Origin of the sequence: Streptomyces sp. NPDC047028 (assembly GCF_040644095.1) — a bacterium.
Taxonomy (GTDB): Bacteria; Actinomycetota; Actinomycetes; order Streptomycetales; family Streptomycetaceae; genus Streptomyces.
The window spans coordinates 57,672-114,758 of sequence record NZ_JBEYVS010000006.1; the positions used below are offsets into that span (position 1 = coordinate 57,672).

Sequence of the window (57,087 nt, forward strand, 5' to 3'; positions counted from 1 at the left end):
TGGTGCTGCGCTTCGCGCTCGTCCTGCCCGTCCTGGTTGTCGCCGGGCACCGGGCCCTGCGCGCGCTGACGGCGGCGCAGTGGCGCGGCGCGGTCCTGCTCGGGCTGATCCTCAGCGGAATCTTCCTGCTGGAGACCTACGGAGTGGTGCACACCTCGGCGACCAACGCGGGCCTGATCATCAGCCTCACCATGATCTTCACCCCGCTCGCCGAGTCCGCCGTCACCCGGTCCCGGCCCACCCCGGCCTTCCTCGGCGCGGCCGCCCTCTCGGTGCTCGGCGTGGCCCTGCTCACCCAGAACGGCGGCTTCACCCGCCCCGGCCCCGGCGACCTCCTCATGCTGCTCGCCGCGCTCGCCCGCACCCTGCACGTCCTCACGATGTCCCGGCTGCGGTCAGTACGGGGCGCGGGAGCGCTGCCGCTCACCACGGTGCAGCTCGGCACCGCCGTCGCCGTCTTCGCGGCCCTGTCGGCCGCCCGGGGAGCCTCGCCGTGGGCGACGGCGGCCGGCTTCGGCGCGGGGGAGTGGACCGGACTGCTGTTCCTGGCCGCGCTGTGCACGCTGTTCGCGTTCTTCGTGCAGATGTGGGCGGTCCGCCGGACCTCGCCGTCCCGGGTCGGCCTGCTGCTCGGCACCGAGCCGCTGTGGGCCGCCGCGGCCGGCCTCGCCCTCGGCGGCGACCGGCTCGGCGCGACGGGTCTCGCGGGCGGGGTGCTGGTGCTGGCGGGGACCGCGTGGGGACGCCGGACGGCGGCGTGAGTCGTGGAGGCCGCGGCCAAGTCGCGGAGTCGGCGGGTGAAGTCGCGGGAGCGGCGGGTGAAGTCGCGGAAACCTCACGGGACTTGCCGGGGAACTCTTCATTCCTCGCATTGACGTGCCCACGTCTACGCGCGTCATCATGAGGTCATGAGATTCCCCCCACGCATCACCCGCGCCGGCGCCTCGGCCGCGCTGCTGTCCGCCCTCCTCGTCGGCGGGGCCGTCACCGCCCCGGCCGCGGACGCCGCGGCCGCGTCCGTCGGCAGCGTCTGCTACGGCGACCTGCCCACGCAGGCCCACGACACCCTGGACCTCATCGACCGGGGCGGCCCCTTCCCCTACTCCCAGGACGGGACCGTCTTCCAGAACCGGGAGGGCGTCCTGCCGTCGCAGTCGTCCGGCTATTACCACGAGTACACGGTGATCACCCCGGGCTCGCCCACGCGCGGCGCCCGGCGCGTCGTCACCGGTGAGGAACACCAGGAGGACTACTACAGCGCCGACCACTACGACACGTTCGCCCGCATCGACTTCGGCTGCTGAGCCGGCCCCCGCCCCGCGGCCTCCCCCACCCTCGGCCGCGGGGCGGGCCGTGTCCCGCGCCGGTACGGCCTTCGCCGCCACGGGCCCATCGAAAGTCCCTCGCGGACCGACTTTGGTCGACGATGACGAGCCCTGAGCAGCCGCAGACGCCTTCGGTCTCTAGATTGGTCGGCTGTGAGAGGTGACACGCCGCAGCAGGCCACGGGCTACGCGGAACCCGTCCGGCGCTGGATGTTCCCGTCCGCCGTACTGCACGAACTGGACGCCGGACCCGGCACCGGCACGGCCGGCCGCCGCCCCCGGCGCACCGCCCGCGACTGGATCGTCGACGTGTGCTGCTACCTGCTGGTCTGGGCGCTGTTCGCGGTGTCCGTCCAGTCCGTCCTCGACACGCCCGGCCTGCCCGGCCCCCTGGTGGTCCTCGACCTGACCCTGGGCGCGCTGTCCTGCCAGGCCGTCTGGCTGCGCCGCCGCTGGCCCGTCGGACTCGCCGTCGCGATGATCCCGGTCGGCTTCGCGTCCGACACTGCGGGCGGCGTCTGCCTGGTCGCCCTGTTCACCGTCGCCGTACACAGGCCGCTGCGGTACGTCGGCTGGATCGCCGGCGCCCAGCTGCTCCTCGTACCGCTGTTCTACTGGCTGCGTCCGGAACCGGACCTGCCGTACGTGGGCGCGGTCGCGTTCGCCCTGCTGCTGACCGTGTCCGTCGTCGGCTGGGGCATGTTCGTGCGCTCCAAGCGGCAGCTCATGCTCAGCCTCCGTGACCGGGCCCGGCGTGCCGAGACGGAGGCCCGGCTGCGGGCCGAGCAGGCGCAGCGGCTGGCCCGCGAGGACATCGCCCGCGAGATGCACGACGTCCTGGCTCACCGGCTCACCCTGCTGAGCGTGCACGCGGGCGCCCTGGAGTTCCGCCCGGACGCGCCCCGCGAGGAGATCGCTCGGGCGGCCGGCGTCATCCGGGAGAGCGCCCACGAGGCGCTGCAGGACCTGCGGGAGATCATCGGCGTCCTCCGGGCCGGCGAGTCCGACGACGCGGCCGGGGGACGCCCGCAGCCGACGCTCGTCGGGCTGGACGCGCTGGTCGCCGAGTGCCGGGACGCGGGCATGAAGGTGACCCTGGACCTGCGCGTGCCCGACCCCGCGGCGGTCCCCGCCTCCCTGGGACGCACGGCCTACCGCATCGCCCAGGAGGCCCTGACCAACGCCCGCAAACACGCCCCCGGCACGGAGGTCTCCCTCACCGTCACCGGCACCCCCGGCGACGCCCTGACGATCACGGTCACCAACCCCGCTCCCGAGACCGACGTACCGCACGTCCCCGGGTCCGGTCAGGGTCTGATCGGCCTCACCGAACGGGCCACCCTGGCCGGCGGCCGGCTCGACCACGGACCGACACCGGCCGGCGGCTTCCGGGTGCGGGGCACGCTGCCGTGGGGCGGCTGAGCCTGGTTCGGCGATGGGCTACCGCACGTCCGAGGCGTACGGCCGCGGCAGGGCCTTCTCGCGCTTCCTGCGTCGCGCGAGTACCACCAGGTCGACCGCCGCCACCAGCGCCAGGACCCCGCAGATGCCACAGACCCACCAGAGCGAGTCGTCCGACGGGTGGTCCTCCGGTGTCGACCCGGACGCCCACACCCCGAAGCCCGCGGACGCCGCCGCGAACAGCGGGAAGAAGAAGCCGGACAGCGCCATCCGCAGGCCGAGCGCGCTGCGCGCCACTACCGGCTCGGTGCCGGAGCGCGCCCGGCGGTGTCCGGATCCGCTTGTCCCGTTCACATGATCAGCTCGCTTCACGCCCCGCCGAGTACCCCGGGCGCCGCCGGCGAGTCCCCGTGCCTGGAGTGGCCTGGACAGGAGGCTGAACAAGCGTTTAACATTCTGTACATGCGTTCAAACCGTGACGACCGGACGACCCGCGCGGTCATTCGCGACGAGGCACTGCGGCTGTTCGCCGCGAGCGGCCCCGACGCGGTGACCGTGCGGCAGATCGCCGGCGCCGCCGGCGTCTCGCCCGCCCTGGTCGTGCACCACTTCGGCTCGAAGGGCGGGCTGCGCCAGGCCGTCGACCAGTACGTGCTGGACGTCTTCGAGGGCCTACTCGGCGAGATGACCGGGGAGGGCGGACCCGACCTGCTCGCCCCGGACGCGGCAGCCGGTTCGCTCAGCGAGGCCTTCGCCCGGCACCTCCCGGACGACTCGCCGCTGCCCGGCTACCTGCGCCGGCTCCTGCTGTCCGACACCGACGCGGGACGGCAGCTGTTCCAGCGGCTGTTCGAGCTGAGCAAGGCCGCGCTGCACGGCCTCGTGGCGGCGGGCATGGCCTCGCCCGGCCGGGACCCGGAGGTTCGCGCCGCACTGCTGCTCGCCAACGACCTGGCCCTGTTCCTGCTGCGCGACCGCCTCCGGGAAGTCCTCGGCACCGACCCGCTGTCGGCCGCCGGCATGGCCCGCTGGGCCCCGGAACTGCTCACCGTCTACGCCGGCGGGCTGAACGCGCCCCCACAGGAACCGCAAGGAGAAGCCCCCTAGGGAGACCGCGCATGGAGCCCAGCTCGACCACCGCGCCGCCCGCCGTACTTCAGGCCCGCGACCTGCACAAGTCCTATCGCAAGCACGCCGTCCTGCGGGGCGCCGACCTCACCGTCGTCCCCGGACAACTCGTCGGTGTCGTGGGGGAGAACGGCGCCGGCAAGTCCACCCTCCTCAAGATTCTCGCCGGCACCCTGCCCGCGGACCGCGGTGAGGTCCTGCTCTCCGGCGGCCTCGGCTACTGCCCGCAGTACCCGGTGGTCAACGCGAGCCTCACCGTCGAACAGCACCTGCGCTACTTCGCCGCCGCCCACCGCCTCCCCGACCTGGAGCGCGGCCGTGAACTCGTCCGCCTCCTCGGCTACGAGCAGTACCTGGACTCCGCGGCCGGTGAGCTGTCCGGCGGCACCCGGCAGAAACTCAACCTCACCCTCGCCCTGCTCCACGACCCGGACGTGCTGCTCCTCGACGAGCCCTACCAGGGCTTCGACTGGGAGACCTACCTGCGGTTCTGGGACCTCGTCGAGGGCCTGCGGGCGCGCGCCAGGGCCGTCGTCATCATCACCCATCTCGTCTTCGAGCAGGACCGTTTCGACCTGCTGGCCGACCTCACCGACGGCCGGCTCACCCCGCGCGCGGCAGTACGGAAGGAGCACCATGCCGACGCCTGACGCCCTCGGCCTCCGGTCCCCGTACGGCCAGTTCCCCACCGCACTCAGGTTCTGCGTGCGGGACCAGACGCGCAACCGGCTCGCCGGGCTGCTGCTCGTCCTCTTCGTCCCCGCCTGGTACCTGATGATGGACGCCATGGCCGGGCCCAAGCCGCTGGACTTCAAGCTGTACTCCACCGGCCGGCTGCTGCACGTGGACGGCGGGCACCTCACCCTCATCTCGGCCGGGCTCAACTCGGTCACGATGATCGCCGGGTTCGTCGTCTTCGACGCGGTGCGCAAGGCGCTCGTCTTCGACCGGCGCCTGGTCTTCGCCGGGTACCGGCAGTCCACGCTCATCGGCGCCAAGACCCTCGCCGTCGCCGCCGTCGCCGTCACCATCGCGCTCTACACGGCACTGGCCATGCTGGGCTTCTGGCGGCCGGGCGCGGCCGGCTGGTTCGCCGTACTGACCGGCTTCGCAGTCATCGCCCTGACCTACGGCGCCCTCGGGCTCCTCCTCGGCGTCCTGGTCAAACGGGACCTGGAAGGGTTCTTCCTGATCATCATGGGCGGTCTGATGGACACGTTCCTGCAGAACCCGCTGGGCAACCCGCTCGCCAACAAGCCCGTCCTGCAGTGGTTCCCGTCGTTCGGGCCCATGCAGTTCGCCGTCGGCGGAGCCTTCGGGCACACCGCGCTGTGGGGGCACCTCGCCCTGGGGCCGGCCTGGGCGGCCGGCTTCAGCGCGATCGGACTGGTCATCTTCCGGATCCGGACCCGCGACCGGAGCCACTCGGCCCGGCGTCCACCGCACCGCCCGCCGTCCGCGTGATTTCGTAGCCCCATGACTGCGACCGCGATCCGGCTCCTCCTCGTCGACGACGACCCGCTCGTGCGGGCCGGGCTGGCCCTGATGATGGGCGGGGCCGGTGACATCGAGATCGTCGGGGAGGCCGGCGACGGCGACGAGGTCGTCGCCCTGGTCGACCGGACCCGGCCGGACGTCGTCCTCATGGACATCCGCATGCCCTCCGTGGACGGCCTGACCGCCACCCGGCGGCTGCGCGAACGGGAGAACGCGCCCCAGGTCGTGGTGCTGACCACCTTCCACACCGACGACCTGGTGCTGCGGGCCCTGCGCGCGGGCGCCGCCGGCTTCGTGCTCAAGGACACCCCGCCCGCCGAGATCGTCCAGGCCGTGCGCCGTGTCGCGGCCGGCGAGCCGGTGCTGTCGCCGGCCGTCACCCGTCGGCTGATGCGCCACGCGGCCGGGACCACCGGCGCCGACACGCGCCGGGCACGCGCGCGTGAACGGCTCGCCGAACTCAACGACCGGGAGAGCGAGGTGGCCGTCGCCGTCGGCCGTGGCCTCGCCAACGCCCAGATCGCCGCCGAACTCTTCATGAGCGTGGCCACCGTCAAGACCCACGTCTCCCGCATCCTGGCCAAACTCGGCCTCAACAACCGCGTCCAAGTGGCCCTGTTGGCGTACGACGCGGGATTCCTGGAGGAGAGCGGGGACGGCGGGCACTAACCGGGGGGCCCGGGCGTTCTCGAACCAGCAGGCGGTCTGTGGGAGGGACCCGCAGGCGTCCTGAGGGGGAACGCATGGAGCGAGTGACCGACCTGGAGGAGTTCGGCGACGCCTTCCGCCGCGACCCGCATCCGGTGTACGCGCGACTGCGTGAGCGCGGCCCCGTCCACCGCGTCCGGCTGCCGGCCTCCGACGGCGGCCACGAGGTCTGGCTGGTCGTCGGATACGAGGAGGCGCGCGCCGCCCTCGCCGACCCCCGGCTGGCCAAGGACGGAACGAAGATCGGTGCGACCCCGCTCGACGAGGAACTGATCGGCAAGTACCTGCTGGTCACCGACCCGCCCCAGCACACCCGCCTGCGCGCCCTGGTCACACGCGCGTTCACCATGCGCCGGGTGGCCGCACTGCGCCCGAGGATCGAGCTGATCACCGCCGACCTGCTCGACGACATGCTGCCGCGCGGCCGCGCCGACCTGATGGAGTCCCTCGCCTACCCCCTGCCGATCACCGTCATCTGCGAGCTGCTCGGCGTGCCCGAGATGGACCGCGCCGCATTCCGGAAGATCTCCACCGAGGTGGTCGCGCCCAGCAGCGCCGAGAGCGAGTACGACGCCACCGTCCGCCTCGGCGAGTACCTCACGGAACTCATCGAGGACAAGCGGTGCGCCGGCCCCACCGGCGACCTGCTGTCCGACCTGGTCCGCACCACCACCGAGGACGGCGACCGGCTCTCCCCGCGAGAACTGCGCGGCATGGCCTTCCTGCTGCTGGTCGCCGGCCACGAGACCACCGTCAACCTGATCGGCAACGGCGTCCTGACCCTCCTCCGTCACCCCGACCAACTGGCCGCGCTGCGGGCCGACATGAGCCTCCTGGACGGCGCCGTCGAGGAGATCCTGCGCTACGAGGGCCCGGTGGAGAACGCCACGTACCGCTTCGCGGCCGAGCCGCTGGAGATCGGCGGCAGCGCGATAGCCGAGGGGGAGTGGGTGATCGTCGGCCTCTCCGCCGCCCAGCGCGACGCCGCCCGCTACGCCGAACCGGACCGCTTCGACCTCCGCCGGGACACCCGCGGCCACCTCGCCTTCGGCCACGGCATCCACTACTGCCTGGGCGCCCCGCTCGCCCGCCTGGAGGCCCGCACAGTCCTCGCCGCCCTCCTGACCAGGGCCCCTGACCTCACCCTGGACGGCCCCCCGGGCCCCTGGCTGCCGGGCACACTCATGCGGGGGGTACGCACGCTGCCGGTGCGGTGGTAGGCCGGGGGCCGACGTGGTCGTAGGGCCGTCGCCAGTGCGCCGGTCTCGCGGCGCCGGCCGTCTCAGGCCGTTTCCCCCTGTGGTCCGGCGCCCTCGATCTCCGCGAGGGGGACCGGTCTGCGCTCGCGGCGGGACAGCTCGCAGGCCTCCGAGATCCGGAGCGCCCGCAGGGCCTCGCCGCCGTCGCACGGGTTGGACCGCTCACCGTTCAGCACCTCGACGAAGGCATTCAGCTCGGCCTCGTACGCCGGCCCGAACCGCTCCAGGAACCCGGTCCACGGCTTGTCCGCGGCCGGCGGACCGCCCGGCTCGGTGGAGGCGATCGGCGTACGGTCGTCCAGGCCGACCACCACCGTGTCCCGCTCCCCGGCCAGCTCCATCCGCGCGTCGTACCCGGCGCCGTTCAGCCGTGCGGCCGTAGCCACGGCCAGCGTGCCGTCGTCCAGCGTCAGCACGGCCGCCCCGGTGTCGACGTCGCCACTCTCGCGGAACATCGCGGGCCCGGCGTCCGACCCGGTGGCGCGCACCTCGACGACCTCGCGGCCCGTCACCCAGCGCAGCGCGTCGAAATCGTGGATCAACGTGTCCCGGAACAGCCCGCCGGACAGCGGCAACCACTCCGCGGGCGGAGGGGACTGGTCGCAGGTCGTCGCCCGCACCGTGTGCAGCCGGCCGAGCCGACCCGAGCGCACCGCCTCCCGCGCGCCCGCGTAGCCCGCGTCGAACCGCCGCTGGAAGCCCATCTGCAGCACCGTGCCGGCCGCGGCCACCTCGGCGAGCGCCTGCAGCGTCCCCGGCACGTCCAGGGCGATGGGCTTCTCGCAGAACACCGGCAGGCCCGAGCGTGCTGCCCGACCGATCAGTTCGGCGTGGGCGGCCGTCGCCGTGGTGATCACCACCGCGTCCACGCCCCACTTGAAGATCTCGTCCACCCCGGGCGCCGCCGTCTCGCCGAGCCGGTGGGCCAGCGCCTGCGCCCGCGCCGGATCCGCGTCCGTGAGGATCAGCGACCCGACCTCGCGGTGACGGCTGAGCGTTCTCGCATGGATGGTGCCGATCCGGCCCGTACCGATGACCCCGATGCGCATGGAAACAAAGTGAGGGCCGACACCGCACCCTGTCAATGCGTATGTCCGGACAATCGGACTACACGACTTCCCGTCAACCGTGCACGGAGCTACGCTCGGCCCGTGCCGAAACCAGATGTGGACCCGACCGTGTCGCTCGACCTCAGTGTGGACCGCAGTTCCCCGGTCCCGTTGTACTTCCAGCTCTCCCAGCAGCTGGAGGCCGCCATCGAGCACGGCAGCCTCACCCCCGGCAGTCTCCTCGGCAACGAGATCGAGCTGGCCGCGCGCCTCGGCCTGTCCCGGCCGACCGTCCGCCAGGCCATCCAGTCCCTCGTCGACAAGGGCCTCCTGGTCCGCCGCCGGGGCGTCGGCACCCAGGTCGTGCACAGCCAGGTCAAACGCCCCCTGGAGCTGAGCAGCCTCTACGACGACCTGGAGGCGGCCGGCCAGCGCCCTGCCACCAAGGTCCTGGTCAACGCGGTCGTGCCGGCCTCCGCGGAGATCGCCGCCGCGCTCGGCGTCGCCGAGGGCAGCGACGTCCACCGCGTCGAACGGCTGCGCCTCGCGCACGGTGAGCCGATGGCCTACCTGACCAACCACCTGCCGCCCGCCCTGCTCGACCTGGACACCCACCAGCTGGAGACGACCGGCCTGTACCGGATGATGCGCTCGGCCGGCATCACCCTGCACAGCGCCCGCCAGTCCATCGGCGCCCGCGCCGCCACCCCCGCGGAGGCCGAGCGCCTCGCCGAACCCGACGGCGCCCCCCTCCTCACCATGCAGCGCACCACCTTCGACGACACCGGCCGCGCCGTGGAACACGGCAACCACACCTACCGCCCCACCCGCTACGCCTTCGAATTCCAACTCCTGGTCCGCCCCTGACGTCAGGACAACAGAACAAGGCCGGGTGCAGCATGCCCCGAAAGGGGCGCGGGGCTGTGTCTATATGCGGCTCCGCCGCGTGGGCGCGACAAGCCACAAGGCACCCGCACCCGACAACGCTCCGCCCGTCCCCCCACCCCACCACCCGACGCCCAGCGCGAGCGTGAGGCACAATCGGTCAACGATGAGCACCTATCGCGACCTGACCGCCCCCATAGGCTCCCGCCGAGCCCCGGTCCTGCGCACCGCCGGCACCAGGGAACGCCGCTCCCACCTGACCGCCCCCCGCGTGCCGACGGTCGGCATCGACATCGGCGGCACCAAGGTCATGGCAGGCGTGGTCGACGCCGACGGCAACATCCTGGAGAAACTCCGCGCGGAGACCCCGGACAAGTCCAAGAGCCCCCAGGTCGTCGAGGACACCATCGTCGAACTGGTCCTGGACCTCTCCGACCGCCACGACGTGCACGCCGTCGGCATCGGAGCCGCCGGCTGGGTCGACGCCGACCGCAACCGCGTCCTGTTCGCGCCCCACCTCTCCTGGCGCAACGAGCCCCTGCGCGACCGGCTCAGCGGCCGCCTCTCCGTGCCGGTCCTCGTGGACAACGACGCCAACACCGCCGCCTGGGCGGAGTGGCGCTTCGGTGCCGGCCGCGGCGAGGACCACCTGGTCATGATCACGCTCGGCACCGGCATCGGCGGCGCGATCCTGGAGGACGGCCAGGTCAAGCGCGGCAAGTACGGCGTCGCCGGTGAGTTCGGCCACATGCAGGTCGTCCCCGGCGGCCACCGCTGCCCGTGCGGCAACCGCGGCTGCTGGGAGCAGTACAGCTCCGGCAACGCCCTCGTCCGCGAGGCGCGCGAGCTGGCCGCCGCCGACTCACCCGTGGCGTACGGGATCATCGAGCACGTCAAGGGCAGCATCGGCGACATCACCGGACCGGTGATCACCGAGCTGGCCCGCGAGGGCGACGCGATGTGCGTGGAGCTGCTCCAGGACATCGGCCAGTGGCTCGGCGTCGGCATCGCCAACCTCGCGGCCGCCCTCGACCCCTCCTGCTTCGTGATCGGCGGCGGTGTCAGCGCCGCCGACGACCTGCTCATCGGACCCGCCCGGGACGCCTTCAAGCGCCACCTCACCGGCCGCGGCTACCGCCCCGAGGCCCGCATCACCCGCGCCCAGCTCGGCCCCGAGGCGGGCATGGTGGGAGCCGCCGACCTGGCCCGGCTGGTCGCCCGCCGGTTCCGCCGGGCCAAGCGGCGCCGCGTGGAGCGGTTCGAGCGCTACGAGCGGTACGGCCAGGCCCGCCGCACCCGGGACACCGCGTGATCGCCTCGCTGCCGCGCCAGGCGACACCCCCGGACGAGCCGCCGCGGCCGCCCGAGAAGCCGCGCCACACGGCCGGGCGCCGGGCGCTGACCCTGCTGATCATCGTGCTGCTCATCGGCGTGCCCGCCGGTTACCTGGTGATCTCCGCCAACCAGAGCAGGGACAGCGGCAAGGACAAGGAGGACAAGTACTCCGCGACCGGCCTCACCCCGGGCTGGCCGTCCAGGCTGCAGCGCCGCCTGTACGAGGTCACGGTCCCGCACCCGGCCGATCACATCGCCTACTACGAGACCAACAACTGGAAGACCAGCCGCCTGTACGCGCAGTTCCGCACGAACAGCGCCGGCCTGGACAGCTTCCTGGAGTCCATGGGCGTCCGCCGGGACCAGCTGAAGAAGAACGACATCGCCATCAGCTCCCGCGACCAGCAGGTCTCCGGCTGGCACTTCACCGGGCCCGGCCCCTGGTCCGGGCTGACCCACGACCAGAAGAACCCGGCGCCCACCCAGGACGTCGTCGTAAACATGTCCGACCCGAACTACCCGATGGTGTACGTGGTCTCCCGCACGATCCCGTGACGGCCGCCCGGCCCGCCCGACCCACCGCAGGAGCCGGAGCCGATTGTCAGACCCCGCCCGTAGAGTCGTAGACGTCCAGGACGACGACACGACGACACGACGGCAGGGGCGGGAGGTGGCAGGACGTATGAACGGCGGCACGGCCGCGGTGGCCGAACGCGCGGCGGACTCTCCCGGGACGGGCACGTCGAAGGGGCCGGGCACGTCGACCGATACCGGGGCGGGCGCCGGAGGCGGGAACCCGGTCCCGGTGCGGCTCGCGTCCGTCTACCTGCCCGGCCCCGTCCCGCGCGCGGGACGGATCGCGTTCTGGGACCCCGACGGCGGCCCGCTGCCCACCGCCGCCACCGGTGAGGAACTGACGGTCGTACGACCGCACGGCGCGGGGGTGCGCCGCCGGCAGGTGCCCGCGCTCACCCTGCCCGTCGGCGAGGCCCTGCCGCTGCTCGTCCGAGCCCGGCGCGACCCGGCCGCCCACCCGGCCACCGCCTGCTGGGGCGCCGCCGCCCTGCACGCGCTACGGCTGGTCGCCCGCGGCCGGCTGCTGCCCGGACTGACCCCGTCCGGCCACGACGCCTGGCGCGCGGGCCCCCTGGAACCCGACGACATCGCCCACCTGCGCGCGGTGGCGGCCGCCCTGCCCGCCGAGGGCCACGCCGTTCCGCTCCCGAGCCCCGGCCCGCTGCGGCTCCCCGAGCCGGAGGCGCTCGTCCGCTCCTTCCTGGACGCCGTCGCCGACACCCTGCCCCGCACCCCCGCCGCCCCCCACACCTCCGGCAGGCCCTTCGCCGCCCGCGAACCCCAGGCCCTGCCCGACGCCCACGACTGGGCGGCGGAGGTCGCCGCCGGCATGGACGCCGGGGTGCGGATCTCGCTGCGCCTGGACCTGTCCGCGTCCGACGTCTTCGACGCCGGCGCCGCAGACGGGGCCCGGTCCGCGGGGGCCGCGATCGTGCAGGTGCACAGCCTCGCCGACCCGACCCTCGTGGCCGACGCGGCAGCCCTGTGGGCGGGGGAGGCCGAGGGCGCCTTCGGCCCCCGCGCGCGCGTGGACGCCGCGCTCGCCGTGCGCCGCGCCGCCCGGGTGTGGCCGGCGCTGGACCGGCTCACCGAGCAGGACGTGCCCGACGTCCTCGCCCTGTCCGAGGAGGAGGTCGGCGACCTGCTCGGGGTGGCCGCGAGCCGGCTGGCCGGTGCCGGCGTCGCCGTGCACTGGCCGCGGGACCTGGCCCGGGACCTCACCGCCGCCGCCGTGGTACGGCCCGCGCCCGGCTCGGCGACCGACGGCACCGGCTTCTTCGACAGCGAGGAACTGCTCCAGTTCCGCTGGCAGTTGGCGCTCGGCGGGGAGCCGCTCGACGAGGCCGAGATGGACGCCCTCGCCGAGGCCCACCGGCCCGTCGTACGACTGCGGGACCGCTGGGTCCTCGTCGACCCCGCCCTCGTCCGCAAGGCCCGCCGCCGCGAACTGGGCCTGCTCGACCCTGTCGACGCCCTCTCCGTCGCGCTCACCGGCACCGCCGACGTCGACGGTGAGACCGTCGAGGCGGTCCCGGCCGGCGCGCTCGCCGCCCTGCGCGACCGCCTCACCGCGGGCCCGCGGCCCGCCGAACCCCCCGCCGGACTCGACGCCACCCTGCGCGACTACCAGCTGCGCGGCCTGGCCTGGCTCGACCTCATGACCTCACTCGGCGTCGGCGGCTGCCTCGCCGACGACATGGGCCTCGGCAAGACGATCACCCTCATCGCCCTGCACCTGAAACGGGCCCGCACCGAACCCACCCTCGTGGTCTGCCCGGCGTCCCTGCTGGGCAACTGGCAGCGGGAGATCAACCGGTTCGCGCCCGGCGTCCCCGTCCGCCGCTTCCACGGCCCCGACCGCACCCTGGACGGCCTCGCCGGCGGCTTCGTCCTCACCACGTACGGCACGATGCGGTCCACCGCCGCCCAGCTGGCCGAGCAGCCCTGGGGCATGGTCGTCGCCGACGAGGCCCAGCATGTGAAGAACCCGTACTCGGCGACCGCCAAGGCGCTGCGCACGATCCCCACCCCCGCGCGCGTGGCCCTCACCGGCACACCGGTGGAGAACAACCTCTCCGAACTGTGGGCCCTGCTCGACTGGACCACCCCCGGCCTGCTCGGCCCCCTGAAGTCCTTCCGCGCCCGGCACGCCCGCGCGGTGGAGAACGGCGAGGACCAGGAGGCGGTGGAGCGCCTGGCGCGCCTGGTCCGGCCCTTCCTCCTGCGCCGCAAGAAGTCCGACCCGGGCATCGTCCCCGAGCTGCCGCCCAAGACCGAGACCGACCACCCCGTCCCGCTCACCCGCGAACAGGCGGCGCTGTACGAGGCGGTGGTGCGCGAGTCGATGCTCGCCATCGAGAACGCGGAGGGAATCGGCCGCCGGGGCCTGGTCCTCAAGCTCCTCGGCGCGCTGAAGCAGATCTGCGACCACCCGGCGCTGTACCTCAAGGAGGCGGCGGCCCCCGACCGGCTCACCGCCCGCTCCGGCAAACTCGCCCTCCTGGACGAGCTGTTGGACACCGTGCTCGCCGAGGACGGCTCGGCGCTCATCTTCACGCAGTACGTCGGCATGGCCCGGCTGATCACCGCCCACCTGTCCGCCCGAGCGATCCCCGTGGACCTGCTGCACGGCGGCACACCGGTGGCGGAGCGCGAGCGCATGGTCGACCGCTTCCAGAGCGGCGAGACCCCGGTCCTGGTGCTGTCGCTGAAGGCGGCGGGCACGGGCCTGAACCTCACCCGCGCGGGCCATGTCGTCCACTTCGACCGCTGGTGGAACCCGGCCGTCGAGGAGCAGGCCACCGACCGCGCCTACCGCATCGGCCAGACCCAGCCCGTCCAGGTCCACCGCCTGGTCACCGAGGGCACGGTGGAGGACCGCATCGCCGAGATGCTGACCGCGAAGCGCGCCCTGGCCGACGCCATCCTCGGCTCCGGCGAATCAGCCCTCACCGAACTGACGGACCGCGAACTCTCCGACCTGGTCTCCCTCCGGAGGCCGTCATGACCCCCGACGCCGGCCGCATCGCGGATGCGGGGCGAGCTGCGGATGCCGACCGGTGTGGGGATGCCGGCCGCGCTGCGGATACCGGCCGCGCTGGGGATGCCGGTCGGGCTGGGGACGCCGCCCGCGCTGAGGATGCCGGTCGGTCTGCGGACGCCGCCCGCGCTGCGGATACCCGCCGTGCTGAGGACGCCGGACGAGTTGGGGACGCTGGGCGGCCCGCCGACGCCGGTCGCGTTGCCGGCGACGCCCGCTCGGCCGGCACGCCCCGGCCCGCGCAGGCAGGTCGTCCCGCCGACGTGGCCCGCGAGGCACTTCGGGCGGCCCGGGAGAGGGCGGCCGCCGAGCGCGGTCAGTCTGAGGAGACGGGAGGCCCCCAGCGCGGGGCCGCGCGGTCCGAGACCGAGGGGCAGCAGGCACACGAGCGGGAGGCGGGGCGGGGCCAAGGGCTTGAGCACGGATCCGCCGGAGACCGGAGGCCGAGGCTCGCCGGTACCGCAGAGCAGGCGACAGCGAACGCCGGACGGCCACGATCGACGGCTGCCGGGGCACCGGGCGAGGGGGAGGGGCCTGGCTCCCGGTCCGCCGCGCGGCCGGGGGACGCGGCCCGGCAAGCCCTCCGAGCCGCCCGCCGGGAAGCGCTGCGCGCCGAGGCGGCAGGGGAGTCCGGCGTCAGGCGCGGCTCGCGGGTACCGGCTACCCCCGCCGCCTCGCCACCTTCTCGCTCCCGCGATGAGCACCGGCCTGACCGGGCCCAAGCCGTCCGTGACATGCGGCACTTCCTCGCGAACGCCTTCCGCATGCCCGCGCGGACGGACGAAGAGGAACCGACGGAGCCGACCGTCACGGACCCCGGCTCGGCCGAGGAGGCGTCCCCCGACACCCCCGGACCCGCCAAGCACGGTTCCCGCCACCTCGATCCGGCGGGACCGCGCCCCACCGACTCCAGAGGTCCGACCGACCCCGCCCCCGACACGGTCGACGCCCGCCCCTCTCAAATCGACCACGCTACAGCCGACCAGGCCGTGCCCGGCTCCGCTGCCCCCTACCGCGCCGGCTCTGGTTCGGCGGAGCCGAATCCTGCGGGGCCCGCGCCGGACGAGCCGTATCCCGCCGGGCTTGCGCCGGGCCAGCCGTATCCCGCCGGGGCTGCGCCGGTTGAGCCGCGTCCGGCCGTTCCCGGGTCCGCTGATCCTTACCGTGCCGAGTCTGGTCCGGCGGAGCCGAATCCCGCCGGGTCCGCGCCCGTTGAGCCGTATCCCGCCGGGCCGCGCCCCACCGACACAGGCCCCACCGCGACCGGCCCGGCCGACGCACGCCCTGCCGACACCGCCCCCCGCACCCCCGCGGCCGCCGGCGGGAGGCGTGGCGAGGTCGTGTCCGACGAGGCCCGCCCGGACCAGCGCCGTCTCCCGGCCCCGGGGCCGGCTCCCGCCCAGGCGCCGGCGCCGGCCACGGCCGCTCCTCGCCTTCCCCTCAGCATGGGTGCACCCCACCGGGACAGCGACCTCCGTCGTACGTTTCCGGCGTTCGCGGCACGTGCGGCCGGCGCGGAGGAGTTCGCCGAGAGTTGGTGGGGGAACGCATGGGTCGACGCCTTGGAGCGGGGGGCGCTCGACGTCAAGCGGCTGGTGCGGGGGCGGGGTTATGCCGAGCAGGGGCACGTAGACGCGATCACCGTGACGCCGGGGCTGGTGCTGGCGTACGTGCGGGGAAGCCGGCCGCGGCCCTACCGGGTCCAGGTGCGGCTGCGCACGCTGGAGGACGACGACTGGGACCGCTTCCTGGACGCCGCCGCCGACCGCCCGGGGCACATCGCGGCCCTCCTCGACAAGGAGTTGCCGCACTCCCTGGCCGACTGCGGCGTACCCCTGCTGCCCGGCCCCGGCGACCTCGCCCCCCGCTGCAGCTGCCCCGACTCGGGGCACCCCTGCAAACACGCGGCCGCCCTCTGCTACCAGACGGCCCGTCTGCTCGACGCCGACCCCTTCGTGCTGCTCCTGCTGCGCGGCCGGGGCGAAAGGGAACTCCTCGACGCGCTCTCCCGGCGCAGCGCCGCCCGCGCGGCCCGCGCCGCCCAGGAGCGGGAGCCACGTTCGCTGCCCGGCGTCCGCGCGGCCGAGGCCCTCGCCCCGCGCCAACTCCCGCCGCTGCCACCCCCCTTGCCACTGCCGCCGCACCCCGAGCAGCCCCCCGTCTACCCGGCGGCGCCCGGCGGCCCCGACCCCTTCGCGCTGGACCAGCTCGCCACCGACGCCGCCGCCCGCGCGCACACCCTGCTCGGCACCGGTCGTGACCCGGTCGGCGAACTGACCCTGTGGCAGGACGCGGTGCGCCTCGCCGCCGCCCGCCCCGGCTCCGGACTGACCGCCGCCACCCGCGCCCTGTACGCCACGCTCGCCGCGGCCACCGGCCGCACCCCCGCCGACCTCGCGCGGGCCGTCGCCGCCTGGCGGCAGGGCGGACTCGACGGCCTGGCCGTGCTCGAAGACCCCTGGGACCCGCCCGCCGGGCGCTTCGACCGGGCCCGCCCGCTCCTGCTCGCCGCCGACTTCCCCGTGTTCCGCCCCTGGCGCAACCGCCTCACCCACCCCGGCGGCCGGCTCCAGCTCCGCCTCGGCCAGGACGCGCTGTGGTACGCCTACGAGTCCGAACCGGGCCAGGACGACTGGTGGCCGCGCGGCACTCCCGACCCCGACCCGGTGGGCGCCCTCACCGGCCTGGGCGGTCCGGCCGACCTCTGACCCGAGCCGGCGGAAAAACCCTGTGGCAGCGCTGTCGGTGGGGCCGCTTATGCTGCACGAACGATCACGCGGGACCAGGGGAGGGCGCGGCATGTTCGGCAAGCTGTTCGGCAGGGGCGGCCAAAGACCGGAGGCGGATCCGTGGGCGCTGCCCGCACCGCGCAGGAAGAACGGCATGTACACGCTCCAGGCGCTCGGCGACACCCGAGTCCTCACCCTGGTGCACGCGGCCGAAGCGGGGGACTGGGAGTCGGTCAAGGCGGCGCTCGTCCCCTTCGACCTGGGCCATGACGACCAGGTCCTAGGTGAACTCGCCGAGCTGCCCGGTGTGCAGGACTGGATCGGCCGGGCCGTCGAGGAGGACAAGGAGCATCGGGCGACGGCCCTGCTGATCTCGGGGGCGCGGTACATCAGCTGGGGCTGGGAGGCCCGCACCCGCGCCCGCGCCGCGGATGTCAGCCCGCAACAGTGGCGGGTCTTCCGCGAGCGGCTCGTCATCGCCGAGGAGCAGCTCCTAAAGGCCGCCGAGTTGCGGCCGGAGTGGGTCAGCCCCTGGTGCCGCCTGCTCACCTCCGGCCGCGGCATGTCGCTGGGCCCCGCCGTCAACGAGACCCGGCGCGACGCCGCCCTGCGCCGCGACCCGCTGGACCTCGCGACCCACGTCCAGTGGGTGTCGCAACTGCAGCCCCGCTGGGGCGGAGAGCCGGGGCAGGCCCTCGCCTTCGCCCGGAAGGCGTTCGCCGGGGCCCCCGACGGCCATCGTCTCGGCTGTGTCGTCGCCGTCGCCCACATCGAGGACTGGATGGAGTCCGACGACGCGGACTGCCTCAAGCACCCGGTTGTCAGGGCCGAGCTGAGCGAGGCCGCCGAGCGCAGCATCCTGCATCCCGCCCACCAACGCCGCCCGGGCTGGCAGCACGACTTCAACACGTTCGCGGTGGCGCTGTCGCTGGCCGGCGAGAACAACACGTGCCCGCGTGTCTTCCGCGAGCTGAAGGGCGCCTACACCCCGGAGGCCTGGAGCTACGTGGCGAACGCGGAGAAGCGGTACGCCTATCTCGCGCGCCACGCCTGAGCCGCCAACCCGCACCGCACCGCCCCACCCCGCCCCTCCCCACCCCTCCCTTTCCCGTCACGCCACCCCCGGACTGCCCGATGACTCTGCCCGACACCCCCACGAACCCGGCCGGCGCCGACCGCACCTTCCAGGTGGACCTGCGCGGCCTCGTCGACCTCCTCTCCCACCACCTCTACTCCAGCCCCCGCGTCTACCTGCGCGAACTGATGCAGAACGCGGTCGACGCGCTCACCGCCCGGCACACCCTCGAACCCGCCGCCCCCGCCGACGCGTTCGGCATCCGGCTGTACGCCGACGACACGGTGGTCCGTGTCGAGGACGACGGCGTCGGCCTCACCGAGGCCGACGTGCACACCTTCCTCGCCACGATCGGCCGCAGCTCCAAGCGCGCCGAGCAAGTCGCCGAGCAGCGCGCCGACTTCATCGGCCAGTTCGGCATCGGCCTGCTCTCCTGCTTCCTCGTCGCCGACGAGATCCACGTCGTGAGCCGCTCCGCCCGCACCCCCGACGCCCCTGCCGTCGAGTGGCGGGGCCGCGGCGACGGCAGCTACACCGTCCGCACCCTGCCCGCGTCCGGCCGCCCCCGTCCCGGCACCACCGTCACGCTCACGCCCCGCGCCGACGCCGGAGAGTGGACGCGCCCGGCCCAGGTGCACGCGCTCGCGCGGCACTTCGGCTCCCTGCTGCGCCACCCGGTGACCTTCACCGACCACAGCGCGGGCACCGGCACGTCCGTCAACCCCGAGCCCGCACCCTGGGCGCGTACGTACCCCACCCCCGGAGCCCGCTCCCGCGCGCTCGCCGCGTACGGCGAGGACGTCCTCGGCTTCACCCCCCTGGACACCATCGAGCTGGACCTCCCGGCCGTGGGCCTCAGGGGTATCGCCTGCGTGCTGCCCGAGGCGGTACCCGCCGGCCGGCGCCACGGGCACCGCGTGCACGTCAAGGGCATGCTGCTGTCCGAGCAGGCCGAGGAGATCCTGCCCGAGTGGGCGTTCTTCGTCCGCTGCGTCGTCGACGCCGAGAGCCTGCGCCCGACGGCGTCCCGCGAGTCCCTGTACGAGGACGACACCCTCGCGGCCGTCCGCGACGCCCTCGCCGAGCGGCTGCGCGCGTGGATCGCCCGTACCGCCGCCAGCGACCCGGACCTGCTCGCCCGGTTCCTGCACGCCCACCACCTGGCCGTGAAGTCGCTCGCCGTGCACGACGACGAGATCCTGCGGATGCTGCTGCCCTGGCTGCCGTTCGAGACCACCGACGGGCACTGCACCCTCGACGAGTTCGCCCGCACCCACCGCACCGTGCTCGTCACCTCCAGCGTGGAGGAGTTCCGGCAGGTCGCCGCGATCGCCTCGGCCGCCGGGCTCGGCGTCGTCAACGGCGGCTACACCTACGACCGTGAACTGGTCCACCGGCTCCCGGAGATCAGGCCCGAGGCCACCGTCGCCGACCTCGACCCGGCGACCCTCACCGCGCACCTCGACCCCGTCGACCGGGAGACGGAACTGGCCGCCGCGGCCTACCTCGCCCAGGCGCGCGACGCCCTCGCCGTCTTCGACTGCGACGTCGCCCTGCGCACCTTCCAGCCCGCCTCCGCACCCGCCCTCCTGGTCGACAGCCGCGAGGCCCGGCACGAGCGCACCCGCTCCCAGCTCGCCCGCGAGCAGGAGGGCGGCCTCTGGGGCGACATCCTCGGCGCCCTGCGCCAGGAGGCACCCCGCGCCCAGCTGATCCTCAACCAGCTCAACCCGCTGGTCCGCACCGCCGTCGCCATCGACGAGCCCGAACTGGCCCGGACCAGCGCCGAAGCCCTCTACGGGCAGGCCGCGCTGCTGTCCCGGCGCCCCCTCAGGCCCGCCGAGTCGAGCCTCATCAACCGCTCCTTCCTCGACCTCCTCGCCCACGCCCTCCGCAAGGACAGCTGACGATGCCCACCGCACCCCATCCGCAGAGCTCGGACGAGCTGTACCAGGCGCTCCAGGAGAACGACCGGCGCCCCTACGGCCGTACCCGCACCGTCACCGCCGAGGAACTCGCCGAGGCCGCCGAGCAGTTCGCCGAGCCCCGCCCGCTCGTGCACGCACTCCTCGAACTGCAGGAGGCGTACACCTACGGCTCCGAGCCCCGGAAGTCACCCGTCGTCTTCGCCCGGTTGCTCACCCTCTTCGACGAGCAGCCCGACGTCTTCGACGAGCGGCTGCGCCACACCCTGTTCTGGCGGTTCAAGTGGGTCGCCAGCGCCCTGCGCGCGCTGCCCGAGATCCCGCTGGCCAGCCTGCGCCAGTGGCTGACGGAGATGCGCGACCGGTACGAGAGGGCCGGGCTCGGCCTCCAGCCCTACTACGGGCAGGCGTACCAGCTCGCCGCCCACGTGGGCGAGGACACCGCCCTCGCCTACGAGCTGTGGGCGGGCCGCGCCCGTACCCGGCTCAGCGACTGCGAGGCCTGCGAGACCTGCGAACGCGCCCTCCACCACCTCGCGGCCGGCGACGACCGACGCGCGCTGGACACCTGGGAGCCCGTCCTCGCCGGCAAGGAGTCCTGCCAGGAGGAACCCGCCCGCTCCGTGTCGTACGCGCTGCTGCCCCTGCTGCGCACCGGCCGCGCCGACCGCGCCCGCGAACTGCACCTGGCCGGCTACCGCGCCTGCCGCCGCAACCCCTCGATGCCCGGAGAGGTCGGCCGGCACCTGGAGTTCTGCGCGCTGACCGGCAACGAGGCACGCGGCCTGGAACTGCTCGCCGAGAACCGCAACCTGTTCGAGGAGGTCGACTCGCCGCGCGACCTGCTGGACTTCCTCACCGGCGTCGAGGTCCTCCTCCAGCGCGTCGAAACCCTCGGCCACGGCCACCTGCCCGCCGCCGGCTACCCGGGCCGCGCCTGGACGGTGTCCGCCCTGCGCGTCGAGGTGCACGGCCGCGCCGACGACCTCGCCGCCCGCTTCGACGGCCGCAACGGCACCACCGCCCACGCCGACCGCCGCCGGGAACGCCTCGACCGCGCCCCCCTCCTGGACGCCCTGGAACTGACCCTGCGCACCCGCGCCCTCGACGACGTCACCCCGGACGTCACGGCCGCCCCGCTCGCCGCGCCCACCGCCCGCACGGCAGCCGCCGTACCCGAGGCACTGCCCGAACTCGTCCTCCGCGCCCGCGCCCTGGACGCCGGGGGACACCCGGACGCCACGGCCTGCTGGGCGCGGCTGCGCACACTCCTCGCCGCCGCCGACTACACCCACCCCGACGACCCGGCCGTCGGCCCGCTCGCCCGGCTCCGCGCGGACCTGCTGGCCGACGAGGCGAGCCGGGCCGGCGAGAAGGACGAGTTCGCCGCGGCGGCTGCGCTCCAGGAGCAGGCCGCCGCCCGGTACGACGAGGCCGGCGCGACCGGTGACGCGGCGGTCGCCCGCGCCTGCGCCGCGTTCGCCGCCGCCGAGCTCACCGGGCAGGGCCCCGGCACGGACGAGGAGAAGGCCGCCGCGCTCACCGAGGCCCACGCGGCCGTCACCCGCCTCCAGGAGGAGACGCCGGACCTGGCCCCGTACCAGGAGGCCCGGCTGCTGCGGCTCCGGGCGACCGCGCTCGGCCTGCGCCTGCAGACCACGCGGAGCGAGGAGCACATCGCGTCGGCCCGCGCCGAGGTGGACGCGCTGCACGCGTTCGCCACCCGGCACGACATCGCCGGCCAGATCTCCGGCGCCCTGATGCTGCGGGCCGGCACGCACGCCATCTCCGGCGACCTGCCCGCCGCCGTCACCGAGATCGACGCCCTCCTCGACCGGCTCAGGGCCGACGGCCCCGGCTGGCACCTGCCCCGCACCCTCGGACTGCGCGCCCGCTTCCAGCTCGGCCTCCACGACGCCGAGGCCGCGCACGCCGACCTGACCGAGAGTCTCCGCCTCGCCGCCGACTGGCCGGCCGACGCCGTCGGCGCCGCCCGCCTCCACGCCGGCCTGGCCGAGGCCGCGATGCGCCTGGGCCGCCCCGACGAGGCGCTGCGCCACCTGACGCGCTCGGCCGAACTGGACCTGCGCCACGGCAGCCGTACGGACGCGTTCTGCGCCTACAGCAACGCGGCCCAGCTCACCCTGGACCTCGGCCGCGTCGAGGACTGCATCGCGCTGCTCGACTCCCTCCTCGCCGAACCCGACGTCACCGCGGGAGAAGTGGACGACCGGCTCGTCGCCCAACTGCGCCTGATCCGCGCCCGGGCCCTGCACGAGGGCGAGGACCTCAAGGCCGCCACGGCGGAGTTCGTCGTCCTCGCCGCGGAGTCGGCCGCCTGGGACGACGATCCCGGCAGCCACGCCATGATCGCCGCGGAGACGGCCGTACTCCTCGGCGAATCCGGCGAGTTCGGCCGGGCCCGCGAGGCCGCCGACCAGGCTATCGCCGCCCACGCCGAGGCCCCGCGCTACGAGCAGCTCAGCAACTGCCTGCGGGAACTCGCCCGCCTCCAGGCCCAGCGGGAGGGAGCCGACGGCCTGACCGACGCCCTCGCGTACCTCGCCCACGCCGGCCGGGTCGCCGACGAGGCCCGCGAGGCCGGGTACGAGGCTCGCGGCCGCTCCCTGGACACCGCGCTGGCCTACGAGCACGGACGGGTCAACGCCTACGCCGGCGCCTACGAAGACGCTCTCACCGCCCTGGAGAAGGCCCTCACCCTGCTCGGCGAGCCCGGACCGGACGAGGAGCGGGCCGGGGAGTGGGCCGAGTGCGTCCGCCTCGCCGGCGCGGTCGAGGGCGTCTACCTGGAACGCCCGGCCCCCGCCCTCACCCGCCTCGACGCGGCCATCTCCCGCCTGACCGCCCTCGGCCACACCGAGCAAACCGAACCACTGACCTCCCTGGCGGCCCGCCTGCGCGACGAGGAGTGAGGGCGCCGATCGCTGACACGGCGGGGGGGGGAGCCGCTGAACCGGCCCGGCGGAGTCCGCGATCCGGTCGGGCGGGGCCGCTGATCCGGCCGAGCCGTCCGGTACACCGGCCGAGCCGTCCCGTACACCGGCCGGATGCGGGGTCCGCCCCTCCCGGTGAGATGATGACCGGTGACAACAGGCGACGGCGGTCCGAGGAAGCCGGTGGGAATCCGGCGCGGTCCCGCCACTGTGACCGGTGAGCGAGTTCCGGCAGGCCACCGCCCCGACCGGGGTGGGAAGGCGGGGTGAGCGGCGACCCGGGAGCCAGGAGACTCACGCGGTCGCCTCCTCGACCGACCCCGGGGCGGATCTCCCCGGGAGGGGAGTGGTGTGCCGTGCCGGAGAAGCCGTGGGAAGAGCCGCCGGGCGGGGCCGCGGAGGTGGGTCAACCGGTGCCGTGCCGGGTCGTCGTGTGCCGGGACTGCTGCTGCGGGAGCCCCAAGGTGACCGGGGTGGACCACGCCGCTCAGACCGCGCGGCTGCGGGCGGCGGTGCCGGTGCGCGTCTCCGACTGCCTCGACGTGTGCGACCAGGCCAACGTCATGGTCGTACAGCCCTCCGCGACGGGCCGGGCCGCCGGCGCGCGGCCGGTCTGGCTCGGTCTCGTCAACGACCCGGACGCGACCGAGGACATCGTCACCTGGGTGCGGGCCGGCGGCCCGGGCGTGGCACCCCTGCCGGACATCCTCGACCTGTACACCTTCACCCCGCCGCGCCGCACGCTGAACCCCTGAGACTCACGCGACTGCCCGCGCGTCCACCACATCCTGGAAGGAACCGACGAGATCATGCGTGTCATCGTGGCCCGGAACCTGACGGAGGTGTCTTGATGAGCGCCGCCGAGGAACCCGTCCTGTTCCGCACCACCGGCCGGGTCGCCCGCATCACCCTCAACCGGCCGAGGGCCCTCAACGCCCTCGACCACGAGATGGTCCGACGCGTAGACGCGGCGCTGACCGCGTGGGAACACGACCCGGCCGTGGCGGCCGTGGTCGTCACGGGTGCGGGGGAGCGCGCCCTGTGCGCGGGCGGCGACATCCGTGCCGTGCACGACGACGCCCGCGACGGCGACGGCGCCGCCTCGGCGGCGTTCTGGCGCGACGAGTACCACCTCAACGCCCGCATCGCCCGCTACCCCAAGCCGTACGTGGCCGTCATGGACGGGATCGTGATGGGCGGCGGGGTCGGCATCTCCGCGCACGGCAGCGTCCGGGTCGTCACCGAACGGTCGCGGATCGCCATGCCGGAAACCGGCATCGGCTTCGTCCCGGACGTCGGCGGCACCCACCTGCTCGCCCTGGCCCCCGGCGAACTCGGTACGCACCTGGCGCTGACGGGCGAGCAGATCGGCGCCGCCGACGCCCTGCTCTGCGGTCTCGCCGACCACTACCTGCCGTCCACCGCCCTGGACGCCTTCCTGGACGACCTCGCCGACAGTCCCGTACCCGACGCACTGGCCGGCCGCGTGCAGCCGCCGCCGCGAGGGGAGTTGGCGGGCCGGCGCGAGTGGATCGACGCCTGCTACGCCGCCGGCACGGTCGAGGAGATCGTCGGCCGGCTCCTCGCGTACGACGACCCGGCCGCGAAGGAAGCCGCCGAAACCCTGCTCACCCGGTCACCCACGTCCCTCAAGGTCACCCTCGCCGCCCTGCGCCGCGCCCGGGGTCTCGGCTCGCTGGAGCGCGTCCTCGACCAGGAGTACCGCGTCTCCTGCGCCGCACTGCGCAGCCCCGACCTGGTGGAGGGCATCCGCGCCCAGATCATCGACAAGGACCGGAACCCGCGCTGGTCGCCGCCCACCCTGGCCGAGGTGACCGACGCGGACGTCGAACGCTTCTTCGCTCCGCTGGGCGAGCACGAACTCGGCCTCGCAGAACCCGGCTAGCCGATGGGGCGGATATGGCCGGCGGGCGGGTTCTCGCCCGCCGGGCCGCGCCTTAGACTGCGACCGCTCCGAAAGCTGACGATCTTCTGGAGGGTGTGCAGGACATGAACCGAGTTCTCATGACCGCGTTGGCGACAGCGGCGTTGGTCGCGTCCGGGGGCGGCACCACCGCCTCCGCCTCCGCTTCCGACGCCCCGCCGCGCACCACGCACGGTCCCTGCCAGTACACCCAGACCCCGGACGAGCCAGCGGCGCGCCCCGTCCCCCTGCCGCCGGACCCCCGGCACACCCCCGCGCACGGCACGGTCGGCGTGGCCGTCCCGACCAGCCAGGGCCCGCTCCCGCTGCGTCTGGACCGTGCGGAGGCACCGTGCACGGTCCAGAGCTTCCTGCACCTGGCACGGCACCGGTTCTACGACCGTACGGTGTGCCACCGGCTGACGGCGTACCCGACGCTGAAGGTCCTGCAGTGCGGCGACCCGACCGGCACCGGTGAGGGCGGTCCGGGATACAAGTACAAGGACGAACTGCCGGTGGACCTGCCGCCGGCACCGAGCGACCCGACCGGCGTCCGCCGCCTCTACGGCCGCGGCCTGCTGGCGATGGCCAACGCGGGTCCGGACACGAACGGTTCGCAGTTCTTCGTCGTCTACGGCGACTCCTCGCTGCGCCCGGACTACACGGTCTTCGGCACCGTCGGCGCCGCCGGCCTGAAGACGCTCGACAAGATCGCCGCCGGCGGTGTCGAACCGACCGCCGACGACCCGGCGCCCGTCGACGGCACGCCCGTCCTGCGGACCGAACTGCTCAGGGTCCGCCAGTCCCACAGGCACTGACGACGCAAGGCGCGGCCGGGCCGGGGGACTCGGCCCGGCCGCGCGGTCGCGACGCGGACCGTACGGCGCTACTTCGTCGTGCCGTTCGCGGAGAACGCGACCGCTTTCGCCAGCGATCCGATCGTCTCCTCCATCTCGCGGACGGTACGGCGCAGTCGCACCAGTTCCTCGCGCTCGGCCGTGCTCAGCGCGCCCGCCGGGCCCTCGCCCCGCTCCGCCGCCAGTTCCTCCGCGATCGCCGCCGCGAACGCGTCCACGTCGGCCTCGGTGGTGTCGAAGGAGGTCATCCAGCGGACCTCGCCGGCCCGCTCGTCCCAGGTGTAGAAGCGGAACCGCTTCTGGAGGCGCTCGGTGACGGCCGGCGGCAGGACGGCGAAGATCTGGTTGGCCTGCACCGGGCGGCGGATCTCCAGGCCCGGCAGTTCGCGTACCGCCTCGTACAGCCGCTGGGTCATCGCGTTGGAGCGGGCCGCCGAGCGGAGCCAGAGGTCGCTGCCGAGCAGCGCCTCGAACTGCACCGACAGGAAACGCATCTTGGAGCCCAGCTGCATGCTCGTCTTGCGCAGGTGGGCCATGCCGCGCACCGCGTCCTCGTTGAGCACGATCACCGCCTCGCCGAAGAGCAGCCCGTTCTTGGTGCCGCCGAGCGAGAGGACGTCCACGCCGGCGTCGGTGGTCATCTCCCGCAGGGGCACGCCGAGGGTGGCGGCGGCGTTGGCGAGCCGGGCGCCGTCCAGGTGGACGAGCATGCCGAGGTCGTGCGCGTGGTCGCAGACCGCACGGATCTCGTCCGGCGTGTAGCAGGTGCCGAGTTCGGTGGACTGGGCGATCGAGACGACCCTGGGCCGGGCCCGGTGCTCGTCCTCGAAGCCCCATGCCTGACGGTCGATCAGTTCGGGGGTGAGCTTGCCGTCCCATGCCGGCACGGTGAGGAGCTTGATCCCGGCGACCTTCTCGGGCGCCCCGCCCTCGTCGACGTTGACGTGGGCCGACTCGGCGCAGACCACGGCGTCCCAGCGGTCGAGCATGGTCTGGAGCGCGACCACGTTCGCTCCGGTGCCGTTGAAGACCGGGTACGTGTGCGCGGTCGGGCCGAAGTGCCCGCGCACCACCTCCTGGAGGCGCTCGGTGTAGACGTCGGCGCCGTAGCTGACCTGGTGGCCGCCGTTGGCCAGGGCGATCGCCGCGAGGATCTCGGGGTGCGCGCCCGCGTAGTTGTCGCTGGCGAAGCCGCGCTCGTCCGGGTCGTGTCGTCGCTGTACGGTCATGGTGCTCGCCTACTTGTCTCGGTCGGACGGGTGGGACATATGGGGTTCGGGACGGGGCCGGCCGGTTCAGGTCGGCGCCGGCGCCGGCTCCGTCCGCGCGCGGGACTTCTCCAGGCCGCGCACCAACGGCGGCGCGGCGAGCCCGAGCAGGGCGAAGAGCGTCGCGAGGACCAGCCAGCCGGACGTCGCCGCGCCGACGACCAGGGAGGTCATCAGCCACGGCCCGGCGAACTGCTGGAGCCCGCGCCCCAGGGAGAACACCGCCTGGTACTCCCCGTGCCGGCCCGCCGGGGCGAGCCCGAAGGACAGCCCCCAGCTCGCCGACGCCTGGTACAGCTCGCCGAGGACGAGGACCAGCGCGCCGCCCAGCAGGGCCACGCCGTCCAGGAGCGCGCCGTGCCCCCCGCTCATCGCGAAGACCAGACAGGACGCCCCCAGCGCCCACCCCGCCCGGCGCAGCATACGTGCCGCCGCCTCCGGGGTGTGCGCGCCCCTGCTGACCCTGACCTGGAACAACAGCACCAGCACGGTGTCCAGGATCAGCAGCCCCGACACCAGCAGTGCGGGCGCGTCGGTGCCGGTGACGATCCACAGCGGCAGACCGACCGTCAGCAGCGGGTGGTACAGCTCCAGAGCGCCGCACACCAGCGCGACCCCCACATAGCGCACGTCCCGCAGCGCGGCGCTGCGCAGCACCCCGCCCTGCGCCTCGGCGGCGATGGCCCGGGATCCGGCGCCCGCGGGCAGCCGCATCCGGAGCAGCACGCCGACGGAGACCAGCTGGAGGGCGGCGTTGGCGAGGACCGGGACGTACAGGGCGGTCGGGGTGCCGGCCGCGACGGCGGCTCCGGCCAGCGCGGCGCCGCCGAGGAAGCCCAGGTTGAACAGGCTGCGCATCTGGGCGCTCACCCCGACCCGTTCCGCCTCGCCCACCAGCGCGTCGGTGAGCGACGCCTGGAGTGCGCCCGCCGAGGTCTCCAGGACCGCGATGACGCAGGCGACCGCGAGGAACGCGGCGAAGCCGTCCACCAGGCAGTACGCGGTGAAACCGGCCGCCGCGAGCAGGAAGTTGGCAGTGAGCACCCGGCCCGCGCCGAGCCGGTCCGCGAGCCGGCCGATGGGCACGGTGCAGAGCAGGCCGCAGAGCCCGGCGACCGACAGGGCGAGGCCGACGCGCTGGGCGGGGATGCCCACGGTCCGGGTGAAGAACACGGCGCTGGAGGTGAGGAACACCCCAAGCCCCAGGGACTGGATGAGCGTCAGGACGCCGAGCCCGCGCGCGTTCCCGGCGGCCGGCAGGGTCTCCCGCAACCAGGCGCGCGGCACGGCGCCGTACCGGCGCGCCTCAGCCACGCGACCCCGCTCCCTCGGCCCGCTCCGACTCTCGGGCTCGCTCGGTCCGCAGCCCGTACACCTCCATCGCCTTGAGCACGGCGGCCCGCACCCCGGCGGCGCTCCGCCCCCGGAACCGGAAGATCCCGCAGCCCTCGTCGTAACTGCCGGGCCCGGTGATGATCTGCCCGATCGCGGGCAGTTCCTCGTGGTGGACCTCGGGGACGGCCGCTCTCGGTGAGGTCCGCGCGACGACCCGTGCGGGCAGCTCGCGCGGAGCGGGGTAGATGAGCCAGCCGCCGGTCCGGGGCCCGGCCGGTTCGGACGGCTGCCACAGCGGGGGCAGGCCCAGGGCCGCCCGGAACGCCTCGGCGAACAGGTCGATGCCGTACAGGTCGACGTGCAGGAACGGCACCTGCGCGCCGCCCGGCCGCAGCCCGACCTCCAGGAACACCAGCTCGCCCCCCGGACGCCGGATCGCTTCCAGGTGGAACGCGCCGTCGCGCAGCCCGAGCGCCCCCAGACACCGGTCGGCGAACGTGGTGAGCTCGTCCTGCTCGGCGCCCGGGTCCAGCAGGACCGAGCCGAGCGGGCGGCCGTGCGCGTAGTCCAGGCAGGTGTTCACGTACTGGGAAGCGGTCACGAAGTGGAGGCGGCCGGAGCGGCGGACGCCGTCGACGTGGAAGATGTCCCCGTCGACGTACTCCTCGCACTCGTACGTCTCGGGGTCGACGCCCTTGAGTGCCTCGCGCAGTTCGCCTGCGCTGCGGACGACCGTGACTCCCTGGGAGCCCGCCGCGGCGCGCGGCTTGAGGACCAGGGGCAGACCGCCGAGGGCGTCGAGGACCGCCTCCGCTGTGGGCGCGTCGTCGAGGCGCCGGAAACGCGGAACCCGCAGTCCGGCCGCGCCCACCACGCTCTTCATGGCCGGCTTGTCCTTGAACCGCTCGACGAGGCCCGGACCGTAGCCGCCGGGGACGCCGAGTGCCGCAGAGAGCCGGGCGGCCGTCAGGATGTCGTACTCGGACTGGCCGAAGACGGCCTCGGGTGTGCCGTGCCGGTCCGCGATCTCCCGTAGGAGGGGCAGCAGGTCGTCGTGGGCGAGGCTGTCGGGCACATGGACCTCGGTCGCCCCGTCCCGGTCGAGCGCCGGCAGGCCGCCGGGCGTCGTGACGTACACCGTCCGGCAGGGGTGGCCGTCGAGGAAGCGGTGGTACTCGCCGAACTCGTCGCCGGAGCGGTTGAGGACGACGTACAGCGGGGTGGTCCGGTCTCTCACGCGTCCGCTCCCGGTCGCAGGGTGTCGGGCAGGCAGGCGTCCAGATCGGCGGCGCTCACCCGGCCGAAGCCGGGCGCGGGCCGGTCCCGGTGGGCCGGGGTCCTGGCGAGGAAGCCCGCCGCGCGCGGCTCTCCGGTGCCGCCGAGGCGCTGCCAGAGAAGCTGGGCGAGGTCTGGCATCACCGGGAACGCCAGCAGGGACAGGCCCTTGAGCCACCAGTAGGCGCCGTCATCGGCCGCGTGGGCGACCGCGTCGTCGGCGCACCAGCGGTCGAGCGCCGCGACCGCGCGCGGGGTCGAGACACGGGTGCCGTCCAACGCCGCGGACTGCTCGGCGAGCAGGGATTCCAGAAGGCGGGCCACCGCCGGGGCGGGCGCCTGCGGCGGCCCGTCGGGCAGCCGGCCCCAGGCGGCGTCGATCCGCTTGCCGAGGCCGTCGGCGAGCGTGGCGTTCGCGGTCCGCAGGAAGTCCGCCGGCTCGAAGCCGGCCGGCCCGGACTCCAGATCGGCGCCGGCGAGGTGATAGCGGACGGTGTCCACGCCGATGGCGGGCGACGCGGCGATGTCCGCCGCCCAGATGGCGTGCCGGGCGCTGGTGGAGAACTTCCGCCCGGCCAGCCGGTAGAAGTTGTTGATCAAGCACCGGTCGTACGGCTTCATGTCGCCGTACAGCAGGCTGGTGCCGACGATCGAGACCAGGGTGGGGATCACGTTGTCGATCCCCAGCGTGGTGATGGTGGTGACCCCGGAGTCCGGGTCGAAGGCGTTCACGCCGGTGCCGGAGAGCCGGCCGTGGACGGCGCCGGCGAGGCGCGCGAACATGAAGATCCCGGCGTACGGGAAGAGGGCGCGCGGCACGTCCGGCTCGGACGCGGGCAGCGGAAGGCCCCACGTCTGCGGGGCGCTCAGCCGTACGGTCAGGCCGTCGCGCTCCAGGAAGCGCGCCACGGTCGCCCGGTAGCGGTCGGCGACGCCCAGCCCTGCCAGTGTGGTGTCCAGGAGGTCGCGGTCCGGCAGCCGCAGGAAGAGACTGGAGATCTCCCGCCAGGTCAGCGGCCCCTCGTCGAGCAGGGGGCGCGGCTCGACGACCGACTCGGGCAGGAAGTGCGCACCGCACTCCTCGCAGAAGTAACTGGCGATGCCCGCACCGCAGTCGGGGCAGCGGCCCTGGAGCCAGCCGCCCACCACCCAGCGGTCCGACGCCGCGCAGTGGGGCACCCGCTCGGTGCGCGTCAGCACCGCGCCCCGGGCCGTCAGTCGCTCGACGGAGGCGGTGACCTCCTGCTCGAACTGCTCTCGCCAGGGCTGCTGGTCGGGGACGATGAACGCGTCGACGCCGATGCGCAGCGCGGCCAGGTCGTCCTGGATGCGACGGCCGTAGCGGGCGGCGACCTCACCGGGCGTGGAGTCCTCCGCGTGCGCCCTCAGCGTCACGTACGACTCGTACACATCGCTGCCTGTGATCACCAACGGCAGGTCGCCCCGGACCCGCAGATGCCGCGCGATCATGTCCGACCACAGGAAGGGGCCGCCGATGTGGCCGAGGTGCAGGGGGCCGTTGGGCGTGGCCTCGGGCGGCACCAGGAGGTAGTGCCGGGGGGTGTGCGTGTCCCCGGTCAGCAGGCTCATGTCCGTGGTCTCCCGTCGAGCAGGTCCAGTGCGTCCTCGGCCATGGCCGGGGCGAGTCGGTAGCCGGAACCCGAGCCGCCGATGGCCATGACCACGTCGGCGCCGCCGACGGTGTCCACGACCGGCACATGGCCGGGGGTGAAGCAGTCGCTGAAGACCCGGCCGCCGAGCAGGTGCGGCAGGAATCCCGGTACGTGCCGGGCGAGCAGGGCCAGGGCGAGTTCCCGGTCGCGGGTGTCGACGGCGAGCGGTTCGCCGGGGCCGCGGTCCCAGTCCGGCGAGGTGATGCTGAAGATCCAGCGGCCACCGGGGCGGTCGGGCAGCAGGAAGGCGTCGGCGTCCTCCAGGACGAGTGCCGGGGCGCCCGGCGGGGGCGGCACCATGACGTGGAAGGCCACCACCTTCTTGACCCGGGCCCCGCGCGCGCGGGCCGCGGCCGCCACCGGGCCGTCGAGGGCCCAGGGGCCGGGCGCGAGGACCGCCTTGGCTGCCGTGATCCGGCTGCCGTCGGCGGCGACCAGCTCGACGCGCCCGCCCGCACGGCGTACGTCGGTGACCCGCAAGCCCTCCAAGAGGAGGTTGCCCGGGCGGCCGAGGACCTCGTCCAGAAGCCGGTCGGCGAGCCATTGCGGCCGACCGACCGTCATGGGCGCCGTAGCCAGCAGGGCTTGGTCGTCGCCGTGGGCGAGCCCGGGGAACGTCCGGTCGAGCAGGGTCCGCTGCTCCCCGGTGACCGGGCGGGTGCGGCCGCCGTCGGCCATGGTCGCGTCGAGCGCGGCCGTGTTCTCGCGCGTCACCAGCCACCGGACGTCGACCGGTGCGCGCCCGGCGTCGCCGAGTGCGGTGGCGAGGCCGTCGAAGAGCGCGGTGCTGCGGGCGGCCAGGGCGCGCTGGGCCGGGTTGTGCCCCGTGGGCGTGTCGAACCCGGCCGAGAGCCGGGTCGCGCCCGTCCCCCGTCCTGCGTGAGTGATCACGGCGACGCGGCGGCCCGGGTCCCGGCGCACGGCGTAGTACGCGGCGAGGGCGCCGACCGCGCCCGCGCCGACGACGGCGAGGTCGTAGTGGGGCGCCTCGCCGGTCCCGGTGGTGCGCTCACTCATCGGGCGCCGACCACCAGAAGGAGTAGACGACCAGTTCCTCGCCCTGGTCGGCGAAGATCTCGTGGACGGCCCGCGAGGCGAAGCCCACCACGGAGCCGGGCCCGACGAGCGACCGTTCACCGTCCACCTCCAGGGTGCCGGATCCGGCGTGGACCACCCAGATCTCCTGGACCGCGTGACTGTCGGGCGAACTGGTCCCGCCCGTCGGCACGGTGAAGCGGGCCGCCTCGAACGGCACGTCGGGGAAGACCGAACGGGCGAAGTCCGCCTCGGCGACGGTCACTCCGTCGGGTTCCACCTCGGTCGGACCGAAGGGGACCAGGGCACCGGCCGCCTCGGCCTGGAACTGCTGCACCTGGCGGGCAGTCATACCGGATACCTCGTCTCGCCCAGCATGCTGTTGAGAATGACCGCGCTGCGCCAGGCGAGCAGGCTGAGGTTGGGATCGGCGACGCCCCAGGCGTGCCGGGCGCCGTTCTGAAGGTAGATCCGGTTCTCCGCAGGCCCGTCCCAGGCGAGAGAGAAGTCGTCGCCGACGACGAGCGTCCCGCCCTCCCGATGCAGCCGCGCGTCCAGCGGAGCCATGAAGTCCGGCAGCGCGTAGGTGTATCCGGTGCTCAGGACCACGAGGTCGGCGGCGAGCACGGCGGGCGCGTCCGGGCCCGGGGACTCGACGACGAGCTTCCACTCGTCGGGGCCGCCCTCGATCGCCGTGACCGCGCAGTCCGGCAGGAAGCGCAGCCTGCCGGGACGGTCCTCGACGAACTCGTCGCGGTAGCTCAACCGGTAGATGTCCTGGAGGACTTGGAGGTCGATGCCGTCGCTGGTGTACTTCTGCCGCTCCAGGAGCCGCGCCTTGTCGCCGGCGGGCAGCGCGTGGAAGCGTCGTACGTAGTCGGGTGTGTAGAGGTCGTTGGCGAAGGGCGAGTCGTCCATCGGCAGGAACGACGAGCGCCGGCTGACCCAGGTGACGCTCTCGGGGGAGGCCGCGCCGGCCGCCAGGTGGCGCACGATCTCCGCGCCGCTCTGGCCGCCGCCGACCACGACGACCCGTCGTCCGGCCACGTCGGGGGCCCGCAGCAGGAACTCCCCGGAGTGGAAGACGGTGGGGCCGAGGAAGGGACGGAACGGCGCGGGGACGGACGGGGTGAGCCCGGTGCCGAGCACGAGGTGACGCGCCGTCACCTCACGCTCCTTGGTGCGCAGGTGGAAGGCCCCGTCGTGGAAGTCCACGCTGTGCACGTCCGCCCCGAACGTCAGGCTCGGCAGCCGCCCGGCGACCCACTGGAGGTACTGGTTGAACTCGGCGCGCAGAACGGCCGGGAAGTCCGCGGCCAGGAACCGGTAGAGCCGGCCCTCGCTCGCGAGGAACGACAGGAAGGAGAAGGGGCTGGTCGGATCGACCAGCGTCACCAGGTCTTTGAGCAGCGAGACCTGGAGGGTGGCCTCGGGCAGCAGCAGTCCGGGGTGCCAGGAGAAGCTCTCCCGGCGCTCCAGGTGGGCGCCGCGCAGCCCTTCGACGGGATGCGCGAGCGCGGCGAGGCTCATGTTCGCGGGTCCGACGCCGACGGCCGCGTAGTCGAGTATGTGTGCGTTCATGGTGGGATCCGCCGGGGGTCAGGCCGGGACGACGAGGTCGCCGAGCGCCTGCCACCGGTCGAGGGCGCCCTGCGGCGAGTCGGCCGTGAACAGGGCGTGACCGAGGCGCGAACGGCAGTCCTCCACGCCCGGGATAGTCTCGCCCGGCGCGAAGTACACGGCGGTCTCGCTGACTTCCGGCAGAGCCTCCAGCTCCGGCCACCCGGTGAGCTCACGGTAGGAGGAGCGGCCCCCGGCGGAGAAGAAGCGGATGCCGGCGCTCCCGGCCTGCGGCCGCGCGAAGGCCCCGGCCGCCTCCAGCCCGACGCCGAGCGCGATGGCGACGGCCACCCGGGGCAGGCTGACGCCGGTCACGAGCCGCAGCAGCTCCACGATCCGGTCGCCCGGAAGCCGGGCGCCGATCTCGATGAGCACCGGACCGTCGGCGGCCAGGCGCAGTTCGCAGTGGAAGGGGCCGCTGGTGATGCCGACGGCACGGACGACGTCGCCGACGTACGCCTCGACGCCCTTCAGGGTGGCGTCGTCGACGAGCGCCGGGGTGAGGTGGCCCAGCTCCACGAAGTCGGGCTCGGGGCCGAGCAGTGTGCGGCTCAGGGCGACGACGGTGACCTCGCCGCTCTCCAGGACGTAGCCGTCGGCGCTGAACTCCGGCCCCTGGACGTACTCCTCGACGAGCACCCGGTGCTCGTGCAGCTTGCCCATGTCGGGCTCCGGGTCGGTCACGAGCCGCCGGAACGCGGCGGAGAGCCCGTCGAAATCGTCGGCGCGGCTGACGTGGATGCTGCCGGAGCAGGCGACCGGCTTCAGCACGCAGGGGAAGCCGACCAGCTCGGCCGCGGCGCGCAGTTCGGCGTCGTCGGTCGCCTGGGCGAAGCGCGGGGTGCGCAGCCCGGCCTCCGCCACCGCGGCCCGCATGACGCTCTTGTCCCGGACCCGGTCGACGGTCGCCAGGGGCAGGCCGGGCAGATCCAGCGCCGCGGCGACGCGCGCGGTCGCCGTCACATAGATGTCGGAGCCCGGCAGCACCGCCTCGAACGGTTCGGCCCGGTGCGCTGCGAGCACGGCCGCTTCGAGAGCGGCCTGGTCGTTGGTCTCCACCGTCAGCACCGAGTGGGCCGCCGCGCGCACGGCGTCGGAGAGCCGGCGGTCGCCGGAGTCGGCGGTGGCGACGACGACCCGCAGTCCCATCTCGGCCGCGACGCCGATCAGGGTGGCGCCCCCGGAAGAGGCGGGTTCGACCACGAGGACGCGGGCAGGACGAAGTGCATCTGTGTACGGCAAAACGAAAATCCCCCGGCAGAGCTGGACGGACCGGACGTGTGATCGCGGTCCTGATCGTGATCTTTCTATCCGGGCGCCTCGGTCCGGGTCAATGGATCACCGCAAGAACATCAGTGACAGTGGGCTGGAGCCGCACATTTTCCCGAACGGGCGCCCGGTCAGCGCCTGTTCGTCTCCCTGAAGTGACCGGAGGCCGTCTGTGAGCATGCGGCTGCAGCCACGCCCAGGTCCGCTGAACACAGCCCGGTGGCGCCGAGTTCGTGGTGCGCTCTCGCTGCGAGGCGTGTGTGATCGATAGCGAGAACGAAACCACCTGTCGTGACGTCCGGCAGACTGTGAGGGGCGTCATGCGAGGTCCAGGAGCCCCTTGTGGGAACCGCCGAAACCCCGGTGTTCGTCCACCAGGTGGATCTCCAGCATCCAGTGGGCCTGCCACCCTCCTTCCACGGTGCGGCGGAGAGGTTGGTCGTGGTCCGAGCAGAGAAATGAACTTACCCGCCGCGTATGGGTAGGGGCGTCCGAGGTTGCTCCGACCAGGCGGCCGACATGCCATCCGCCGGGCGTCCAGCCCGCTTTGGTGGTGCCGGCCTGAACCTCGGTGTGCAGTTGCCTGCCGGTGATACCGGAGTTCGCGTAGAACGCCTCGCGGCCGGCGGCGAACAACTTCGGCAGGGCATCGACGAGAGCGCGCTTGCGCGGGTCGTCGCCGAACGCGAGTGTGCGGGCAAACTGCGTCTGGTATCCGGCGAGTACGGGGCGGAGGTCGGCGATGACGATGTCGTCCTCGCCGATGACGCGGTCCGGCGCCTCTTGTTCGTGCGGGAGCAGTGTGTGGGGGCCGGAGCGGACGACCGGCTTGGTCCGTCGTGCGGCCGCGCCGAACGCCTGCCGTGCCAGGTCGCCTATCCAGTAGCCGGTCTCGCGTTCACTGTTGCCCGGTGCGATGACGTTGCGGGCCATGACGTCGGCGAACAGGGCTTGAGCCATGTGCTGCACCTCCACCAGCCCCAGAGCTCGCAGTCGCTCGTCCATCCAGTCGGGTCCTGCCATCGTGCCGTCCCTCTTCTTCCTTCTTTCCGGCGGTCCGCTTGCGGGCGGCGCAACCGGGTGTGCACACGTGGCCTCGCCGCTTGCCGGAACTCCGGCTCGACCGGTGCAAGGTGTTGAGGGCCCAGGTGCGGTCGACGCGAGCGGGGCGCCCGGCCGCGGTGACGCCGCGGCCCGTCCGTGTGGGTGTCGGCCGCGGCACCAAGCCTGCGGAGCGGGGTCAGGGCTTGAGGAATCCGGCCTGGCTCAGGACCTTCTGGCCCTCGGGGGACCGCACGAGCGCGATGAACGCCTTGGCGGCCGGGGCGTCGGGGGCGTTCTTGAGCAGGGCGATCGGGTAGGCGTTGATCGCCTTGGCGGACTCGGGGAACTCCACGCCCTGCACCTTGTCGCCCGCGGCGTGCACGTCGGTCTTGTAGACGACCGCGGCGTCGGCCTCCTTCAGTTCCACCTTGTTCAGGGCGCTCTTGACGTCCTGCTCGTAGGAGACCGGGGTGAGCTTGAGGTTACTGGCGGCCAGGGCCTTCTGGGCGGCGGCGCCGCAGGGCACGCTCTTGTCGCAGAGAACGACCTTCAGACCGGGCTTGTCGAGGTCCTTCAGGGAGGAGATCTTGGCAGGGTTGCCCGGCAGGGTGGCGATCTCCAGCTGGTTGCGTACGAAGGTGGCCGGGGTGCCGGCCGCGTCGCCCTTGTCCGTCACGATCTTCATCGTCTTGGGGCTGGCGGAGGCGAAGACGTCCGCCGGGGCGCCACCGGTGATGCTCGCGGCGAGGGTGTCGCTGCCGCCGAAGTTGAAGGCGACCTTGGTGCCCGGGTGGGCCTGCTCGAACTCCTTGCCCAGGGTCGTGAAGCTTTCCTTGAGTGAGGCGGCTGCGAAGACCGTCACCGTGCCGGACAGCTTCGGCGACGAGGACGCCGACGTGTCGGCCTTCGAGGGCGAAGAGTCCGAGGAGGAGGAGCAGGCGCTCAAGGCCAGCAGGGCGGCAGCGCCTACGCCGGTCACCTTGAGCATGTGGCGGGTCCGGCGCGCGGAACGGGTCATCACGGGTCTACTCCCTCAGGGTCCTGAACGGACTCGTCTACGGTCTCTCGCCGACCACGTTGGTCGACTTGATCACGGCAACTGCCGGAGCACCGGGCTCCAGCCGCAACTCTTCAGCCGACTCGCGGCTGACCATGGCAACCACCCGGAACGGTCCGGCCTGGATCTCCACCTGGGCCGACACGTCGCCGAGGATCACGTCGGTGACGATGCCGGAGAACCGATTGCGGGCCGAGGAGCCGGTGGACTCCCGCGCCGCCCGGTGCAGTTCCCGGCGCAGGCCGCGAGGGCCGGCCCGGGGATGGTCCGGCGGCCCGGTTCGTCGCGTCCGGCGGTCAGTTTCCCGCCGTCGACCAGGCGCCTCACGGTCTCGGTGCTGCCGTCGAGTAAGGCGGCCGCGTCCCCGATCCGGTAGCTGTGCATGCGCTTGAGCATACTGCCGCAGATGCGAGGGAAAAGTCTCCTGTTCCTTCGCACGAGCTGGATGCTGCACCCAAAGGCATGGCATATGCGTTTGTACATGTCGGGCGTCCGGGTACGGTCCTGCGGGAGGTGGTAACCCGTGAGTGAGTCCCTCACAGCTGTCGGTACGGCCACTGGGCAGATGGCGGAAGTCGTCCTCACCGGTGATCTGGCCCGTCCGGCCCGGTTGACGGTGTCCGATCTTCTCGCCTGGCCCCAGCACCGGGCCGACGTCGCGTTCGAATGCGCCACCAGCGGCATCCAGCACCACCGCTTCACCGGACCGCTCCTGCACGATGTCCTCACGGACGCCGGCCCGGCCTTCGACCCTGCCCGCCGCAAGGACCGACTGCGTTTCCTGATCGCCGTAAGAGGCGCGGACGGCCACCATGCGGTGCTGTCCTGGGCGGAGATCGACCCGGACTTCGGTTGCGCTCCTGTCCTGCTCGGGGTCACCCTCGACGGCACCCCGCTCGACCGAGTCGGCCCACAGCTGGTGCTGCCCCAGGACCGCTGCGGGGCACGTCACATCAGCGGCATCGACGCGATACGGGTGGACGGCGGCTACCCCGCGAAGAACGGAACCTGGTGAGCACGGCACAGGCCGCGCACGTCCTCGTCCTGGAGCTCACCGCGCCGGAGGGCCCGTACGCCGTCGCCACGGCGCTGGAGACCGCCGGACTACCGGTGCGGGTGTGCCGGCCGTGGGCGGGAGACGACGTACCGGACACGCTCGCCGACGTGGTCGCCCTGGTGGCGATGGGCGGGCCGATGGCGGCGTACGACGACTTCCCCGGCCGCACGGCGGAGCTGGCGCTGCTGCGAGCGGCACTGGAGGCCGAGGTACCGCTGCTCGGGGTGCGCCTGGGCGCGCAACTACTCGCCTCCGCGGCGGGCGGAACAGTCCACGTCGGCGACGACGCTCCGATCGGCTGGGGCGAGGTCCGGACCTCCCGGGCCGCGCACACCGACCCGCTCTTCGCCGACACACCCGAACGGCTCCGCGTCCTGCACCGGCACACTGACACCATGGAACTGCCGCCCGGAGCCATCCTGCTGGCCACCAGCGATGGCGGCCCGGTCCAGGCGTTCCGGATCGGAGGCTCGGCGTGGGGCCCGCGGTTCCACCTGGAGGCGGACAAGTCAGCCGTCGACGCCTTGGCCGCAGAGTTCCCGGACGACGCGGCAACAGCACCCGGCCTCGTCGAATCAGCCCCGACGGAGCCGGCCGAGCAGGCACCGCACCGCGACCGCGTGTTCGCCCGCTTCGCCGCCCTCGTCGTCGAGCGCTCGGCTCGCACGGCGACCCGCACCTTCTTCACGCCGCGGGCGACCGCCTGGGAGGAGCGCATCGCCGCGGACAACCCCATGTACGCGGCGGCGGTGGCCCGCATGGGACTGCGCCCGGGACAATGCGCGCTGGACGTGGGCTGCGGCAGCGGCCGGGCGCTGCCGGCGCTGCATACCTCGGTGGGTGACCAAGGCGTCGTGCTCGGCGCGGACCTCACTCAGGCGATGCTGACGGCCACCGTGCGAGAAGGCCGCGCCCGCCTCGCACGTCTGCTGCTGGCCGACGCCTGCCGACTGCCGTTGCCGGCCGGCGCGGTGCACCCAGCTGTAGCCTGCCCCGCCCTGACCCCGTAGAGGCGAGGGATCGCAGGCTCGAGGCCGAATGGTCGTCACATGTAGCATCTGCCAACCCATCATGTGCAATTCGCCCGTAGATGCAGACCTGTCGGACTGTTACTGTCCGCATCTGCGAGCCGCGTTGAGTGCCGGCCCGTACGGGTCCCGTTTCCCGCCGTCGTGGCCTCTCAGCCGCCTCCGGACCCGTGCCTGCCGCTCTCCCCGAAGCGGTCGGCTCTTCTCCTGCACGGCATTCCCCCGCGCTGGACCCGCCGTGTGCGCAGCGCTGCAATCAGAGAGGAAGGTTCCGATGAAGACCACACTCGTGTCGCGCCTGGTGGCCGGCAAGGGGATGGTGATGGGCGCCCTGCTGGTCCTGGCTGTGCCCGGGGCCGCGTACGCCAACACCGTGAGCGTGACCGTGAAGACCCCCGGCGCCACGGTCGGCCCCGCCAGCACCTTCTCCGAGATATCCACCCACGCGGACTGCAGCAGCGGTCTGGTCTCCGGGGGTGGCATCGACCAGGCCATCGGTACCGGTACGTCGTCCAACGGCAATCACGTGAACGGCACCGGGCCCAGCTCCGACGGCTCCACCGAGTACACCGGCACCGCCGGTGTCGTCGGCACCGACAACACCCACTGGCTCGGCATAGGCGGCAGCGGCGGCGCGGTGAACAGCTCGTTCTCCTCCACCCCGTACGCGGTGTGCTTCACCAGCAACCTGATCAGCCACACCCAGGTCGTCATGAACAAGGCCGCCGGGCCGACCAGCGCGGCGTCCCCACTCGCGGTCACGGCGACCTGTCCGGCCAACACCGTGCTGCTCGGTGGCGGCGCTCGCACCACTCCGGCCGACGTCGGCAGCCTCAAGCCGATCGGGAGCTTCCCCACCTTCCACAACTCCGCCCACGACTACGGCCTGAAGGCCGCGGCCGACGGAGAGACCAACCCCGACTCCTGGACGGCGGAAGGCTTCAACGGCGGCGGTGGCGGCACCACCAACACCACGTACGCGTACGCGATCTGCAGCGGCAGCGGCATCAACGTCAGCGGCGTCACCGTGAAGGTCCACCACAGCGAGGTGAGCGGCCCGACCTCGGCCACCACGGGCCAGAGCGTGACCGTGGGATGCGGCACCGACGGCAACCTGGTCAGCGGCGGCGCGGCCATCAGCGGGGGCGGCGTCACGACGACCGACTTCAGCGCGCCGGGCTCGGGCGGCGACCACCTCAACGGCAGCTTCCCCAGCGACAACAGCGGCAACCCGGTCAACGACGGGACGACGTCGGCCGCTTACTGGACCGCCTCCACCCACACCGGCGGTGCCGGTTCCGCCAACACCTTCTCGGACGTCTGGGCGCTCTGTGCCGACGACGGCGTCTGACGCGCCGGTTGAGCCCGCTCCGCAGGCGGGCGGGGCCCGCCTGCGGAGCACCCGTTCGCCCCTCCCAGCTGCCCACAGGGCCGGAGAAACAGTGTCAACACCCCCGAGAGACAGCAACCCGACCTCCCGTCGGACCATGTTCAGATCCAGGGTGATGGCGGTGGCCGGCACCACCGGCCTCGTCGCCGCCGCCTTCGTGCCCCTCACCGCGGCCACCGCCGCCGCGGCGAGCGGGGCCGGGCCCTGCGGCACCAGCGGCGTCTTCACCATCTCCCCGCAGCCCACGTGCACCTACGACTTGGTGGGCACCGACACCTTCACCGTCCCGGACGGCGTGAGCGCGGTTCACGTCGACCTGTTCGGCGGCGAGGGCGGCAGCGCGGCGGGATACATCGACCCGCACCCGGCGATCTCCGGCGCGCCCGGCGGTCTCGGTGGCGAGACCCGCGCCATCCTGCCGGCGACCCCAGGTCAGACCCTCGAGTTCACCGTCGGCGCGGCCGGCACTCCCGGTTCGTCCCGGCACGGTGAGTTCGCTCGTCCCGGTGGCACCGGCCACGGGCGTGGCGGTGGCGGCGCGCACGGCGGCGGCGGTTCGGGCGGCGGCGGTTCGGACGTGCGGGTCGGCGCCTTCGGCGGCTCCGACCGTGTCCTGGTGGCCGGCGGAGGCGGTGGCGCGGGCAACGGCGGCCCCATGCTGCAAGGCGGCGCCGGCGGCGGTCTCGTCGGCCAGGACGGACGCCAGAGCAACGGCCCGCTGGGCTCCGGCCTGGCCGGTGGCGGCGCCACCCAGACCGCGCCCGGTCACGGCAACCCCAACACCTTGTACGGCGGTCCCGGCACCCCGGGCATCGACCTGGACCCCATCACCAGCGAGCCCGATCCCGGCAGCGGCGGCACCGGTGGCAACGGCGGCGCGGGCGGTCCCGGCGGTGGCGGCGGCGGTGGCGGCTGGCACGGCGGTGGCGGTGGCTCCGGCGGCGGCAACCCCGGCTACTTCCCCGGTGCGGGCGGTGGCGGCGGCAGCAGCTACGCGGATCCGTCGGCGACCGACGTCTCGCTCCTCCAGGGCGTCAACCACGGCAACGGCAAGGCGATCGTCACGTTCCGGTACGGGGCGTCGGTCACGCTCAGCACAGACACCGCCGCCCCGCTGTTCGGCCACGCCGTCAGCGTGACGGCCACCGTGGCCTCGGCCGACCCGGGCGCGGACACCCCGACCGGGTCGGTCACCTTCTCGGACGGGACGACCGCCTTGGCGACCGTGCCGCTCGATGACGGAAGGGCGACCTTCACGACCGGCAAGTTCCAGCCCGGGACACACAGGATCACCGCCACCTACGGCGGCGACCCCACCTTCACGGCCGGCGCCACGGCCGCGCCCACCGACCTCACCATCGGCTTCACCCAGCCCTGCATCAGGGACCACGACGGCCCGCTGACCGTGGCCGCCGACCAGTCGCTGTGCATCGCCCCCGGCGCCACGCAGAACGGCCCTGTGCACGTGCGGCCCGGCGGAGCGCTGGCAGTTTCGGGTGCACAGATCAACGGCCCCTTGGCCTCGGACGGCGCCCTCGCCGTCACGATCTGCCACTCGACCCTCCACGGGCCGGTGACCCTCGTGGGCACCAGCGGCTTGGTGCTGCTGGGCGACGGTGAGCAGACGGACTGCGCGGGCAGCGCCTTCAAGGCCCCGCTGACCCTCGACGGCAACATTGGCGGCCTCGAGGTTTCGTCCAACACGATGTCGGCGCCGGTGAGGATCAACGACAACAGTGGCAGCGGCCTGCTGCCCGAAAACCTCGTCCCGGCGTTCGAGGGCAACCAGGTCGGCGCGCCGCTGCGCTGCGCGGGCAACTCACCCACCCTGCAGCAGTCGGGCAACACCGTCAACGGGCCGCACACCGGCCAGTGCAGGTGACCTGAGCCTCGCAGCCCTGTCCGGCCGATCCCCCCGGACAGGGCTGCACTTGCCCGCCCGTGACGGAAGACCGTGCGGGTGCCGGCGTCGTAGCCTGACCTAGAGTTCGCGTTGTGCCGTCGTACAGCATTGGGCAGGCCGCGAGGCTGCTGGGCGTGAGTTCGGAGACCGTCCGGAGGTGGGCCGACTCCGGTCGGCTGCGCATGGACCGGCAAGGACCGGGGAACCGGGCGATCGACGGAGCGAGCCTTACCGCGTTCGCGAAGGAACGGGCAGCGGGGACGCATCCGTTGCCGGAGGGCTCCCCGGTCACCTCCGTACGCAACGCCTTCGCGGGGATCGTGACCCGCGTGACGCTCGACGACGTCTCCGCTCAGGTCGAGGTCCAGTCGGGACCGCACCGCATCGTCTCATTCGTGACCCGGGAGTCCGTCGAGGAACTCGGCATCGAGGTCGGTGTCACCGTCACGGCGCGCGTGAAGTCCACCAACGTGCACATCGACACTCCTTGAGCCGAGGGCCGCCTACTGATGGCTCACCGGCACAGGAGCGCGGCGTGCAGGTCGAGTTTGTGGTCGAGGCGGGAGAGGTCCCGCCCGGTGAGTGCCTGCACGCGTTCGATGCGGTAGTGGACCGTGTTGATGTGCAGGTGCAGGGCCTTGGCGGTGCGGACCCAGGAGCAGTTGTGGGCGAGGAAGACCTTCAAGGTCTCCAGAAGAGTCTGGTGCGAGGCGCTCTCGCTGTCGGCGAGCGGGCCGAGGGCCGTGCGGCCGAAGGCTCTTCGCACATCCGTGGGGACGCCCGCCAGGAGTGACTCCAGGGAGGCGAGATCCTCGATCCCGGCCACGCGGCCGGTCGCCGGGGAACTGTGCCGCGCGGCTGCGAGGGCGTAGCGGGACTGGATGAGAGCGGAATGGAGTGCGGTGGGCTCCGCGACGAGGCCGCTGACCCCGGCGTACAGGGGGGTCTCCGGGCGGCAGCTGTTGAGCAGGGACCACGGCTCGTCGAGGCAGAGGGTGTCGTCCGGCCTGGCGCGCACGACAGCGGCGGCCTCGGCATCCGTCGTCGTGCCGACGGCGAAGACCGTGGCGGGGAGGTGCTGAAGCGCCTCCCTGAGTGCTTGCTTGGCCCCACCGCCCGTGAGCCGCGTGCCGGTGGTCGTTGCCACGACCCGCCAGGGTCCCTCGGCGAGCTGTCCGCAGGACTCGAGGGCGTTCGCCAGCGCTGTTGCCGCGGCGTCGCCCAGGTCGACGAGGGCGATCAGCTCCTGTCCGGCCCGTCGCCGGACCACGTACGTGCGGTCGTGATGGTGTCGGTGCTGTCCGATCACCTCGGCTATCTCGTGCAGCGCTCGCGGAGGCGCTTGGCCTCCCTGGGGCATATGGAGATACCAGGCGTCGTACGGGGTCGTCTCCGCCGGGACACGCAGCGTCTCCCCGGTGAGTCTGCGCAGGCTCTCCACCGCCCACGCAGCTGACAGCGGGGGAGCCGAAGCGGTGCGGGCGATCGTGCGTCCGGTGCTGGTGAGCACGTAGCACGGCGGTGCACCGAAGGGAGCGAGCGCACGAGCCAGGAGTTCGTCGGCGCCGGTGTTTTGATCGACGAGGCGGCCGAGGTCGTTGCGCACGTTTTCGGGCAGAGCGAAGTGGTCGGACGGGCGGCGGCTCAGCTCGCCCCACTGGCGCCGGTACACGGCTTCGGTGATGGCCCGGAAGTTGGTGTGAGCCGACACCGCCAGGAGCGCGATGCCGTGTACGCGACACGCGTCGACGATGTCGGCGGGAACGCCGCCGTGGGTCTCCTCGCCCGCGAGCAGTGCCGTGGCACCGGCCTGTGCCAGCGCTGAGACGAACCGCTCGGCCCTGACCCGGCTGTCCGTCTCGTTCCACCAGACCAGGCCACTGAGCACGATCTCGCCGGGCTGGACGAACCGTGCCGGGTCCTCCAGGTCGGTCGCGGTCACCCCGCTGACCACCTGGGCGAGCAGATTCTCGCCACCCCAGAGATGGGTGAGGTCGAGTGCCTCGATCTGGAGGAGATCTCCGACGCGCATGTTGCTTACTCCTTGTGCGGCCGCCGGTGGTCATCACATTTCTCACACCCACCAGGCAGACATGGGTCTGGACATCGTAAATGCGAGGCTGAACGGGCGAAATACCTCTTGGTTGATCCACCAGGACATGGCCGGTCCGGCTGGAGGTTTTCCGTGTGGCGGACCAGTCGTTTTCGGTCCCGGGCGCAGCTTCACTGAGGAGGCAAGCAGGGGCCGACGGAGGCGGGGACATGGATCTGAACACGGTGCTCGACGTGCGTGACGCGAGCCGTCACGAGCCCTGGCGACAGGGTGACGCCTGGCTCGGCGGCGGCACGTACCTCTTCTCCGAACCGCAGCCGCATCTGCGCCGGCTGGTCGATCTGAGCCGGATGGGCTGGGAGCCGCTCCAGCCCCTCCCCGACGGCTCGCTGGAGATCGCGGCCACATGCACGATCGCGCAACTGTCCCGGTTCGGTCGGACGCTCGACGCGGCGGCCGCGCCGCTCATCGAGCAGTGCTGCCGGGCCTTCCTCGCCTCGTTCAAGATCTGGAACATGGCAACCGTGGGCGGCAACCTCTGCAACGGCCTGCCCGCAGGACCGATGATCTCCCTCACCGCGGCGCTCGACGGCGCGTGCCTGCTCCAGGCCCAGGACGGCTCGCTTCGTCAGGTGAAGGTGGCCGACTTCGTCACCGGAGCCGGGCGCAAGGATCTGGCCGAGGGCGAACTGCTGCGATCGGTCACGATTCCCGCCCGCTCGCTGCGCTGCCGTACGGCCTTCATGCAGGTGTCGCTCTACGGCCTCGGGCGTTCCGGCGCTCTTGTCATCGGGACGCTGGATCCGGTGGACGGATCGCTGACCGTGACGATCACGGCCGCCACCACCCGGCCGTTCCGTCTCTGGTTCGCCCTGCCGCCCGGCCGGGCCGCGCTCCGCAGGGCGATCGCCTCGGCCGTGGGCGACGGTGACTGGTTCGACGACATCCACGGGCTGCCCGAGTGGCGGCGGCACATGGCCTTCCACCTCGCCGAGCAGGTCCGTCACGAACTCCTCCTGGACGGTGCGCGATGAGCTTCAGCATGCGGGTCAACGGCCGGCCCTTCGAGAAGGAGCCCCGTGCCGGGCAGTGTCTGCGCACCTATCTGCGCGAACGCGGTTGGTTCGGCGTGAAGAAGGGCTGTGACGCCGGCGACTGCGGGGCCTGCACCGTGCACGTCGACGGCGAGCCGGTGCACAGCTGTCTCTATCCGGCCGTACGCGCGAAGGGCCGGTCGGTCACCACCGTGGAGGGGCTGGCGGCACCGGACGGTGAACTCCATCCCGTACAGCAGAAGTTCCTCGACGCGCAGGGATTTCAGTGCGGGTTCTGCACCGCGGGCTTTCTGGTGACCACGGCCGCCCTCGAACAGGAGAAGGGCTGCGCCCACGACGACGGCAAGCTCGACGACCTGCCGCGGGCCTTCAAGGGAAACCTCTGCCGCTGCACGGGCTACCGCGCCATCGAGGACGCCGTCCGCGGCGTCAAGCACACCGAACGGCCCTGCGCGGGCAAGGCAGTCGGCAAGAACCTCGGCGCCCCGGCCGGACCCCAGGTCGTGACGGGCACCGCCCGCTACACCTTCGACGTCGAGGTGCCCGGGCTGCTGCACATGAAGCTGCTGCGCTCCCCGCACCCGCACGCCCGCATCCTCGCCATCGACACTGCCGACGCCCTGCGCGTCCCCGGAGTGCACGCCGTCCTCACCCACGAGGACGCCCCCGCCACGCTCTACTCCAGCGCCCGGCACGAGCACCCCACCGAGGACCCCGACGACACCCGCGTGCTGGACGACGTCGTCCGCTACGTCGGCCAGCGCGTGGCCGCCGTCGTCGCGGACAGCGAGCAGGCCGCCGAGGAGGGCTGCCGGCGCATCGAGGTGACGTACGGGCAACTCCCTTACGTCATCGATCCCGAGGAAGCCATGCGCCCCGGCGCACCCGTCATCCACGCAGGCAAGGGCCCGCAGGAGCGGATCGCCCGCGTCGAGAACAACGTGGCCGGTGAGGTGCACGGCGAGATCGGCTCCGTGGACGACGGATTCGCCGACGCAGCGGTCGTCTACGAGGAGACCTTCCAGACCCAGCGCGTGCAGCACGCCAGCCTCGAAACCCACGGCTGCGTCGCCTACTTCGAGCCGAAGGAGGACGGCAGCGGGGAGCGGCTGACCGTGCGCTCCAGCACCCAGACCCCGTTCCTGACCCGCCGCGCGCTGTGCGCCCTCTACGACCTCGCCGAGGACGACGTCCGGGTGGTCGCGGGCCGGGTGGGCGGCGGCTTCGGCGGCAAGCAGGAGATGCTGACCGAGGACATAGCCGTCCTGGCCGCACTCAAGCTGCACCGCCCGGTCAAGCTCGAATACACCCGCGCCGAGCAGTTCTACGGCGCCACCACCCGACACCCGTTCACCATCCGGATCAAGCTCGGCGCCCGCGCCGACGGCACGCTCACGGCCATCCAGATGCGGGTGGTCAGCAACACCGGTGCGTACGGGAACCACGGCCCCGGTGTCATGTTCCACAGCGTCGGCGAGTCCTTCGCCGTCTACCGCGCGCCGCACAAGAAGGTCGACGCCTACGCCGTCTACACCAACACCGTCCCCTCAGGAGCCTTCCGCGGCTACGGACTCGGTCAGGTCACCTTCGCCGTCGAGTCCGCCGTGGACGAGGTGGCCCGACGCCTGGGCATGGACCCCCTGGCCTTCCGGGAGAAGAACATCATCGGCCCCGGCGACCACCTGGTCACACCGATCGGGCACGACGAGGACCTCTACATCGCCTCCTACGGCCTCGACCAGTGCCTGAGCATCGTCCGCGGCGCCATGGCGGAGGACCACAGCGCCGAAGAGGTGCCGGAGGGCTGGCTCACCGGTCAGGGTGCCGCCATGGCGATGATCGCCACCGCCCCGCCGAACGGACACTACGCGGACGCCACCGTCACCCTTCTCGCCGACGGCACGTACGACATCGCCGTCGGAACCGCCGAGTTCGGCAACGGCACCACCACCGTCCACAAGCAGATCACCGCGGGCGCCCTGAACACCACCATGGACCGGATCACCATCCGCCAGTCCGACACCGACGTCGTACGCCACGACACCGGCGCCTTCGGCTCCGCCGGCACCGTCGTGGCAGGCAAGGCGGTGATGCTCGCCGCCGACTCTCTGGCCGGACGCCTGAAGACCTGCGCGGCCCGGTACACCGCGGTGCCCCGCCACCTGTGCAAGCTCGGCGCGGAGGCGATCGACTGCGCGGGCCGCTCGGTCACACTGAAGGAGCTGTACGAGGCAGCACACGCGCAGGGAGCGCAGGCCGAGCTCACCGCGGACGGCTACTGGGGCGGCAGCCCGCGCTCCGTGGCCTTCAACGCGCAGTATTTCCGCATCGCGGTCGACCCGCAGACGGGCGAGATGAGGATCCTGCGCAGTGTGCACGCCGCCGACGCGGGAAAGGTCATGAACCCCTTGCAGTGCCGGGGCCAGGTCGAAGGAGGCGTCGCCCAGGCTCTGGGCGCGACACTCTTCGAGACCGTACGGCTCGACGAGCGCGGCAGGGTGACGACGCCGTCCTTCCGCCAGTACCGCCTCCCGCAGTATGCCGACATGCCGCGCACCGAGGTCCACTTCATGGAGACCTCCGACTCGACCGGCCCGCTCGGAGCCAAGTCGATGAGTGAGAGCCCCTTCAACCCGGTGGCCCCCGCCTTCGCCAACGCCTTGTACGACGCCACGGGCCTCCGCTTCACCGAGATGCCCGTGACCCGCGACCGCGTCTGGCTGGCGATGCACCAGCAGGCACAGCAGGGCGAGCCCGCACTCTGACCGCAACCTGCATCACGTGATTCGTCCCGCACCCGATCGGGGGCCGGCTCGACGTGGAGCAACTGCACCTCATGGGTCGGCCGCACGCTTCCGTTTTCCCTCCTCTCACCCCTGATTCCCTGAATTCCCCAGCGAAGGAGACCGCCATGCTGGACATCGCCCAAGACCTCGACCGGTGGGCCCGGCAGGGACGTGAGTTCGCCGTCGCCACGGTCGTGGCCACGAACGGCAGCTCGCCCCGGCAACCCGGCGCGGCCCTTGCCGTCGACAACGACGGCAAGGCCATCGGGTCGGTCTCCGGCGGATGTGTGGAGGGCGCGGTCTACGAACTGTGCCAGCAGGCCCTGGCCGACGGCCAGAGCACCCTGGAGAGCTTCGGCTACAGCGACGAGGACGCCTTCGCCGTCGGCCTGACCTGCGGCGGCGTCATCGACATACTCGTCACGCCGGTCCTGGCCGGCTCGCCCACCCGCGCGGTGCTCGCCGCGGCCTGTGCCGCCGCCGCACAGGGGTCGGCGGCGGCACTGGTCCGAGTCACCGACGGGCCGTCCGAACTGCTCGGCCGCGCCCTCCTCGTACGCCCGGACGGCCGGTACGAGGGTGCTCTCGGCGGCCACCCCGACCTGGACCGGGTGGCCGCCGACGAGGCCCACGCCATGTTGGACGCCGGTCGGACCGGTCGCGTCGTCATCGGCGAGGACGGCTCGCGCTGCGGGCAGCCGGTGACGCTCCTCGTCGAGTCCAGCGTTCCCGCCCCCCGCCTGATCGTCTTCGGAGCGATCGACTTCGCGTCGGCGCTCGTCAGGGCCGGGAAATTCCTCGGCTACCACGTAACGGTGTGCGACGCCCGCCCCGTCTTCGCGACGAGGGAACGCTTCCCCGAGGCGGACGAGATCGTCGTGGCCTGGCCGCACCGCTACCTGGAGGCGACGCAACTCGACTCACGAGCGGTGCTCTGCGTCCTCACCCACGACGCCAAGTTCGACGTACCCCTGCTGGAGAGGGCCCTGAAGCTGCCCGTGGCGTACGTCGGCGCCATGGGTTCACGCCGCACCCACCTGGAACGCAACGAACGGCTCCGCCAGATCGGCGTCACCGAACTCGAACTGGCCCGCCTCCGCTCGCCCATCGGACTCGATCTGGGCGCGCGGACCCCGGAGGAGACGGCGCTGTCGATCACGGCCGAGATCGTGGCCGTCCGGCGCGGCGGCTCCGGTGTGTCGCTGCGAGGAGCCCACACACCGATCCACCACGACGGGGCGGGGGTCGCCGCGCGAAGGATCGGCGAGGCCGCTTAGCAGGTTCGCCACCGAACCCGGGGTGCCGGTCGCGAGTAGACGGAGAGTTGACTCGTTGTCAGCCCGCTCGGCCAGGTTGAGCGCCGGTTCGGATGAAGCCGTGCGGCTGTGGTCGGTTCGTGCCGGTGTGCCGGGATCGATGGGACGGTTGCGCAGTGTCGTCCCGGGCGGGGGTCTGACTCATCAGATCTATGACCGACGTGTCCAGTCACGGGCTTGTCGACTGCCGTTGCGGGATGGCGACTGCTGGTACCGAGCCACAGGGCCTGTCCCGTTACCTGCTGACTCAGCAGATCCAGGTGTTCGAAGTGAACCGGCCCGACCGGTCGGCCCGCCGTCTGCTGGGGAAGTCGGACCCGCTCGACGCTCAGGCCGCAGCGCGGGCCGTGCTCAGTGGCCGCGCCCGGGCCCGGGCCAAGTCCGGCGACGGTCCGGTGCACAGCGCCCGGATCTTCAAGCTCGCCAAGGACTCCGCGGTCAAGGCCCGCACCCAGGCGATCAACCAGCTCAGGCCACCCACATGAGCATGAGAATGCTCGCCCAGCGCATCGAACAGCTCACCGGGCAGATCAATGAGCCGAACCGACGCCTGACCCAGCTCGTCGAACACCACGCCCCACAGCTGCTCGTACCGGTGGGCATCGGCCCGGACAGCGCAGTTACCTTGCTGATCACCACGGGAGACAACCCAGAGCGGCTGAACACTGAGGCATCCTTTGCTGCCCTTTGCGGAGTAAGTCCCGTCGAGTATTCGTCGGGCCGTCGGAGCACGCGCCGGCTCAACTACGGCGGCGACCGTCAGGCGAACGCCGTCCTGCACCGCACCGTGTTCACCCGGCTGCGCCACGACTCGCGCACCCAGGCGTACTACGAACCACGCACCCAGGAGGGCAAGACCCGACGCGAGATCATCCGATGCCTCGAGCGATATGCCGCCCGAGAGGTCTTCAACCTGGTCAGGACGGCATCCAGCGTCCCCCTGTTATAGGGGCGTCCGTGAGACGTGAGAGGGTCGTATGCGTGAGTGAGACACCCCCGAACCCGAACACCCTGCAATACCGCTTCGACGGGCCAGAAGACGCTCCGGTCCTGATCCTGGGTCCCTCACTGGGTACCACATGGCACATGTGGGACCGTCAGATCCCGGAGCTGACGAGGCAGTGGCGGGTCTTCCGGTTCGATCTGCCCGGGCACGGCGGCGCACCCGCGCGGCCGGCCGGGTCCGTCGCCGAGTTGACGGCGCAGCTGCTGGCCACCCTGGACGCGCTCGGCGTGCAGCGGTTCGGGTACGCCGGCTGTGCGCTGGGCGGTGCCGTGGGCATCCAGCTGGCGCTCAGGCACCCGGAGCGGCTCGCCTCCCTCGCCCTGGTCGCCGCCTCGCCCCGGTTCGGCACGGCCGACGAGTTCCGCCAGCGCGGCGTGGTCGTCCGGACCAACGGGCTGGACCCGATCGCCCGGACCTCTCCCGACCGCTGGTTCACCGGCGGGTTCGCCGCCGCGCAGCCCGCCATCACCGAGTGGGCCGTGCAGATGGTCCGCACCACCGACCCCGGCTGCTACATCGCCGCGTGCGAGGCGCTGGCCGGGTTCGACGTACGGCAGGAGCTGGGCCGGGTCGGCGTACCGACCCTCGTCCTGGTCGGCTCCGACGACCGTGTCACCGGCCCCGCCGAGGCCCGCACCCTGGTCGCCGGCATCCCGGACGCCCGGCTCGCCGTCGTGCCCGGGGCCTCGCACCTGGTGCCGGTCGAGCAGCCCGCCGCCGTCACCGACCTGCTCGTGCGGCACTTCTCCACCGCCTGGCAGCAGCCCCTGGAGACCGGTCAGACGATGCTCCCGGCCACCCCGGTGAATCCGGTCCTGGCCGCGCCGCCGCAGGCCGCGCCGATCGCCGAGATAGCGCCCGCCGCGGCGGAGCCCCAGCCCCCCGCGGCCTCCGACCGGTACGAGACCGGGCTGAAGATCCGCCGCGAGGTCCTCGGCGACGCCCACGTCGACGGGGCGCTGGAGCGGGCCGACGAGTTCTCCGGCGACTTCCAGGAGTTCGTCACCCGCTACGCCTGGGGCGAGATCTGGGACCGGCCGGGTCTGGACCGCCGTACCCGCAGCTGTGTCGCGCTCACCGCGCTCGTCGCCGGCGGGCATGCGGAGGAGCTGGCCGCCCACACGCGCGCGGCGTTGCGGAACGGGCTCACGCCGGAGGAGATCAAGGAGGTGCTCCTCCAGGCCGCCGTGTACTGCGGGCTCCCGGCGGTCAGCCGCGCGTTCACGGTGGCCCAGCAGGTCATCCGGGAGGAGACGAACCCGGGGGAGTGAAGCGCTGGGAGGCGAGGCGTGCGGCTGCCGCCTCCGTGCGGGTGATCGTCAGACCGGTGGCGGGAGCACCAGGCTGGGTGGCCCGTTCCGGGCACCGGGCGGGGCAGGATGGACGACCATGAGGCTCACGAAGAAGTCCCACGCATGCGTCCGTCTGGAGAAGGACGGCCGGACCCTCGTCATCGACCCCGGCATGTTCAGCGAGGAGGACGCGGCCGCCGGCGCGGACGCGATCCTCGTCACGCACGAGCACCCGGACCACTTCGACGAAGGCCGGCTGCGGGCCGCCCTGGAGGCGCGGCCCGCGGCCGAGCTCTGGACCCTGGAGTCGGTCGCCGGACAGCTCACGGCGGCCTTCCCCGGCCGGGTCCACACCGTCGGCCACGGTGACGCCTTCACCGCGGCCGGCTTCGACGTCCAGGTCCACGGCGAGCTGCACGCCGTGATCCACCCGGACATCCCGCGCGTGACGAACGTCGGCTACCTGATCGACGACGGCACGGTCTTCCACCCCGGCGACGCCCTCACCGTCCCCGGCCGCCCGGTGCGGACCCTGATGCTCCCCGTGATGGCCCCCTGGAACAAGATCTCCGAGGTCATCGACTACGTCCGCGAGGTCCGGCCGCAGCGCGCGTACGACGTGCACGACGCCCTGCTCACCGACCTCGCCCGCCCCATCTACGACCGCCAGATCGGCGCCCTGGGCGGCGCGGACCACCAGCGGCTGGCCCCCGGCGCCTCCGCCGACCTCTGAGGGCCCCGGCGGCCGGGGCGGGCCGCGGGCGGGACCGGTTGTCACACCCTCCGGGTAGGTTGGAACGCATGCGCATCGCGACCTGGAACGTGAACTCGATCACCGCCCGCCTCCCGCGGCTCCTCGCCTGGCTGGAGAGCAGCGGCACCGACGTGCTCTGCCTCCAGGAGGCCAAGATCGCCGAGGAGCAGTTCCCGTTCGAGCAGCTGCGCGAGCTGGGCTACGAGGCGGCGGTGCACGCGACCGGCCGGTGGAACGGGGTGGCGGTGCTCTCCCGCGTCGGGCTGACGGACGTGGTCAAGGGCCTGCCCGGCGACCCGGGCTACGACGGCGTGACCGAGCCGCGCGCCCTCTCGGCGACCTGCGGCCCGGTCCGCGTCTGGTCGGTGTACGTGCCCAACGGCCGTGAGGTCGAGCACCCGCACTACGCCTACAAGCTCCAGTGGTTCGAGGCGCTGAAGGCCGCCGTCGCGGGCGACGCGGCCGGCGGCCGGCCCTTCGCCGTGCTCGGCGACTACAACGTGGCACCGACGGACGACGACGTCTACGACCGGGCCGCGTTCGAGGGCTCCACCCACGTCACGCCCGCCGAGCGCGCCGCCCTCGCCTCCCTGCGCGAGGCGGGCCTCGCGGACGTCGTCCCGCGCCCGCTGAAGTACGAGCACCCCTTCACGTACTGGGACTACCGCCAGCTGTGCTTCCCGAAGAACCGCGGCATGCGCATCGACCTGGTGTACGGCAACGAGCCGTTCGCCCAGGCCGTCAAGGACGCCTACGTCGACCGCGAGGAACGAAAGGGCAAGGGCGCGTCCGACCACGCGCCGGTAGTGGTCGACCTCGACGTGTGATGCCAGGCTGGGGCCATGAACATTCCGTTCCTGGGCCTCAGACACGACAAGAGCGGTAACGACAAGAGCGGTAACGACAAGAGCGATCACGACGAGAGCGGTCCCGGCCGAAGCGGTGGCCCGGTGCTCCCCGCCGACCCCGAGTCGATCGCCGCGCTGCTGTCCGAATGCGAGTTGCTCCGCTCCCAGGCGGCCGGGGCGGGCGTCCGGCTCGACGACACGCCGGCCTCCCTGGAGGCCCTGGACCAGATGGTCCCGCGCTGGCGCGACGACGCGGAAGTACTGCCCTGGCTGGGCAACGACGCCGGGCTGTACCTGGGCACGGTCGTCGTGCGCACCGTCCCCGGCGCCGTCTGGGAGATCCGGCCCGACGGCGAACCCGTCGTCCGCCTTGCCTCGGGGCGCGAGGTCGAGGTCGTCGGCCCCGGCCGGGACTGGGCGGCGAGCGGTGTCCCCGAACTCTCGCAGCTGTACGCCGAGGTCGCCGAGGACTGAACGGCCCGGCCGGGTCGCCGTCGCTGCCGCTTTCCGGGCGGTCGTGCGCAGTTGCCCGCCGCCGCCGAACCCCATCGCGCCGAACCTCGACTACGCTTTGCCCTTCACGCATGCCTCGCTCGTGTGTGCCGTCGGGGAGTACCCGGGCGGCGCCGGAACCGCAGGGGGGTGGCAGGTGACACGGGCCAGGCTCGTCCGGCGGCAGCCGGAGATCACTGCTCGCGCAGCGGGACGAACAGGTACGACGGGTCGTCCGAAGGCGAGGGGAAGGTCAGCTGCGCGCCGGACGAGTTGTGCTCGTCCCGCACAGACAAAGGAACGCCGCTCAGGTCGCCCGGTGCGAGGTGCGTGCGGCCTCCGCCTCCGGTAGCGGTGCCTGCGCGGCCCGGGTGACGTCCGCGACCAGTTCGACCACGTCGGCGCCGTACGCCTGCGAGTTGACCACCTTCAGCAGCAGGACGAAGGAGTTGCCGCCGTACTTGCGGCTCAGCCGCTCGTGCTCGCGCGCGAGGTAGCGGGTGGCCGCCTGGTTGGTGATGGCCCGCTGGCCGCAGAAGAGGAACACCGGCCGGGTGTCGCGCCGGGTGCCCGCGGTGAGCCGGGCCAGCAGCACGTACTCGGTCACGCCCGGATCCATGCGGTAGCGCTCGCCGCCGATCTGGAACGCGCCCCGGTCCGGACCGGGTTCGGAGTCCGTGTTCACCCGCACGCCGGGCAGCATGGCGGCCATGTGCGCGAGCATCCGCCGGTTCGACGCCGGTCCGCCGACGCAGAACTCGGTGCGCTCGCCGAGCCCCTGCCGGACCGTGTCCTGGGTGACCACCTGGACGTTCGCGCCGCAGTCCTTGACGAGGGCGGCGAGTTCCAGCAGCGCGAACACGTCGAAGCGGTGCACCGCCGGTTCCGCCGTGGCCGGGTCGCGGTTGACGACGAGCAGCGACTCCGAGTTCTCCGGCAGCCCGAGGAAGGCCTGCCTGCGGCGGAGCCTGCGCCGCCACAGATACGTTCGGGCGATCCAGCCCAGCGCCGCGCTGATGCCGGCCGCGATCACACCGAGGACGATGTTGCGCACGTCGTCGTTCATGGCCGCGCATGCTAGCGGCCCACGAGACAACCTACGTACCGGTGTTCGATGTGCGGCATTCGTGCGGCGGGCGGCCGAGGCACCCTGTCGGGGCTGCGGCGATCCCGTTACGCTGCGCGGACGGTCACCGACGGGAGGCGCACATGGGTCGTCCTGGCACGCGGAAGCTGGCGGTTCTGGCGGTCTCGGCCGCCCTGGTCACGGTGGGCGCGGCCGCACCGCCGGGGGCCACCGGTGAGCGGCCGGCCAAGACCCCGGTGGCCGTCGGCTACGGCGGCGCGGTCGCCAGCGTGGACGCGGACGCCACCGCCGCCGGTATCGAGGTCCTGCGCGAGGGCGGCAACGCGGTCGACGCGGCCGTCGCCACCGCCGCGGCGCTCGGCGTCACCGAGCCGTACTCCGCCGGCGTCGGGGGCGGCGGCTTCTTCGTCTACTACGACGCCAAGTCCCGTACCGTGCACACCATCGACGGCCGTGAGACCGCGCCGCTCACCGCGGACTCGCAGCTGTTCGTGGAGGACGGCAAGCCCCTCTCCTTCGCCGACGCCGTCACCAGCGGCCTCAGCGTCGGCACCCCGGGCACCCCCGCCACCTGGCAGACCGCGCTGGACCAGTGGGGCAGCAGACGGCTCGGCACGGTCCTGAAGCCCGCCGAGCGGATCGCCCGGCACGGCTTCACCGTCGACGACACCTTCCGCTCCCAGACCGCGTCCAACGAGACGCGGTTCCGCTACTTCCCCGACACCGCCAAGCTGTTCCTGCCCGGCGGAAACCTCCCCGCCGTGGGCTCCACCTTCAAGAACCCCGAACTGGCCCGCACCTACGAGGAACTCGCCCGCAAGGGCATGGGCGCGATCTACCACGGCGACCTCGGCAGGGACATCGTCGCCACCGTGAACAAGCCGCCCGTGAACCCCGCCTCCGGCTGGAACGCCCGCCCCGGCAAGCTGTCCGCCCAGGACCTCGCCGCCTACCGCGCCAAGCTCCAGCGGCCGACCGAGACGTCGTACCGGGGGCTGAAGGTGTACTCCATCGCACCCTCCTCCTCCGGCGGCACCACGGTCGGCGAGGCGCTCAACATCATGGAGGACACCCCTCTTTCGCGGGTGAGCGAGACGCAGTACCTGCACCACTTCATCGAGGCGAGCCGGATCGCGTTCGCCGACCGCGGGCGCTGGGTCGGCGACCCCGCCTTCGAGGACGTGCCGACCCGGCAGCTGCTCTCCCAGCGGTTCGCCGACTCACGGGCCTGCCTCGTCCGGGACGACGCGGTCCTCACCAGCCCGCTCGCACCGGGCGACCCGCGCCACCCGGCGGCCTGCCGCTCCGGGGGTACGGCGGCGCCTACGACGTACGAGGGGCAGCACACCACCCATCTGACGGTCGCCGACAAGTGGGGCAACGTCGTCTCCTACACGCTCACCATCGAGCAGACCGGCGGCAGCGGCATGACCGTCCCCGGCCGCGGCTTCCTGCTCAACAACGAGCTGACCGACTTCTCCTTCACCCCGGCCAACCCGGCCGTCCACGACCCGAACCTGCCCGGACCGGGCAAGCGGCCCCGCTCGTCGATCTCCCCGACCATCGTCCTGGACCGGCACGACAAGCCGGTCGTGGCGCTCGGTTCACCCGGCGGCGCGACCATCATCACCACCGTGCTCCAGGTGCTCACCGAGTTCGTCGACCGGCACCTGCCGCTGGTCGACGCCATCGCGGCGCCGCGCGCCAGCCAGCGCAACGCCGCGCGGACCGAGCTGGAACCCGCCCTGTACGACAGCGCGTTGCGAGGCAGGCTGGA

At 73.0% G+C, this 57,087-nt stretch carries 48 protein-coding genes, 1 pseudogene and 1 riboswitch (2 of these 50 running past the window's edge); of the genes and pseudogenes, 34 read left to right on the forward strand and 15 right to left on the reverse strand.

Going from position 1 to position 57,087, the window contains the following annotated elements; all coding sequences use genetic code 11:
* The 3 genes from ABZ854_RS07765 to ABZ854_RS07775 all read left to right on the forward strand — a co-directional run.
* Positions 1-761, forward strand: partial view of a DMT family transporter gene (locus ABZ854_RS07765; RefSeq protein ID WP_361205890.1) — the 3' portion only. Its footprint begins 145 nt before the window's first position; 761 of the gene's 906 nt are visible here — the last part of the coding sequence; its start codon lies off the left edge, out of view; it ends in the stop codon at positions 759-761.
* A gap of 147 nt (positions 762-908) precedes the next feature.
* Positions 909-1,304: a ribonuclease domain-containing protein gene (locus tag ABZ854_RS07770; protein WP_361205892.1), complete on the forward strand. Its 396-nt coding sequence runs from the start codon at positions 909-911 to the stop codon at positions 1,302-1,304.
* Between the two features lie 231 nt (positions 1,305-1,535).
* Positions 1,536-2,747, forward strand: a complete 1,212-nt coding sequence (locus tag ABZ854_RS07775; protein WP_361206298.1) for a histidine kinase — start codon at positions 1,536-1,538, stop codon at positions 2,745-2,747.
* Between the two features lie 18 nt (positions 2,748-2,765).
* Here ABZ854_RS07775 and ABZ854_RS07780 read toward each other — a convergent pair whose 3' ends face one another.
* Positions 2,766-3,098 (reverse strand): DUF6343 family protein, encoded by a 333-nt coding sequence (locus tag ABZ854_RS07780; RefSeq protein ID WP_361205895.1) that lies wholly within the window; start codon positions 3,096-3,098, stop codon positions 2,766-2,768.
* Positions 3,099-3,188: 90 nt separating this feature from the next.
* Between ABZ854_RS07780 and ABZ854_RS07785 the strand changes: the two genes are divergently transcribed.
* The 5 genes from ABZ854_RS07785 (at position 3,189) to ABZ854_RS07805 (ending at position 7,279) form a co-directional block, all read left to right on the forward strand.
* The gene (locus ABZ854_RS07785) at positions 3,189-3,833 is read left to right on the forward strand and encodes a helix-turn-helix domain-containing protein (RefSeq protein WP_361205898.1); all 645 of its coding nucleotides are present in this window, start codon (positions 3,189-3,191) and stop codon (positions 3,831-3,833) included.
* Positions 3,834-3,844: 11 nt separating this feature from the next.
* Positions 3,845-4,504 (forward strand): ABC transporter ATP-binding protein, encoded by a 660-nt coding sequence (locus tag ABZ854_RS07790; RefSeq protein ID WP_361205901.1) that lies wholly within the window; start codon positions 3,845-3,847, stop codon positions 4,502-4,504.
* Positions 4,491-5,318 carry a hypothetical protein gene (locus ABZ854_RS07795; RefSeq protein ID WP_361205904.1) on the forward strand — a complete coding sequence of 276 codons (828 nt, stop codon included), beginning with the start codon at positions 4,491-4,493 and terminating at the stop codon, positions 5,316-5,318. Before ABZ854_RS07790 ends, ABZ854_RS07795 begins: the two co-directional genes overlap by 14 nt.
* Before the next feature lie 12 nt (positions 5,319-5,330).
* Positions 5,331-6,020 (forward strand): response regulator transcription factor, encoded by a 690-nt coding sequence (locus tag ABZ854_RS07800; RefSeq protein ID WP_361205907.1) that lies wholly within the window; start codon positions 5,331-5,333, stop codon positions 6,018-6,020.
* A 74-nt stretch (positions 6,021-6,094) separates the two neighbouring features.
* On the forward strand, positions 6,095-7,279 hold the full coding sequence (locus ABZ854_RS07805) for a cytochrome P450 (RefSeq protein WP_361205910.1): 1,185 nt from the start codon (positions 6,095-6,097) through the stop codon (positions 7,277-7,279).
* A gap of 62 nt (positions 7,280-7,341) precedes the next feature.
* Here the strand turns inward: ABZ854_RS07805 and ABZ854_RS07810 are convergent, their stop codons facing one another.
* Positions 7,342-8,367: a Gfo/Idh/MocA family oxidoreductase gene (locus ABZ854_RS07810; RefSeq protein WP_361205913.1), complete on the reverse strand. Its 1,026-nt coding sequence runs from the start codon at positions 8,365-8,367 to the stop codon at positions 7,342-7,344.
* 129 nt (positions 8,368-8,496) lie between these two features.
* On the opposite strand from ABZ854_RS07810, the gene ABZ854_RS07815 reads away from it, so the two are divergent.
* From ABZ854_RS07815 to ABZ854_RS07865, 11 genes are all read left to right on the forward strand, one after another.
* Positions 8,497-9,234 carry a GntR family transcriptional regulator gene (locus ABZ854_RS07815; RefSeq protein WP_361206300.1) on the forward strand — a complete coding sequence of 246 codons (738 nt, stop codon included), beginning with the start codon at positions 8,497-8,499 and terminating at the stop codon, positions 9,232-9,234.
* A gap of 184 nt (positions 9,235-9,418) precedes the next feature.
* Positions 9,419-10,564 carry an ROK family glucokinase gene (locus tag ABZ854_RS07820; protein WP_361205916.1) on the forward strand — a complete coding sequence of 382 codons (1,146 nt, stop codon included), beginning with the start codon at positions 9,419-9,421 and terminating at the stop codon, positions 10,562-10,564.
* Positions 10,561-11,142: a sugar kinase gene (locus ABZ854_RS07825; RefSeq protein WP_361205919.1), complete on the forward strand. Its 582-nt coding sequence runs from the start codon at positions 10,561-10,563 to the stop codon at positions 11,140-11,142. The genes ABZ854_RS07820 and ABZ854_RS07825 overlap by 4 nt, the downstream gene beginning before the upstream one ends.
* A gap of 115 nt (positions 11,143-11,257) precedes the next feature.
* A complete protein-coding gene (locus ABZ854_RS07830; RefSeq protein ID WP_361205922.1) occupies positions 11,258-14,170 on the forward strand; it encodes an SNF2-related protein in 2,913 nt (970 codons plus the stop codon).
* A 797-nt stretch (positions 14,171-14,967) separates the two neighbouring features.
* Complete coding sequence (locus ABZ854_RS07835) at positions 14,968-16,911, forward strand: SWIM zinc finger family protein (RefSeq protein WP_361206303.1); 1,944 nt, start codon at positions 14,968-14,970, stop codon at positions 16,909-16,911.
* 91 nt (positions 16,912-17,002) lie between these two features.
* Positions 17,003-17,986 carry a hypothetical protein gene (locus ABZ854_RS07840; RefSeq protein WP_361205925.1) on the forward strand — a complete coding sequence of 328 codons (984 nt, stop codon included), beginning with the start codon at positions 17,003-17,005 and terminating at the stop codon, positions 17,984-17,986.
* 80 nt (positions 17,987-18,066) lie between these two features.
* Positions 18,067-19,914 (forward strand): HSP90 family protein, encoded by a 1,848-nt coding sequence (locus tag ABZ854_RS07845; RefSeq protein ID WP_361205928.1) that lies wholly within the window; start codon positions 18,067-18,069, stop codon positions 19,912-19,914.
* Between the two features lie 2 nt (positions 19,915-19,916).
* Positions 19,917-22,865: a hypothetical protein gene (locus tag ABZ854_RS07850; protein WP_361205931.1), complete on the forward strand. Its 2,949-nt coding sequence runs from the start codon at positions 19,917-19,919 to the stop codon at positions 22,863-22,865.
* Positions 22,866-23,059: 194 nt separating this feature from the next.
* A riboswitch (cobalamin riboswitch) is annotated at positions 23,060-23,182 on the forward strand.
* Between the two features lie 60 nt (positions 23,183-23,242).
* Positions 23,243-23,641 carry a (2Fe-2S) ferredoxin domain-containing protein gene (locus ABZ854_RS07855; RefSeq protein WP_361205933.1) on the forward strand — a complete coding sequence of 133 codons (399 nt, stop codon included), beginning with the start codon at positions 23,243-23,245 and terminating at the stop codon, positions 23,639-23,641.
* 95 nt (positions 23,642-23,736) lie between these two features.
* Entirely contained in the window at positions 23,737-24,792 is a 1,056-nt protein-coding gene (locus tag ABZ854_RS07860) for an enoyl-CoA hydratase/isomerase family protein (RefSeq protein ID WP_361205936.1), read from the forward strand.
* Between the two features lie 104 nt (positions 24,793-24,896).
* The gene (locus ABZ854_RS07865) at positions 24,897-25,628 is read left to right on the forward strand and encodes a peptidylprolyl isomerase (RefSeq protein WP_361205939.1); all 732 of its coding nucleotides are present in this window, start codon (positions 24,897-24,899) and stop codon (positions 25,626-25,628) included.
* Positions 25,629-25,696: 68 nt separating this feature from the next.
* Here ABZ854_RS07865 and ABZ854_RS07870 read toward each other — a convergent pair whose 3' ends face one another.
* From ABZ854_RS07870 to ABZ854_RS07920, 11 genes and pseudogenes are all read right to left on the reverse strand, one after another.
* A complete protein-coding gene (locus ABZ854_RS07870) occupies positions 25,697-26,896 on the reverse strand; it encodes a low specificity L-threonine aldolase (RefSeq protein ID WP_361205942.1) in 1,200 nt (399 codons plus the stop codon).
* Between the two features lie 66 nt (positions 26,897-26,962).
* Positions 26,963-28,249, reverse strand: coding sequence for an MFS transporter (locus ABZ854_RS07875; protein WP_361205945.1), 1,287 nt, complete (start codon positions 28,247-28,249; stop codon positions 26,963-26,965).
* Positions 28,242-29,507: a hypothetical protein gene (locus tag ABZ854_RS07880; protein WP_361205948.1), complete on the reverse strand. Its 1,266-nt coding sequence runs from the start codon at positions 29,505-29,507 to the stop codon at positions 28,242-28,244. Before ABZ854_RS07880 ends, ABZ854_RS07875 begins: the two co-directional genes overlap by 8 nt.
* Complete coding sequence (locus tag ABZ854_RS07885) at positions 29,504-31,135, reverse strand: class I tRNA ligase family protein (RefSeq protein ID WP_361205951.1); 1,632 nt, start codon at positions 31,133-31,135, stop codon at positions 29,504-29,506. Before ABZ854_RS07885 ends, ABZ854_RS07880 begins: the two co-directional genes overlap by 4 nt.
* Positions 31,132-32,235 (reverse strand): FAD-dependent oxidoreductase, encoded by a 1,104-nt coding sequence (locus ABZ854_RS07890; protein WP_361205954.1) that lies wholly within the window; start codon positions 32,233-32,235, stop codon positions 31,132-31,134. The genes ABZ854_RS07885 and ABZ854_RS07890 overlap by 4 nt, the downstream gene beginning before the upstream one ends.
* On the reverse strand, positions 32,228-32,605 hold the full coding sequence (locus ABZ854_RS07895; protein WP_361205957.1) for a cupin domain-containing protein: 378 nt from the start codon (positions 32,603-32,605) through the stop codon (positions 32,228-32,230). The genes ABZ854_RS07890 and ABZ854_RS07895 overlap by 8 nt, the downstream gene beginning before the upstream one ends.
* Positions 32,602-33,834, reverse strand: a complete 1,233-nt coding sequence (locus ABZ854_RS07900) for a SidA/IucD/PvdA family monooxygenase (protein ID WP_361205960.1) — start codon at positions 33,832-33,834, stop codon at positions 32,602-32,604. The genes ABZ854_RS07895 and ABZ854_RS07900 overlap by 4 nt, the downstream gene beginning before the upstream one ends.
* A gap of 18 nt (positions 33,835-33,852) precedes the next feature.
* Entirely contained in the window at positions 33,853-35,076 is a 1,224-nt protein-coding gene (locus ABZ854_RS07905) for an ATP-grasp domain-containing protein (RefSeq protein WP_361205963.1), read from the reverse strand.
* Positions 35,077-35,460: 384 nt separating this feature from the next.
* A complete protein-coding gene (locus ABZ854_RS07910; RefSeq protein WP_361205966.1) occupies positions 35,461-36,165 on the reverse strand; it encodes a M24 family metallopeptidase in 705 nt (234 codons plus the stop codon).
* Positions 36,166-36,382: 217 nt separating this feature from the next.
* Complete coding sequence (gene modA / locus ABZ854_RS07915; RefSeq protein WP_361205969.1) at positions 36,383-37,204, reverse strand: molybdate ABC transporter substrate-binding protein; 822 nt, start codon at positions 37,202-37,204, stop codon at positions 36,383-36,385.
* Positions 37,205-37,241: 37 nt separating this feature from the next.
* Positions 37,242-37,627, reverse strand: a pseudogene (locus tag ABZ854_RS07920) (TOBE domain-containing protein).
* A 139-nt stretch (positions 37,628-37,766) separates the two neighbouring features.
* On the opposite strand from ABZ854_RS07920, the gene ABZ854_RS07925 reads away from it, so the two are divergent.
* The 5 genes from ABZ854_RS07925 (at position 37,767) to ABZ854_RS07945 (ending at position 43,112) form a co-directional block, all read left to right on the forward strand.
* On the forward strand, positions 37,767-38,258 hold the full coding sequence (locus ABZ854_RS07925; protein ID WP_361205972.1) for a molybdopterin-dependent oxidoreductase: 492 nt from the start codon (positions 37,767-37,769) through the stop codon (positions 38,256-38,258).
* Positions 38,255-39,310, forward strand: coding sequence for a methyltransferase domain-containing protein (locus tag ABZ854_RS07930; RefSeq protein WP_361205975.1), 1,056 nt, complete (start codon positions 38,255-38,257; stop codon positions 39,308-39,310). Before ABZ854_RS07925 ends, ABZ854_RS07930 begins: the two co-directional genes overlap by 4 nt.
* Before the next feature lie 292 nt (positions 39,311-39,602).
* On the forward strand, positions 39,603-40,679 hold the full coding sequence (locus ABZ854_RS07935) for a hypothetical protein (protein ID WP_361205978.1): 1,077 nt from the start codon (positions 39,603-39,605) through the stop codon (positions 40,677-40,679).
* Positions 40,680-40,815: 136 nt separating this feature from the next.
* Positions 40,816-42,600 carry an Ig-like domain-containing protein gene (locus tag ABZ854_RS07940; protein ID WP_361205981.1) on the forward strand — a complete coding sequence of 595 codons (1,785 nt, stop codon included), beginning with the start codon at positions 40,816-40,818 and terminating at the stop codon, positions 42,598-42,600.
* A 113-nt stretch (positions 42,601-42,713) separates the two neighbouring features.
* Positions 42,714-43,112, forward strand: a complete 399-nt coding sequence (locus ABZ854_RS07945) for a helix-turn-helix transcriptional regulator (protein ID WP_361205984.1) — start codon at positions 42,714-42,716, stop codon at positions 43,110-43,112.
* Positions 43,113-43,135: 23 nt separating this feature from the next.
* Here ABZ854_RS07945 and ABZ854_RS07950 read toward each other — a convergent pair whose 3' ends face one another.
* A complete protein-coding gene (locus ABZ854_RS07950) occupies positions 43,136-44,653 on the reverse strand; it encodes a helix-turn-helix domain-containing protein (protein WP_361205986.1) in 1,518 nt (505 codons plus the stop codon).
* 230 nt (positions 44,654-44,883) lie between these two features.
* Here ABZ854_RS07950 and ABZ854_RS07955 point away from each other — a divergent pair, with 230 nt between their 5' ends.
* The 9 genes from ABZ854_RS07955 (at position 44,884) to ABZ854_RS07995 (ending at position 54,205) form a co-directional block, all read left to right on the forward strand.
* Positions 44,884-45,708, forward strand: a complete 825-nt coding sequence (locus tag ABZ854_RS07955; protein WP_361205989.1) for an FAD binding domain-containing protein — start codon at positions 44,884-44,886, stop codon at positions 45,706-45,708.
* Positions 45,705-48,494, forward strand: coding sequence for a molybdopterin-dependent oxidoreductase (locus ABZ854_RS07960; RefSeq protein ID WP_361205992.1), 2,790 nt, complete (start codon positions 45,705-45,707; stop codon positions 48,492-48,494). Before ABZ854_RS07955 ends, ABZ854_RS07960 begins: the two co-directional genes overlap by 4 nt.
* 146 nt (positions 48,495-48,640) lie before the next feature.
* Positions 48,641-49,792, forward strand: coding sequence for an XdhC/CoxI family protein (locus ABZ854_RS07965; RefSeq protein ID WP_361205995.1), 1,152 nt, complete (start codon positions 48,641-48,643; stop codon positions 49,790-49,792).
* 236 nt (positions 49,793-50,028) lie between these two features.
* Positions 50,029-50,316 (forward strand): hypothetical protein, encoded by a 288-nt coding sequence (locus ABZ854_RS07970; protein ID WP_361205998.1) that lies wholly within the window; start codon positions 50,029-50,031, stop codon positions 50,314-50,316.
* A complete protein-coding gene (locus tag ABZ854_RS07975; protein ID WP_361206001.1) occupies positions 50,313-50,780 on the forward strand; it encodes a transposase in 468 nt (155 codons plus the stop codon). Before ABZ854_RS07970 ends, ABZ854_RS07975 begins: the two co-directional genes overlap by 4 nt.
* Positions 50,781-50,812: 32 nt before the next feature.
* Entirely contained in the window at positions 50,813-52,108 is a 1,296-nt protein-coding gene (locus ABZ854_RS07980) for an alpha/beta fold hydrolase (RefSeq protein WP_361206004.1), read from the forward strand.
* A gap of 118 nt (positions 52,109-52,226) precedes the next feature.
* Entirely contained in the window at positions 52,227-52,862 is a 636-nt protein-coding gene (locus ABZ854_RS07985) for an MBL fold metallo-hydrolase (protein ID WP_361206007.1), read from the forward strand.
* Positions 52,863-52,930: 68 nt separating this feature from the next.
* Positions 52,931-53,710 (forward strand): exodeoxyribonuclease III, encoded by a 780-nt coding sequence (locus ABZ854_RS07990; RefSeq protein ID WP_129305777.1) that lies wholly within the window; start codon positions 52,931-52,933, stop codon positions 53,708-53,710.
* A gap of 15 nt (positions 53,711-53,725) precedes the next feature.
* A complete protein-coding gene (locus ABZ854_RS07995; RefSeq protein WP_361206010.1) occupies positions 53,726-54,205 on the forward strand; it encodes a DUF6278 family protein in 480 nt (159 codons plus the stop codon).
* 325 nt (positions 54,206-54,530) lie between these two features.
* Here ABZ854_RS07995 and ABZ854_RS08000 read toward each other — a convergent pair whose 3' ends face one another.
* Positions 54,531-55,289, reverse strand: a complete 759-nt coding sequence (locus tag ABZ854_RS08000) for a hypothetical protein (protein ID WP_361206013.1) — start codon at positions 55,287-55,289, stop codon at positions 54,531-54,533.
* 143 nt (positions 55,290-55,432) lie between these two features.
* On the opposite strand from ABZ854_RS08000, the gene ggt reads away from it, so the two are divergent.
* Positions 55,433-57,087 carry the 5' portion of a gamma-glutamyltransferase gene (gene ggt, locus ABZ854_RS08005; RefSeq protein WP_361206016.1) on the forward strand. It continues 145 nt past the right edge of the window, so 1,655 of the gene's 1,800 nt are visible here — the first part of the coding sequence; its start codon is at positions 55,433-55,435; its stop codon lies beyond the right edge, outside the window.

What these genes read in the sequence shown, in the direction of transcription:
- ABZ854_RS07895 (WP_361205957.1), bottom strand. Translation starts at nt 32,605, where the DNA reads ATGACTGCCCGCCAGGTGCAGCAGTTCCAGGCCGAGGCGGCCGGTGCC.
- ABZ854_RS07845 (WP_361205928.1), top strand. Translation starts at nt 18,067, where the DNA reads ATGACTCTGCCCGACACCCCCACGAACCCGGCCGGCGCCGACCGCACC.
- ABZ854_RS07890 (WP_361205954.1), bottom strand. Translation starts at nt 32,235, where the DNA reads ATGAGTGAGCGCACCACCGGGACCGGCGAGGCGCCCCACTACGACCTC.
- ABZ854_RS07790 (WP_361205901.1), top strand. Translation starts at nt 3,845, where the DNA reads ATGGAGCCCAGCTCGACCACCGCGCCGCCCGCCGTACTTCAGGCCCGC.
- ABZ854_RS07865 (WP_361205939.1), top strand. Translation starts at nt 24,897, where the DNA reads ATGAACCGAGTTCTCATGACCGCGTTGGCGACAGCGGCGTTGGTCGCG.
- ABZ854_RS07965 (WP_361205995.1), top strand. Translation starts at nt 48,641, where the DNA reads ATGCTGGACATCGCCCAAGACCTCGACCGGTGGGCCCGGCAGGGACGT.
- ABZ854_RS07940 (WP_361205981.1), top strand. Translation starts at nt 40,816, where the DNA reads ATGTTCAGATCCAGGGTGATGGCGGTGGCCGGCACCACCGGCCTCGTC.
- ABZ854_RS07960 (WP_361205992.1), top strand. Translation starts at nt 45,705, where the DNA reads ATGAGCTTCAGCATGCGGGTCAACGGCCGGCCCTTCGAGAAGGAGCCC.
- ABZ854_RS07800 (WP_361205907.1), top strand. Translation starts at nt 5,331, where the DNA reads ATGACTGCGACCGCGATCCGGCTCCTCCTCGTCGACGACGACCCGCTC.
- ABZ854_RS07990 (WP_129305777.1), top strand. Translation starts at nt 52,931, where the DNA reads ATGCGCATCGCGACCTGGAACGTGAACTCGATCACCGCCCGCCTCCCG.
- ABZ854_RS07935 (WP_361205978.1), top strand. Translation starts at nt 39,603, where the DNA reads ATGAAGACCACACTCGTGTCGCGCCTGGTGGCCGGCAAGGGGATGGTG.
- ABZ854_RS07950 (WP_361205986.1), bottom strand. Translation starts at nt 44,653, where the DNA reads ATGCGCGTCGGAGATCTCCTCCAGATCGAGGCACTCGACCTCACCCAT.
- ABZ854_RS07995 (WP_361206010.1), top strand. Translation starts at nt 53,726, where the DNA reads ATGAACATTCCGTTCCTGGGCCTCAGACACGACAAGAGCGGTAACGAC.
- ABZ854_RS07955 (WP_361205989.1), top strand. Translation starts at nt 44,884, where the DNA reads ATGGATCTGAACACGGTGCTCGACGTGCGTGACGCGAGCCGTCACGAG.
- ABZ854_RS07810 (WP_361205913.1), bottom strand. Translation starts at nt 8,367, where the DNA reads ATGCGCATCGGGGTCATCGGTACGGGCCGGATCGGCACCATCCATGCG.
- ABZ854_RS07795 (WP_361205904.1), top strand. Translation starts at nt 4,491, where the DNA reads ATGCCGACGCCTGACGCCCTCGGCCTCCGGTCCCCGTACGGCCAGTTC.
- ABZ854_RS07770 (WP_361205892.1), top strand. Translation starts at nt 909, where the DNA reads ATGAGATTCCCCCCACGCATCACCCGCGCCGGCGCCTCGGCCGCGCTG.
- ABZ854_RS07885 (WP_361205951.1), bottom strand. Translation starts at nt 31,135, where the DNA reads ATGAGCCTGCTGACCGGGGACACGCACACCCCCCGGCACTACCTCCTG.
- ABZ854_RS07835 (WP_361206303.1), top strand. Translation starts at nt 14,968, where the DNA reads ATGCCCGCGCGGACGGACGAAGAGGAACCGACGGAGCCGACCGTCACG.
- ABZ854_RS08000 (WP_361206013.1), bottom strand. Translation starts at nt 55,289, where the DNA reads ATGAACGACGACGTGCGCAACATCGTCCTCGGTGTGATCGCGGCCGGC.
- ABZ854_RS07970 (WP_361205998.1), top strand. Translation starts at nt 50,029, where the DNA reads ATGGCGACTGCTGGTACCGAGCCACAGGGCCTGTCCCGTTACCTGCTG.
- ABZ854_RS07775 (WP_361206298.1), top strand. Translation starts at nt 1,536, where the DNA reads ATGTTCCCGTCCGCCGTACTGCACGAACTGGACGCCGGACCCGGCACC.
- ABZ854_RS07785 (WP_361205898.1), top strand. Translation starts at nt 3,189, where the DNA reads ATGCGTTCAAACCGTGACGACCGGACGACCCGCGCGGTCATTCGCGAC.
- ABZ854_RS07900 (WP_361205960.1), bottom strand. Translation starts at nt 33,834, where the DNA reads ATGAACGCACACATACTCGACTACGCGGCCGTCGGCGTCGGACCCGCG.
- ABZ854_RS07805 (WP_361205910.1), top strand. Translation starts at nt 6,095, where the DNA reads ATGGAGCGAGTGACCGACCTGGAGGAGTTCGGCGACGCCTTCCGCCGC.
- ABZ854_RS07975 (WP_361206001.1), top strand. Translation starts at nt 50,313, where the DNA reads ATGAGCATGAGAATGCTCGCCCAGCGCATCGAACAGCTCACCGGGCAG.
- ABZ854_RS07910 (WP_361205966.1), bottom strand. Translation starts at nt 36,165, where the DNA reads ATGGCAGGACCCGACTGGATGGACGAGCGACTGCGAGCTCTGGGGCTG.
- ABZ854_RS07850 (WP_361205931.1), top strand. Translation starts at nt 19,917, where the DNA reads ATGCCCACCGCACCCCATCCGCAGAGCTCGGACGAGCTGTACCAGGCG.
- ABZ854_RS07840 (WP_361205925.1), top strand. Translation starts at nt 17,003, where the DNA reads ATGTTCGGCAAGCTGTTCGGCAGGGGCGGCCAAAGACCGGAGGCGGAT.
- modA (WP_361205969.1), bottom strand. Translation starts at nt 37,204, where the DNA reads ATGACCCGTTCCGCGCGCCGGACCCGCCACATGCTCAAGGTGACCGGC.
- ABZ854_RS07820 (WP_361205916.1), top strand. Translation starts at nt 9,419, where the DNA reads ATGAGCACCTATCGCGACCTGACCGCCCCCATAGGCTCCCGCCGAGCC.
- ABZ854_RS07860 (WP_361205936.1), top strand. Translation starts at nt 23,737, where the DNA reads ATGAGCGCCGCCGAGGAACCCGTCCTGTTCCGCACCACCGGCCGGGTC.
- ABZ854_RS07985 (WP_361206007.1), top strand. Translation starts at nt 52,227, where the DNA reads ATGAGGCTCACGAAGAAGTCCCACGCATGCGTCCGTCTGGAGAAGGAC.
- ABZ854_RS07870 (WP_361205942.1), bottom strand. Translation starts at nt 26,896, where the DNA reads ATGACCGTACAGCGACGACACGACCCGGACGAGCGCGGCTTCGCCAGC.